The organism is Marinobacter sp. VGCF2001 (assembly GCF_049943275.1).
Taxonomy (GTDB): domain Bacteria; phylum Pseudomonadota; class Gammaproteobacteria; order Pseudomonadales; family Oleiphilaceae; genus Marinobacter.
In genome coordinates this window covers 1-57,053 of sequence record NZ_JBNFVX010000015.1, presented here as the reverse complement: position 1 = coordinate 57,053, position 57,053 = coordinate 1, and the positions used below count along the sequence as shown (strand labels likewise).

The window sequence follows — 57,053 nt, the reverse complement described above, 5'->3', positions numbered from 1 at the left end:
TCGGCTCCATATCAAAACGACCAATGCCGTAATGAAATGCCAGCCCGCCACACACGATGACCAGATCCCGGCCCAAAACCAGAGCAAACAGCCACACCGGCAGCACGCCGGTAATGGTGAGCATCAGATACGCCGAAATCAACAGCGCTTTATCTGCCAATGGGTCGGCAACCGCTCCAAGACGGGAACGCCAGTTGAAGTGACGGGCCAAAAATCCGTCGAAGGCATCAGTAAGCGCCGCGACAAAAAAGATAGCGAGGGCCAACCGGTAGTTGCCCTGCAATAATGCGCCTGCGAACGGCACAATCAACACCATTCGCAAGAACGTCAGCGCGTTGGGAATCCAGCGCCACCTTGAACTCACCGGGCTGCCTCCATCAAAGCATCAACTTCGGCCACCCCCACTGGTTCCGGGAGCGGTTTGCCAGCGGTAGTAAAGTACCTGGTACAGCGATTCAAAAGCCTGCTCTGAATCCTGCTCATCTCCCGGCGCCAGCGGCCGATAACTGAACCCGGCAGAGGAGGATTCCGCATCCTGCGCCTCATTGTCTGACGGAGCCTGCGACGGCGTTGCCTGCCCAACCACTTCTGGCCCGGCATCATCAGAGCGCGCGCCCTCGGCAGGCAAGCGGCTTGCGGCCGGCTCATCCGGTCGCTCCGTCGGGACAAAACGGGCATCCAGCGCAATATGCTCTTTCAACTGGTCCAGCTCCCCCGAAAACGCCAGCTCAACCGTAAGCCGGTCGCCGCGTACCCGCGACGCCCCCACCGACATTACCGGGGTCATTTCCCGCAATGCGCCGGTAATCTGGCCATAATCGGCCAGTGTCGAGACCCCTTCCAACACCATATCCACCTTCGGCGCTTCACCAACCCCGTCGGCCGTGACCGCATATCGGCTGGCATATTGTTCGGTCCACCGGTCTATCACAGCCTCAGCCAGCTGCTCAGGTGTCTGAGCCGTCAGCGATTGTTCGCCAGCATCCATACCCATCCCTTCAATAACCCAACCGGCGCGCCACTGGCTCCCGGAGCGACTGATGCGCACCAGCGTCAGTGCGTCGTGAGCAAGGTCCCCGGAAACATCCTGAATACGGCCGACAAATTGCCCCCACAAGTCCGATAACAGCGCCCGATCACCGGCGAACCGCTCTGGCGGAAACACAACGGGCAGCCCGCGGGCGTCAGCGGCAGCAGACAGCAACCTGGCCCAGCTGCCGTCTTCACGATCAGCCTCATTCTGCGTAACCCGAGTCAACAATTGCCGTTCACCGCGATCTTCCACCGCCACCCAGGCCAGAGTCAGCGGCCTGTTAGCCCCCCAGACCGGAGCCTCCAGAGATGCCAGGGCGCGATTCACACCCACCGCACCAAAACTCATCTGCAGGCGGGACTGATCGTTCTTGCGATTCACCTGGTAAGAGAGCAGCATCGATTCCGCGTCGGCCAGCACCGATTCCAGGCCTTCCAGCGCAAGCACCTCGCGTGAACCGGAAACCCGAACCATGACTTGCCGCAATCCTTCCGCGTACCCGGCTTCAAGGTCTGCAGCCTCCGTGCCGCTGAGCGGAACATTAGCCGAATACAGGCCAGACACGGTAACGGCCGATGCCGGGGCGACGGAAACAACCCAGCAGACGGCCACGAAACAGGCCGCGGCCATTCGTCTGGCTACGGCTGTGATAAATGATTCGGTCATGAAACACCTTGCCAATCCCATGGTTGGCGCACAGGATACACCATCACCAAAGCCGAGAGTAGCAAGCACAGATTGCCGCCCGGCAATCTCTGGCGGGCAAAATCGCGCTGCCTCCCGATTCCGGTTGGAGCGCCCGTGCGCACCTGCTAAAATCCGCGCCTTGACTCACAGGCCTACGGTTATATTCCATGAGCGAACAGAAGCCTTCCCTGACCTATCGCGACGCTGGCGTAGACATCGACGCCGGCAACGATCTTGTCAACCGAATCAAGAATACCGCCGCACGCACCCGCCGCCCTGAAGTGCTCGGCGGCCTCGGCGGCTTCGGCGCCATGGTCGCCATTCCCGCGGGCTACAAAGAGCCGGTCATGGTTTCCGGCACCGACGGCGTGGGCACCAAGCTTCGCCTGGCCATGCAACTGGAAAAACACGACACCATCGGCATCGATCTGGTAGCCATGTGCGTCAACGACCTGGTGGTGGGCGGCGCAGAACCGCTGTTTTTCCTGGACTATTACGCTACGGGCAAACTGAACGTGGATGTCGCAGCCGATGTCGTTGAAGGTATTGGCAAGGGCTGCGAGCAAGCCGGATGCGCGCTGGTCGGCGGCGAAACCGCAGAAATGCCGGGTATGTACGAAGGCGACGATTATGATCTCGCGGGCTTCTGCGTGGGTGTTGTCGAGCGCGAGAGCATTATTGACGGAAGCCGCGCACAGCCGGGCGATGCCCTGCTGGCACTGGGATCATCCGGCCCGCACTCCAACGGCTACTCGCTGATTCGGAAAATCCTCGAAGTCAGCGGCGCCGACCTGAGCCAGCCGATGGGCGATACCACGCTTGCCGATGCACTGATGGCACCAACCCGGATCTACGTGAAAAATCTGCTTCAACTGATTCGCGAGGTTGATGTCCGGGCCCTGTCCCACATCACCGGTGGCGGCCTGCCAGAGAACATTCCCCGGGTACTTCCCAAAGGCACAGTAGCGGCAATCGACACCCGGAGCTGGGAACTCCCACCCGTGTTCCAATGGCTCCAGGACGCCGGCGGCGTGGCAAGGGAAGAGATGTACCGTACCTTCAACTGCGGGATCGGTATGCTCGTTTGCGTACCGGAAGACCAGAAAGCACTGGCCATGGACACACTTACCGCCATGGGCGAGAACGTTTGGCAGATCGGCGTGATGGAAGCAGCCGACACCAGCGATGCCGAGCCTGTCGTTCGTTACGCACCGGGGCTGCTGAAAGCATGATGGCAGATCCGGCCCCCGTCCCCAAGATCCTGGTCCTGGCCTCCGGCAGTGGCACCAACCTGCAGGCCCTGATCGAAGCCTCCCGGGAAAGAAACTTCCCGGGGGAGATTATAGCCGTAGGGTGCAACAAGCCCGGCGCTTTTGCGTTGGAGCGCGCTACCCAGGCCAATCTCGCCACGTTTGTTATTGATCACACGCAATATGGCTCGAGGGAAGAATTCGACGCTGCGTTGATGGCCGAGATCCTGCGCCACAACCCGGACCTGGTGGTGCTGGCAGGCTTTATGCGCATACTGACCAGCGACTTCGTGCGCGCTTTCCGGGGTAAGATGCTCAACATCCACCCCTCGCTGCTGCCCGCCTACACAGGCCTGAACACCCATCAGCGGGTGCTTGAGGCCGGAGACCAGACACACGGCGTGTCGATCCACTTCGTTACCGAGGAACTGGATGGCGGCCCCGTGATCGCCCAGGCCGAGATCGGCGTGGCCGGGGATGACACACCGGAGTCCCTGGCGGAGAAGGTGCAAGAGCAAGAGCACCTGCTCTATCCGATTGTTGTCCGTTGGTTCTGCGAAGGCCGGATACAGCTTGGTGCGGAGGGCGTCTTGTTTGACGGTGCCCTGCTAGAGCAACCTATGCGACTGGCTGCCGGCTGAACATATTGTCATCCCAACGCACCGCCGAACACACTACACTGTCACCTGCGTGAACAGTGAAAGAGGTCTCCGGATGCGTATCAAGATCCCGAAAATGTTATCCCGGTGGTTGCTGGCCGGTGCTGTTGCCGGCCTGATCGGGCTGGCATTCCCGGCAACCGCGGCCGATACCCCCCTGACGCCCTACAAAGCCAGCTATACCGCATCAATGTCGAAGGGTGTCAGCCTTAACGGCGAAGGGATACGGGTTCTGTCCGATAAGGGCAACAACGTCTGGCTCTACCGCACAGATGTGGACTCGTTCATCGCCGACATCGACGAGTCTCTTATTTTCCGGTGGGAAGAAGGCCGGGTTATCCCCCTGCGTTACCGCTACCGGCTGTCCGGCTTCCTGATCAAGGATCGCAAACAGTCCATTGATTTTGACTGGCAGGCCGGGGTTGCCACCGGCAGTTACCGGGGCGACACCTTTGAGGTGGAATTACGGGAAAACACCCTGGACCCCCTGGGTTACCAGCTCCAGCTGCATCAGGATCTGAAGGCGGGCAAACGGGATGTGACCTATCAGGTACTGGATAAAGGTGACTACGACGACGACCGGTTCGCCGCGATTGATGAAGACAGCCTGAGCACCAACGGCAGCAACATGAAGACGCTGAAAGCGGAAAAGGTCCGGGACGAGGGTTCCAAGCGCCAGACTCTGATGTGGTTTGATCCGGCCCGGGATTATCTGTTGGTGCGCCTGCTCCAGGTAGAGCCGGATGGCAGCGAATACGAGTTACGACTGAAAGAGGCAACGCTGGCTGATTAATCGGCCAGCGCTTGCGCGGCCCATACTGCCTTTACTTCCTCCGCGATGATTCGCAACCCTTCGGCGACCCGGTCGTCGTCCTGCGAGTAGGTTACCCGCAGGCACTCATGGCGATGGCGCCAGCCATCTTCCGGCAGGCCGGGGAAGAAGTAATGGCCGGATACCACCAACACACCACGCGCCTTCAGCCGCTGGTAGAGTTCCAAGCTCGACACCGGCAAATCCGGGAACCAGAGCCAGAGAAACATGGCGCCTTCAGGTTTGTGTATGTACCAGCGGCAACTATCCTCGCCCATAGCATCACGGAATGCCGACACTGCCCGCTGCATCTTCTCCTTGTAGAACGGACAAACCACATCGCGGCTCAGCGACAAAATTTCACCCGAACTTACCAGCGGCTCCGCCAGCATGGCACCAAAGCTGCCGGTGGCCAGATTCATGATCGCATTAATGCCCGACAGCGCTTTGATGATGGACTCTTCTGCAATCACAATGCCGGTGCGAGCCGCCGGCAAACCCAGCTTGGACAAACTCAGGCACAGGACGATCTGCTCATTCCAGGTTGGCTGCGCGTCGACAAACAACAGGCTTGGAAAAGGCGTGCCGTAAGCACCGTCGACAATCAGCGGGATGTCGTGCTGTCGCGCCAGTTCTTCAAGCCGGGCCAGCTCCTCGTCCGTCACCACGTTACCCGTGGGATTGGTGGGGCGGGATACGCAGATAGCGCCGGTCTCACCGGTGACCTCTACGGCGTCAAAGTCGACCCGGTACTTGAACTCGTGGGCATCGGTAAACGAAATATCGGGCTGCACGGCATGGAACAGCCCAGGCTCAATTCCGGCATCGGCATAACCAATATATTCGGGCGCCAGGGGCAGCAGGATATGCTTGCGGTGGCCATCGCCATAATCCCCGCCAAACATATTGAAAAGCATAAAGAAGGCGGCCTGGCTACCATTAGTCAGGGCAATATTTTCAGGCTTCAGGCCCCAGCCGTACTCCCGGTTAAGCAGCTCTGCCAGAGAGGCGATAAACTGCTTCTCACCCTGCGGGGGGTCGTAGATTCCCACAAGGCGTCGAACCTCCCCTTCATCAGCCGCCATGTCGGCCAGAATTTGCTGCACCCGCTGCTGTATTTCGGGGATGTGGCCTGGATTACCACCCCCCATCATGATCATGTCTTCACCTGAGGCCATGGCATTTCCAAGATCGTCCATCAAGGAAGTGATGCCGGCATCGGCGGTAAATTTACGACCAAAAGCAGAGAGTTTCATGATTCCTTCCGTTCCAAGGGCTCTGAGGCGGGTTACGGGCAATTAGCTCAGCCAGCCGGTGTGTCAGATTTCCAGGGAGATCCCAAGGTTGCTGACACCCTGATTTGCAGCGCCGGCTTGCAGTTCAGCCAGGAAGTCTTCCCGGGGCGTTCGCTGTTTTTTGAGGGCCACAACCGTGTCCCGCTGAAACAGCTTGTCGTCTTTCAGCAGGGGGTGATGCTCGAACAAGCGCACCAGATCATTCTCATCCAGTTCTTCGCCTTCGGACATTTCAACAAAGTCCATGACGGTCCGGGTAGCCAGCTGGGAGGCTTCGGTAGCGCGGTGCTTGTTCGGGTTCAGGCGATTCAGCAGCGCCTGCTCAAGCAACTGGCAAAAATCGAAGGCTGGATAGACCCCGTACGCGTCGTAGTCTTCAACGTCCGGGCACAGGCCTTCAAGTTTGGTCAGCAATTGGGGAATGGCGGCATCGGCTGTCTCTTTCTGGAGCATCTCCCAGCCAAGATCGAGCAACTGGCGCATTTTGCCGCCGGTTTTCAGGCCAACGGCGTCTGCAAACAGGGCGTAGTTGGGAAACGAGCGCTCAGCCAGGGCCAGCAGGAAGGCGCATTCGCGCCAGCCCTGCAGTTGTGAGACGGCTTTCAGAAACTGGTTGGCGTTCATGTCCTGGGCAGGGTCACGCCGGTTTGGCCAAGGTATTTGCCGCCACGGTCTTTGTAGCTGGTTTCGCAGATTTCGTCGGATTCGAAGAACAGCATCTGGGCAACGCCTTCGTTAGCGTAGATTTTCGCTGGCAGGTTGGTGGTGTTGGAGAATTCCAAAGTCACCTGGCCTTCCCACTCCGGTTCCAGCGGGGTGACGTTTACGATGATCCCGCAGCGGGCATAGGTACTTTTGCCCAGGCAAATGGTCAGCACACTTCTGGGGATGCGGAAGTATTCAACGGTGCGCGCCAGTGCGAAGCTGTTCGGCGGAATGACGCAGACGTCGCCGGTGTAGTTGACGAAGCTGTTTTCGTCGAAGTTTTTAGGGTCGACGGTGGCACTGTGGACGTTGGTGAAGATTTTGAATTCGTTGCTGCAACGTACGTCGTAGCCGTAGCTTGAGGTGCCGTAGGAGATGACGCGGCCTTTTTCGCTTTCCCGAACTTGCCCGGCTTCGAAGGGTTCGATCATGCCGTGCTGTTCGGACATCCGGCGGATCCACTTGTCGGATTTGATGCTCATGGGTGAATTCTCGTTTCCAGCTGGTGGGAAAATTGGGGCGTAGTTTACCTTGTCGTGGGGTGACTGTCGAAGCCTCGACGCTCTCGCTCTTCGCAGCCTGCGAGCAGAACCAAAGGAAGTGTGGGCTGCTTTCCAAAAAACGCTACGGCAGGTGGCTGCGACATCAGGCCCTTCTGTCCAAAAACCGCTACGAGCACCCGCAAGCGGGTCCAGCCAGCAATCACAGATTGCTGTCGTTCGGCTGCGCATGAAGCTCCGCTTCATAAACACTTGCCTCACCCATGTGCGCTTCTCTCCGGCCATCCATGGCCTCCGACATTTTTGGACAGGAGGGCCTGACGCCGCGATCCGACAGCCTAGTTTCAGTCCCTTGGCACCGGATCTTGGTTAATGCTCCGTTACGGAAACACTCGAAATCGTCCCACCAAGATTCCGCTCGCGGGTGGACAACTCCGCCCCCACCCTTCTGGCGATGTCGCGGTAGCGTCTTGCTACTTCAGAATCCGGCTCAGCGACCACGGTCGGCGCGCCGCTGTCGGTTTGCTCGCGAATGGTCATGTGCAGGGGCAACTGGCCCAAGAGGGTACTGTCGTACTCTTCCGCGATGCGTTCGCCGCCACCGTGGCCGAAGAGGGGCTCTTCGTGGCCGCAGCTGGAGCAGATGTGCACACTCATGTTCTCGACCACACCCAGCACCGGGATGTCGACTTTGCGGAACATTTCGATGCCTTTTTTGCCGTCCAGCAGGGCGATGTCCTGGGGAGTGGTGACGATGACCGCCCCGGTGACCGGAACTTTCTGGGCCAGGGTGAGCTGGATGTCGCCGGTGCCGGGGGGCATATCGACGATCAGGTAATCGAGTTCATCCCATAGGGTTTGCTGGAGCAGTTGCATGACGGCACCGCTGACCATAGGGCCGCGCCAGACCATGGGGGTTTTGTCGGTGGTGACGAAGGCCATGGAGTTGGCTTGAAGTCCGTGGGCGGGCATGGGGACGAAGTATTTGTTTTCGCGTACGTCCGGGCGTTTGTTCTCGGGCACACCGAGCATCATGCCGATGCTGGGGCCGTAGATGTCGGCGTCCAGGATGCCGACCCGGGCGCCTTCGGCCTGCAGAGCCAGAGCCAGGTTCACGGCGGTGGTGGATTTGCCGACGCCGCCTTTGCCGGAGGCCACGGCGATGATGTTTTTCACGCCGGGAACGGCCGGCAGGTCTTTGTTGGTTTTGTAGCTGTGGATTTTCTGGGCTACGTGTACCTGGGCGTTTTCCACGCCGTCAACAAATTCCAGGGCGTTGGCAACGATCTGTTTCAGGCCGCCGGCAATGCCTTTGGACGGGTACGGCAGTTCGACCATCAGGGTCACGTTACCGTTGTCGTCTGCACTCAGGTTTTTCACGGCATCCAGTTCGTACAGGTCTTTGTTCAGGTAAGGGTCCCGGTATTCGCGCACCGCGGCTTCGAGGGCCTGTTGGAAAATCTGGGTCATCGGGGGTCTCCGGAATAAGCTCATAAGCTTGAATGCAGGTGAAAAAAGATGGTTTGGAAGGTATCATCTGTGCCCGTTTCTGACCATATGGGGTCTTTACCTGGAACAATCAATTGCAATTGTTGCAGGAATCCCGTTTTGTCTTTCCAACCCGTGTCAACATAAGGTTCGGACATCACCATGACGCAAGCGAGCAAGCAACAGCGCGACATTCTGGTTACCAGTGCCCTGCCCTACGCCAATGGGCCCATCCATCTGGGGCATCTGCTGGAATACATTCAGACCGATATCTGGGTGCGCTTCCAGAATATGCGTGGCCACAACTGCTATTACGTTTGCGCCGACGATGCCCACGGTACCGCCATCATGCTGCGCGCAGAACGCGAGGGCATTACCCCGGAGCAGCTGATTGACAGGATCAGTCAGGAGCATCAGGAAGATTTTGCCGGCTTCAATATCCGCTTCGACAACTATTACTCCACGCATTCGGAAGAAAACCAGTACTTCTCCGAGTACATTTACCGCCAGATTCAGGCGAACGGGAATATTGCCACCCGCAAGATCACCCAGTTCTTCGATCCCGAAAAAGAAATGTTCCTGGCGGACCGTTTCATCAAGGGCACCTGCCCGAAATGCAAGACCGAAGACCAGTACGGTGATAACTGCGAGGCCTGCGGCGCCACCTATACCCCCGCAGAGCTGATCAACCCCCGTTCCGCGGTCTCTGGCGCGACGCCGGTCGAGAAAGAGTCCGAGCACTATTTCTTCAAATTGCCAGAGTTTCACGATTTCCTGAGCAAGTGGACCCGCAGTGGCGCGCTGCAGCCCCAGGTGGCCAACAAACTCGCTGAATGGCTGGATGCCGGCCTTCATGAATGGGATATCAGCCGCGACGCGCCCTACTTCGGCTTTGAAATTCCGGACGCGCCCGGCAAGTATTTCTATGTCTGGCTGGATGCTCCGATTGGCTACCTGGCCAGCTTCAAGAACCTGTGCAACCGCGAAGGCATCGATTTCGAGCACTTCTGGAAGAAGGATTCCAGCGCCGAGGTGTATCACTTTATCGGCAAGGACATCATCAATTTCCATGCGCTGTTCTGGCCCTCCATGCTGCACGATGCCGGCTTCCGCACACCAACTGCGGTCTGGGCCCACGGTTTTGTAACAGTGAATGGCAAGAAAATGTCCAAGTCCCGCGGTACCTTCATCATGGCCCGCACCTATCTGGACCATCTGAATCCGGAATACCTGCGTTACTACTTCGCCGCCAAACTGACCGGCGGTGTGGATGACATGGACCTGAACCTGGAAGACTTTGCCGCCCGGGTGAATTCCGATCTGGTGGGCAAAGTGGTGAACATCGCCAGCCGCAGCGCCGGGTTTATCACCAAGCGGTTTGACGGCAAGCTGGGCCAGGTCACCGAGCAGGAAAAGCTGCAGGAGTTTATTGATGCCGGCGAGCAGATCGCCGAATTCTATGAATCCCGGGAGTTCGGCCGCGCCATGCGCCGGATTATGGAGTTGGCCGATATCGCCAATCAGTATGTCAATGATGAGCAGCCCTGGGTGATCGCGAAGCAGGAAGGCCAGGACGACAAGTTACAGGCCATCTGCACCAACGCCATCAATATGTTCCGACTGCTGATGACTTATCTGGCGCCGGTGCTGCCGAAGACGGCGGAGGCAGCCCAGTCTTTCCTCAACTCCCGTCTGGACTGGAATACCCGCACGGCCCTACTGGAAAACCACGGCATCGACAAGTTCAAGCCGCTGATGAGCCGGGTGGACATGGCTCAGATCGAGAAGATGCTTGAGGCTTCTAAAGAAGAGCTGCCGGCCGCCCAGGGCGACGTCAAGAAAGACGCAGCAAAGGACCTGGAGCCGATTGCCGAGGAAATTGAATTCCCGGATTTCGCCAAGGTCGATCTGCGCGTGGTGAAAATTCTCAAGGCCGAGCACGTTGAGGGAGCCGACAAGCTTCTTCGCCTCACTCTTGACGTGGGGCATGGCGAGCGCAACGTGTTTGCTGGTATCAAGTCGGCCTACAAACCGGAAGACCTGGAAGGTCGTATGACGGTGATGGTGGCCAACCTCAAGCCCCGGAAGATGAAGTTCGGTATGTCCGAAGGCATGGTTCTGGCGGCCGGCCCCGGTGGTAAGGACATTTTCATTCTGTCTCCGGATTCCGGCGCTGTGCCGGGTATGCGGGTGATGTAAAAAGAAACTGAGACGCTCCGATGACAGAGTATTTACTGATTCTGGTCAGCACCATTCTGGTGAATAACTTCGTGCTGGTGCAGTTCCTGGGGTTGTGCCCGTTCATGGGGGTTTCCGGCAAACTGGAAACCGCCATGGGTATGTCGCTGGCCACCACCTTTGTGCTGACCCTGTCGTCGGTGTGCAGTTATCTGGCCTACACCTACCTGCTGGCGCCGCTAGATCTCGCATTCCTCAAAACAATCACGTTCATTCTGGTGATTGCCGTTGTGGTGCAATTCACCGAGATGGTCGTTCGCAAGACCAGCCCGCTGCTGTATCGGGTACTTGGTATCTTTCTGCCCCTGATCACCACCAACTGCGCTGTACTCGGCGTGGCGCTTCTGAACCTCAACAAGAACAACAACTTTGTGGAATCTGTACTGTACGGCTTTGGTGCCGCAGCCGGCTTCTCTCTGGTGCTGGTTTTGTTTGCCGCCATGCGTGAGCGCATTGCCGTCTCAGACGTACCGGTTGCATTCAGGGGCGCGGCCATCGGTATGATCACCGCAGGGCTCATGTCGCTGGCTTTCCTGGGTTTTACCGGCCTGGTCGCAGTCTGACGGAGCGATTGTTATGTGGACGAGTTTCCTGATTGCCGTTGTTGTTCTGCTCGCCCTTGCCCTGGTTTTCGGCGGGCTGTTGGGGTTTGCGTCTGAGCGTTTCAAGGTTGAGGGTAATCCGCTGGTAGACCAAATCGATTCCGTGTTGCCCCAAACCCAGTGCGGCCAATGCGGTTTTCCCGGCTGCCGGCCTTACGCCGAAGCCATTGCCGATGGCGAAGCCATTAACAAATGCCCGCCCGGTGGTGAGAGCACCATCAAGGCGCTGGCTGACCTCCTGGATGTCGAGCCGCAACCTCTCGACGCCGAACATGGCGTGGAGCAGGCCAAGCGGATCGCGGTCATTCGCGAGGATGAATGCATTGGCTGCACCAAGTGCATCCAGGCGTGTCCGGTAGACGCGATTCTCGGCGCCGCCAAACATATGCATACCGTTATCGAGAGTGAGTGCACCGGTTGTGACCTGTGCGTGGAGCCCTGCCCCGTGGATTGCATCGACATGATTACCGTCGAACCCGACATACGCACCTGGACCTGGACACCGCCAGCGCCCCAAATCATTGCCACCGATCGCCAGGGAGCCAGTGCCTGATGACGCAGCTGTGGGATTTCACCGGCGGCATCCATCCGCCCGAGAACAAGCACCAATCCACGGCCCGCCCGATTCGCGAGGCCGGGCTGCCCGAGCGCCTGGTTCTGCCGTTCCAGCAGCACATTGGCGAGCCCGCTGAACTGGTTGTTTCAATGGGCGACCGGGTTCTGAAAGGACAGAAAATCGCAGACGTGACCAGCGGCATGGGCGTCCCTGTGCACGCGCCCACCTCTGGCCTGATTGAAAGTATTGAACAGAGGCCCGTTCCCCATCCGTCTGGTATGGCGGACTGGTGTATTGTCCTCAAACCCGACGGCGAAGATCAGTGGTGTGCGCTCTCTCCCATTGAGGATTATAAGCAGCTTGACCGGGAAGAGGTTCTGAACCGAATCCGGGAAGCCGGAATCGCCGGCATGGGGGGCGCGGGATTTCCGACGGATATCAAATTGCGTCCGCCCCGGGATCGCAAGGTCGACACCCTGATTCTCAACGGTGCCGAGTGCGAGCCCTATATCTCCGCTGATGACATGACCATGCGCGAGCAGGCAGCCGACGTGGTTGCGGGGCTGAAGGTAATGGCCTGGGTTCTCCGGCCTTCCCGCTGTGTGGTTGGCATTGAAGACAACAAACCCGAAGCCATCGCGGCCATGCGCGAGGCGGTAGAAGGCACACAGATCGAAATTGCCGTGGTGCCCACCAAGTACCCCTCCGGCGGTGAAAAACAGCTGATCCAGATTCTGACCGGGCAGGAAGTACCCAGTGGCGGCATTCCCGCGGATATCGGTGTCATGTGCCAGAACATTGGAACCGCCGTTGCAGTTGGCCGGGCTATTTTCGAGGGCAAGCCACTGCTCTCTCGTGTTGTTACTGTTACCGGCGAGGCGGTACGTGAACCCGGAAACTTTGAGGCCCTGATCGGAACGCCTATCCACCAGTTGCTGAGCGCGGCGGGGATGGAACAGGAGCGGCTTGACCGGCTTGTTCTGGGCGGCCCGATGATGGGCTATACCCTGACGACAGACACCGTTCCCGTGGTGAAAACCACCAACTGTGTGATTGCCGCGACCGCCGCCGAACTGCCGGCTCCGCCACCGGAGCAACCCTGCATCCGCTGCGGACAATGCGCAGAAGCCTGCCCCATGGAATTATTGCCGCAGCAGCTTTTCTGGCACTCGAAGGCCGGCGAGTTCGAGAAAGCAGAACACCTGAACCTGTTTGACTGCATCGAATGCGGCGCCTGCTCCTATGTTTGCCCGAGTTCCATTCCACTGGTGCAGTACTATCGCTTTGCCAAAGGCGAAATCCGGACCCAACGGGCCGAACAGCTGAAGGCAGACAGAGCCCGGGAGCGGTTCGAGGCACGCCAGGCGCGCCTTGAACAGGAGCAACGGGAAAAAGAGCAGCGGCGACAGGAACGTGCAAAAGCGGCCGCCGAAGCCCAGGCCAAAAAGCAGGCCGAAGCCGAAATGGCCACTGCAGACGGCCAGGCCACCGACAGCCGCGCAGCAAAGGCGGCATTGGTGCAACAGGCGCTGGAGCGTAAGAAAGCCAAGGCCGCCGGAGCAAAAGAACAGACCGCCTCCACCACCGCGAGCGCTGTTGACGAAACACCGGATATTGAAGCGCTCGAGAAGCAGCTCACGCAGGCCGAGGCCAAGCTCAACACCATGCAAGGTATGCTCGACGAAGCCCGGACTCAGCAAGCCGACAATGTCGAAAAACTGGAACGGGCGGTTGCCAAGAATCACGACCGGGTACAGCGAGCGCAACAGGCGCTCGATCAGGCTCGCAAGCAGGTAGCGGAAGAAACCGCGTCGTCCCAATAATTCATTCAGGCTGGAACTTCATGGCTCTTGTTCAACAGTCCTCACCCCACGCGCACCGCGCTCGCCCGACATCGCGGGTGATGCTCTGGGTTATTCTGGCCGCTCTGCCCGGCCTGCTGGCGCAAACCCTGTTCTTCGGCTGGGGCAACCTGATCAATGTCATCTGGTGCGTGGCTCTGGCGCTGGCATCCGAGGCCGCCATTCTGAGGCTGCGTGGTAAACCCGTCGGATTCTTCCTGCGTGATAACACCGCCGCCGTGACCGGGTTACTGCTGGGCTTGTCTTTGCCCCAATTCACGCCCTGGTGGGTGTCTGGCATTGCCGTCATCTCGGCCATCGTGGTGGCCAAACAGCTGTACGGAGGCCTCGGCTCCAATCCCTTCAATCCCGCGATGGTTGGCTACGCCCTGGCGTTGATCTCATTTCCGGTGGCGATGACCACTAACTGGGCGGAGGCCGCCATACTCGGGGGCGGCGCTCCCGGGCTGGGAGAGACCTTGGCAAAAATTTTTGCCGGAAGCCAGACCGCCGTCGATGGCTGGACCATGGCAACGCCACTGGATGAATACAAACACAAGATTGCCAGCCACACCGCCGCGGAAGTGTTAACCCATCCAACGTTCGGCGACTGGATCGCCCATGGTTGGGAGTGGGTGAATCTGGCGTTTCTGGGAGGAGGCATCCTGCTGGTGGCGCTGCGCATTATCACCTGGCACATTCCTGTGGCGTTTCTTGGCGGGATCGCTGCCATGAGCTTGGCCTTTGGCACCAATGCGGATCAATATGCTCCCCTTCAGCTTCACCTGCTGGCCGGTGGCACTATGCTGGGCGCTTTCTTTATCGCCACCGATCCGGTTTCGGCCGCCACCAGCCACCAGGGCAAACTGATCTACGGGGCGGGTATTGGCGTTCTGATTTACCTTATTCGCAGCTGGGGTAACTATCCCGATGCAGTGGCTTTCAGTGTGCTGCTAATGAACTTCGCAGTGCCCTTTATTGACCATTACACACCACCCCGGACCTACGGCCACCACAAGGCGCGCCGGGGTGTTTTCGGCCGCAGTGGAGGTTGATCATGAGCGCCGTAACCACCGCTATCCGCCGCAGTGCTGTTGGCCTTGGCCTGTTTGCCATCATAACCGGAGGCACCATCGCCCTGACCCAGGGGCTGACCAAAGCACGGATTCAGGAACAGGCCGCCCGCGCAGAGGCTAAAGCCCTGTTTGAAATCATTCCTGAAAGCCAGCACGATAACGACCTACTCAAGGATGTTGTAACTCTCCCCGCCAGCCCACGGCTGCCGGTTGAAGGTCCTCTTCGTGCCTGGGTTGCGCGCAAAGACGGCGACCCCGTGGGCATGATACTGCCAACCGTGGCCCCGGACGGCTATTCCGGCAACATCCGCCTGCTGGTCGGTCTTAACCTCCAGGGGCGTTTGCTTGGAGTCCGGGTCATCAGCCACAAAGAAACGCCGGGGCTGGGAGACCGTATTGAAACCCGCAAGTCCGACTGGGTTTATGCCTTTGAAGGCAAATCCCTCGGCAATCCGGAACCCAGGGCCTGGAACGTCAAAAAAAACGGGGGCGTCTTCGACCAGTTTACCGGCGCCACCATCACGCCAAGAGCCGTGGTAAAAGCCGTCAAGAAAACTCTGGTTTACTTCCGCGAGCAACGATCGGTCATTCGTGAACGGTTAAATGCACCACCAGAGCCCGGGAAACAGCGCCTGATCCCCGAAGCCATTGCTGCCGATAATCAACCCGTGGAGCATTCCTGATTATGAGCACGAAATCCTCCCGTGAAATCATCAAGGATGGCCTGTGGGACAACAATCCCGCCCTGGTTCAGGTTCTTGGCTTATGCCCGCTGCTTGCGGTCACCAGTACCGTGGTCAACGCCATTGGCCTGGGCCTGGCCACCCTGCTGGTGCTGGTCGGGTCGAACTTGTCGGTTTCAATCATCCGCAACTTCGTCAGTGAGTCTGTGCGCCTGCCCGCGTTCGTGATGATCATCGCCTCTTTTGTAACCTGCGCCGAATTGTTGATGCAGGCCTTCACCTACGAGCTTTACCAGATTCTGGGGATTTTCATTCCGCTGATCGTTACCAACTGCGCCATCCTCGGCCGCGCAGATGCCTTTGCTTCCAAGAATCCGCCGCTACCCGCCATGCTGGACGGCGCCATGATGGGCCTTGGTTTCCTGGCAGTTCTGGTGACGCTGGGGGGCATGAGGGAACTGATTGGCCAGGGCACGCTGTTTGCCGATATGCATCTGTTGCTTGGCCCCGTCGCTGCTGACTGGGTAATTCAACCCTTCGACCAGTATCCCGATATGTTGTTCATGGTGCTGCCACCGGGTGCCTTTATGGGGCTGGGGCTGTTGATTGCACTGAAAAACGGGATAGACCGTCATCTCGAAGAACGAAGAAAAGCCGCAGAACCGGCACCGGCCGCCGCCGGCAGCAAGCGGGTACGAGTAACCGGCACCATTTCCTGAACCAGACCGCAACAGTATGAACAAAGAAAAACGAACAGAGATTTTCTCCCGGTTACGGGCTGCCAACCCGAACCCGACCACGGAGCTCAATTACAGCTCGCCGTTCGAGTTGCTGATTGCCGTGATTCTCTCCGCTCAGGCAACCGATGTGGGCGTAAACAAGGCGACCGACAAGCTGTTTCCCGTTGCCAATACACCCGAGTCGATTGCCGCCCTTGGGGTCGAGGGGCTGAAAGAATACATAAAAACCATCGGGCTGTTTAACAGCAAGGCCGAGAACGTCATCAAAACCTGCCATATCCTGATCGAGCGACACGGCAGCGAGGTGCCAGACCGGCGGGAAGCCCTGGAGGCATTACCCGGAGTCGGCCGGAAAACCGCCAATGTGGTGCTGAATACTGCGTTCCGGCAACCGGCGATGGCGGTCGACACCCACATTTTCCGGGTTTCCAATCGCACCGGCATTGCCCCGGGCAAAAATGTTGTTGAGGTCGAGCAACGACTGATGCGGCTGGTGCCCAAAGAGTTTCTCATGGACGCACACCATTGGCTGATTCTCCATGGCCGATATACGTGCACGGCCCGCAAGCCAAAATGCGGTGCCTGTATGATCGAAGACCTTTGCGAATTCAAGCAGAAACGGGATTACCAGTAACTAAAGCCTTTCCGAGACGCGGACACAAAAAAGCCGGCTGCCGCCGGCTTTTTAACAAGCGGAGTACGATGGTTAGCGCTGCCCCAGCATTTTCTCTTTCAGGTCTTCCTGGGCCGGCTTGTCAGACAGCCAGATCCCGAACAGGGCTTTTTTAAAGGCCAATCCACCAACGGTGTCTTTCTGTTCGCCGTTTTTCGACACCCGAACGCCCTCGCCCGGCAGATACACCAGATCAAACACGTCGCCTTCCTTGATCTCTTCCTGGAATACGCCCATGAACTGATCCACGTCTGACTGGATAGCAGAAAGATCACCGTCTGTAGAAGACTGGAAACCTTCCATCGTGGCTTCGGTCATACGTTCGCTGGTGATCATGCCAGAGGTAATGTGCAGCGTAATCACCTGGGGCTCGTCAGCATTGATGACAGCCGCGCCATCACTGACCTGCTCGGCGACGTACAAACCACCCACGTACAGATCCATGAACCACTTGGAGCGGGTGCCCGCGCCATTGAGTTTGAGCTCCTGCCCCATGGCAGAATATGTGTCGGGCACATCCACATCGCCCACGGTCAGGGCCGACGCCGGAGCTGACAAAACGCCGGTCAGCAGGAGAGAGGCCAAGCCTGCAGTAAGAGCCTTGTTCATAGTCCTTTCCTTTCGATCGTTATTATTGAGTGTTTCATTCGACACCGAAGCAGATGTCCACCTTTGCTCCGGTGGCCCATTCTAACAACGAATTTTGTGGCCTGATCGCCACCTGGTTCTCATTTGCCGCGACATTAAACTAAAAAGCCGGCCACGTTTCCATGACCGGCTTTCCTGGCTGCTACTTTAACAACGTCTATTTGAACAACAGGTTTCCAGACAGGCCTTCTTTCTCCAGGATTTCGCGAAGTCGACGCAAGGCTTCCACCTGGATTTGACGAACTCGTTCACGAGTCAGGCCAATCTCCTGACCGACCTCTTCAAGGGTGCTGATCGGGTAGCCCCTGAGACCAAAACGCCGGGAAAGCACTTCCTGCTGTTTGTCACTGAGCTGGTCGATCCACTTTCCCAGGCAAGAACACATATTATTGTCCTGCAGCAGGTCTGCGGGGTCCGACGCGCCCTCGTCGGCCACGGTGTCCAGCAGGGATTTGTCGCTGCCAACGCCGATGGGAGTGTCCATCGAAGCCACACGTTCGTTCAATCCAAGCATTCGTTTCACATCGTGAACCGGCTTGTCGACCATGCGGGCGATTTCTTCTGCCGTAGGCTCGTGGTCCAGCTTCTGCGTTAGCTCGCGCGCCGCCCGCAAGTACAGGTTAAGCTCCTTCACCACATGAATCGGCAGACGAATGGTCCGCGTCTGGTTCATAATCGCCCGCTCGATCGTCTGGCGAATCCACCATGTCGCGTAGGTTGAGAACCGGAAACCGCGCTCAGGATCAAACTTTTCAACCGCGCGGATCAGCCCCAGATTACCCTCTTCAATCAGGTCCAATAGTGTGAGCCCGCGGTTGACGTATCTGCGGGCGATCTTCACCACCAGGCGAAGGTTACTTTCAATCATGCGCTTACGCCCACTGTCCTCGCCCTTTCGGGCAAGCCGGGCAAAGTAAACCTCTTCTTCAGGGGTCAGAAGTGGTGAAAAACCAATTTCGTTAAGGTAAAGCTGGGTTGCGTCCAGTTGCTTCTGGCTGGAGTAGTACTTTCCCTGGGCTGGGAAGCCACCGTCTGCTCCCGCAGGCTCATCGTCTGCTGCGGCTTTTTCAGGCTTGTCTTCGGCTAGCAGTCGTTCCTCTGCCTCTTCGATATCCGAGACACGATCGACGATCATTTCTTCCTGTTCTACTGACATTGTTTACCCCGCCTCTCAATAATCCTGTTTTCCCCGTTACTTCTTGTTATTCCGGGTATCTTTCAGTTTTGGTGTTATTCAGGACATTTGCGTGTTGGCTGGCAATTACGTTTGCCGTTTTTGTTTTTCTGTATCTAGCTATCCGTCAGGCCGACAGGTGATTTCTGCAATTCAAGCCCCGGCCACGATTAACGCCTTGGCAGATATCTGGACGGGTTAACGGGGTTGCCGTTCTTCCGAATCTCAAAATGCAGTTTAGGCTTGTCCGTACCGGTACTTCCCAGTTCGGCTATTACCTGCCCGGCTTTTACGCCCTCCCCTTCTTTAACCAGTATTTTTCGATTGTGTGCGTAAGCGCTCAAATAATGTTCGTTGTGGTTCACAATAATCAGATTGCCGTAACCTAGCAACCCGTTTCCGGCGTACACCACACTGCCATCTGCTGAGGCCTTGACCGCATCCCCGGGATTCCCCGCGATATCGATCCCCTTGTTCACAGAGCCGGATGATGAAAAGTTTGCAATTACAGTGCCAGAGTGCGGCCAATGCCAACGGACATCAGCGACTACCTGGCTACCGGATTGCCTGGACGCCGGCTTGGAGGGCTTGGTCTTTTTCGTCGGGCGAGCAGCAGTCGCCACCGACTGCGAGCGGGATGGAGGTGGCGATAGATCAGAGCGACCCGATGAACTGACCCGGGTGCCCGGGGGTATGGTGCCTTTGCGGTCCAACCGCAATACCTGGCCGGGATGGATATTCCAGGGCGGGCCAATCCCGTTGGCATTCCCCAACTCCCGATAGTCGCGGCCATAACGCCAGGCAATGCGGTACAGGTTTTCCCCCTCTTTAACCACATGGGAGCCCCAATAGACAGGCGGGTTATAGAGATCATCCTGATAGATGGCATTGGTATTACAGCCGTAGAGTGAGGCAATGACCGTAAACAGCAAACAAACAGCAAGAACCCGCGATAACACGCCTTGCCGTTGGCCAGAAGCTGAACCTTCAGGCCGCCCAACGGGGGAAAACTCAGATTGAATGCGCCCGTTAAACCGAATCACGTATAATAAGCTGCCTGGTTATAAAAACTCTGTCTTAGACATTATCCTGAATGGATCTATATTTTCCGAATCAGGACTAACTAACTAATATAGTGCACGATTACCGGGCAATGCCAAGTTACCGAGCGCACCGGAATGTTACCCTTGGGAACAATGAATTTGTGCGCCAGGTAACATTTTCTTACTTGGGTGCGACCGATCTGCCGACGGTATGGTTTCCCATCTTGCCCGCAAACTCAATAACCAGTACCAGCGCTAACCCCACCACGGCCAACGCTACGGCTGCCAGAATTTGCGGGTCTTGCCCGTAGAGTGCCGACCAGGCCTCCGGCGAAACAGGCGTCTGGCTTACCGGGACCTCTTGCCCTGCACTATTGGTCCGCCAGCTGAGTGTTTCCTGCCAGGGCCAGACCTTATTCAGTGCTCCCACCATGAAGCCTGTAAGCAAGGCCAGCACAATGTCGTGAAAGTGCCGGAAAGCCAGGGTAATGAGGCGTGCGACCGAGAGCAGCCCCGCCAGACAACCGAGCAGGAATAGCCCGAGGTATCCCGGCTCCACGTTTTTAATCGCCGCCAGCACCGGCGAATACATACCGATAATCAACAATAAAAAGCTACCCGAGATGCCCGGCAAAATCATGGCGCAGATCGCCAGCGCCCCCGCCCCGAAAAAGGCCAGACCAGAAGGCGTCAGTTCGCTGGCCGGCAGCGTGGTTATCCACCACGCAAAAAGCACGCCGGCCGAAAAGGGCACCAGTAGCAGCGCTGCTGGCCGTTGAACCTGCTGACCGACGTGCCACACGGACGCCACGATCAATCCGAAAAAGAAACTCCACAGCAAGACCGGCTGGGTATCAAGCAACCAGCTGATCGCCGAGGCCAGGCTGACGACACTGGCGAGAATACCCGCCATAAGGCTGATCAGGAACGCGCCATCAATCGCGCGCCAGAAGCCGGCAACGTCACCGCGAAATAGTTGGCGCATTACGGCCAGGGGCGCGGCACTGACAGCCTCCAACAGACGGAAATAGATGCCCGTAATAAACGCAATGGTGCCGCCGGAGACGCCAGGGACAATATCAGCCGCCCCCATCGCCATGCCGCGCAGAAAAACGGCGGGGAGACTGTGGCGATGCCCGGCGGTTGTCGTTTGAGGTTCCGACATTAACGGATTACTCCACCCAGCAACGGCACGAAGCGCACAGGCTCAAGATTGTGACGCTCGAAATGATTGCCCTTTCGGATAATTTTGACCAACACCTGATTCTCCTCTCCCACCGGTGCAATCAGTACACCGCCTTCAGCCAACTGCTCCAGAAGCTCTTGTGGAACTTCAACGGGAGCCGCTGTAACAATGATGCCGTCAAACGGGCCACGCTCTGGCCAACCCATTCCCCCATCGGCGTGCTTCAACAGAACATTCCGGATATTCAACTGCCTCAGCCTGTCCCGGGCACGATCCTGCAGTGGCCGGATACGCTCCACGCTGTAAACCTCGGGGAACAATTGCGACAACACCGCAGTCTGGTATCCGGAACCGGTTCCCAGTTCCAGTACTCGCCGGGGAGCGTGCGCCAACAGCAGCTCCGTCATGCGCGCCACGATGTAAGGCTGAGACAGAGTCTGACCATGCCCGATGGGCAGCGAGGTGTCTTCATAGGCCCGGTGTGCCAGGGCTTCATCGAGGAAAATGTGCCGGGGCACCTGGCCCAGCACCTCAAGCACCCGGTCAGACTCAATCCCGCCGTCTCGAAGGCGCTGAACCAGGCGCATCCGGGTGCGCCTTGAGGTCATACCGATACCCTCAAGCTGGGCGCTCATAACCGTTCTCCCCCCGGCAGGTCCAGGGTGTCTACCCAATTCCGGAGTCCTGACAGGGCTTCATGGCGGGTCATATCAATGTGAACCGGGGTAATCGAAACATAGCCCTCCTGCACCGCGTGAAAATCGGTACCGGGCCCGGCATCGCCACCTTGTCCGGCAGCGCCTATCCAGTAGCGCTGCTTGCCACGGGGGCAGGTCATGGGCACTGCACCTTCGGCGCGTTCCCGATGACCAAGGCGCGTCACCCGGAAGCCGTTAAGCTTTTCCCAGGGCAGATCCGGCACATTCACGTTCAGAATGGAACGCGGCCCCAGCTTCAGCGCCTGCTTACCCTCGAGTAACATACGCACCACCCTGGCAGCCGTGGCATAGTGGTAGTGCCCGTTATTCACGAGCGAGACCGCGATGGCGGGCAAGCCCAGATGACGCCCCTCTGTGGCCGCGGCAACCGTACCCGAGTAAATAATGTCGTCACCCAGATTGGCATGGGTATTAATCCCCGAAACGACCCGGTCAAACGGCGCATCGAACAACCCGTTCACCGCCAGGTGAACGCAATCTGTGGGCGTGCCATCTACTGATCGAAAGCCATTAGGGTGCTGCTCTACCGTCAACGGACGGTTGAGTGTCAACGCATTACTCGCGCCGCTGTGGTCCCGGTCCGGAGCCACCACGTCGAGCTCTCCGAAACCTTTCAGACCCTCATACAGCGCCACCAGACCCGGCGAATGAACGCCATCGTCATTGGACAACAGAATTCGCACAGTAATCTCCGCTAACCTTATTACTTGTTATCACGGCTGAGGCTCAGGTCCTCCAGCTCGAAAAGATCGCCCAGCACCGTTGTCGCGTATTGCCCCGGCGACAGGACAAACCGGATGCTCAGGGTAGTGTGATCCAGCCACTCCCAGACAAAATCATCAGGGCGGGCAACCAAAGCGCGACGCTCGGGCTTCATACGGGTGGTCTGGAACAGCTTCGCCAATTCCGGACAAGCGTCCACCACACCACGTTCCAGTTTTTCCTGCGTTCCGGAAGCCAGGGTGCCACCATCCCCCCAGAGAGGACCGGTGGGCTCGCCTGAACCCGGCTCGCCCGACATGACGGCTGTCCAGGTTCCATCTTGAACCCGCTCGGCAAGCACTTGGTTGAACAGCCACGAACGTGCCGCCGAAAAGTACAATACGTTTTTCGACGCACTTCTGCCAGCGCGCCCGCGCTTGCGATTGATTCGGGACGGGTCAAGCTGAACCGCCCGCGAGAGATTCGACCCCTGAAAACCGAAACGCTGGGGACCAAAATAGTTCGGCGCCCCCTGTTTCGCCAAACGCTCAAGCCCGGCTTCCAGGTCGTCGCGGGAACCCGTCACATTGCGCAGGATAATTTCGAAACCATTGAACTGATGATCGCCACGCCTCAACTTGCGGGAATGACGGACCGCCCCATAAACCGGCCAGCGCCGATCGATTTCCAGCATCAGGGCTTTATCCTCAGACTCCTGACCTGGCCGATAAATACTGAACCACTGAACCGTCACCGCGTGCCGGTCTTTCAGGCCGCAAAAACCAACATCGAAAGAACGACAACCCGCCAGCGCAGACAACTCACGGGCTACGTATTCGGTATTATCTCCCGACTTTTCCAGCCGCAGACAAAGATGCTCGCCATCACCGGGCACAACCGCCGGAGTCCTTGCCAGGCCAGCTTCCGATTCCGGCCAAAGCACCTCCGACACCCGGAAATCCTCCGGTGCCGATTTCAGCTCGGCGCGACCGGCCCGAAGGCCACCGGAAACCGGCCAATCCAAGGACCATTGCGCCCTCTTATTCACGGGGAAACCGCCTCAAGCAGACAAACTGCCTGGCAGGCAATGCCCTCGCCCCGCCCGGTAAAGCCCAACTTCTCGGTGGTCGTGGCCTTTACACTCACACGATTAACCGGCACCCCCAGATCCTCGGCAATATTCATCCGGATCGCCTCAATATGCGTCGCCATCCTGGGCGCCTGGGCAATGATGGTGGTATCAATATTGACAACCGCGAAGCCCTCATCCAGCACCCGCTGCATCACACGCCGCAACAAATCCCGACTGTCGGCTCCGGCCCATTCATCGCTGGTATCCGGAAAGAAATGCCCGATATCACCCAACGCAACCGCTCCCAGAAGCGCATCGGCAAGTGCGTGCAGCAGAACATCCCCGTCCGAGTGCGCCTTCAGGCCGTGGCTATGGGGAATCGTCACACCACCAAGAATGACACAATCACCCTCACAGAAAGCATGGACATCAAAGCCCTGACCAATGCGCATGACCATCTCCGAAAAAGAATAGAATACAGTGAATTACTGGCGACCGAGGATAAACTCCGCCAACGCCAGATCCGAGGGAACCGTAATCTTCAGATTATCCGGGCGCCCTTCCACAAGAACCGGCATCTTACCGGAAAACTCCATGGCCGAGGACTCATCCGTAATCCCATGGCCGTCTTCCAGGCACAACGACAGGGCTTTTTTCAATGCGCCGAACCGGAACATCTGCGGCGTCAGCGCACGCCACAACCGGCTCCGATCAACCGTCTCACTCACAACCGGCAAGTTGCCGGCCCCTGCAAGCTTCAACGTATCGGCCACCGGCGCCGCCAGCAAACCGCCCACCGGATGCTCAGACAGCGTGTCAATCAGCCGGGCCAGATCCTCAGAATGAACACAGGGCCGCGCCGCATCATGCACCAGCACCCAGTCATCCTCCGCCGCCTGTCCCTCCAGAGCCACCAGCGCCGACAACACCGAATCCGCACGCTCTTTACCGCCGGTGCAGCTCTGCACCCGATCGTCTCTGGCCGACTCACTCTCCGGCCACCAATGATCCTGCGGATTCAGAGGCACCATACAGCCTTTAAACGGAGCGTTATCCAAGAGACGGGACAGGGTGATATCCAGGATAAAACGGTTATGGATTTTGAGGTATTGCTTTGGGCACTCGGCTTTCATGCGCAGGCCGATGCCGGCAGCGGGAACGATAAGCCAAAGAGAGGGTTTATACATGACGGCACGCACAACGTGGGAAGAAGTGATGGGGGTGTCCTTTCCGGGAATGTCTGTGGCCATGGACGGCCACAGTCAAGCGCACAGGGATGTGCTTGTAGCGTTTCCCGGAAAGGACACCCCCATCGCTTCTAACTCCGAAGCTAATTCTCGACAACGAGGAAAAAGGTCTCATTCTCACGAATCAGGCCAAGATTCATCCGGGCCCGCTCCTCAACTGCGCCCTGCTCATTACGAAGATTCCGCACCTCCGCATAAAGCCGGTCATTCCGGGCAGCCAACTCGGCATTCTCCGCTTTCTGCTCGGCAATCGACTGCTCAAGCGCCCATACCTGCGCAAAGCTGCCCTCCCCGATCCACAGGCGAACCTGCAGCAGGAGTATTAGCACTACGAGTATGGCCCAGAGCGATTTCATGCCGAATCCGTACAGAAAATGAACATCAAAGTATGCGAGTCGAAGGTCAAGTATAGACCTTACAGTAGATTAGCAACAATTTTATGTAACTTACTGTACAAAAAGGCCATCGTGTCTGAATTTTCATTCAGAACGCGATGGCCTTAACATTTTGTTACCTGCCGGAACAGCTCGGCAGGTCAGAAAATGTCGCTAATCCTCAACCCTGACCTTTGATTTCACTCAGGCCACGGTACGGTGCCTTGCCTTCCAGCGCCTCTTCAATGCGCAGCAGCTGGTTGTACTTGGCTACCCGATCGGAGCGGCAAAGCGAACCGGTCTTGATCTGGCCGGCACAGGTTGCAACCGCCAGGTCGGCAATCGTGGTGTCCTCGGTTTCACCGGAACGGTGAGAGATAACCGCCGTGTAGCCGGCATCCTGAGCCATCTTGATAGCGTCCAGCGTCTCAGTCAGGCTACCGATCTGGTTGAACTTGATCAGGATGGAATTACCAACGCCCTTCTCGATACCCTGCTTGAGGATTTTGGTGTTGGTCACGAACAAGTCATCACCCACCAGCTGAACCTTGCTGCCCAGTTTGTCAGTCAGCACTTTCCAGCCATCCCAGTCACTTTCGTCCATTCCGTCTTCAATGGATACGATCGGGAAACGGTCGCACAGACCAGACAGATAATCCGCAAAACCTTCGGAATCGAAACTCTTGCCCTCGCCAGACAACTGATACTGGCCGTCTTTGTAGAATTCGGAAGAGGCGCAGTCCAGAGCCAGGGTCACATCTTTGCCAAGCTCGTAACCGGCTTTATCAACCGCTTCCTTGATGGCAGCCAACGCAGCCTCGTTGGACGGCAGGTTGGGGGCAAAGCCGCCTTCGTCGCCAACCGCGGTGTTCAGGCCCTGGGCCTTGAGCACTTTCTTCAGGCTGTGGAAAATCTCGGCACCCACGCGCAAAGCTTCACTGAAGCTGTTCACAGAGACCGGCTGGACCATGAACTCCTGGATATCAACGTTGTTATCCGCGTGCTCACCACCGTTGAGAATATTCATCATCGGCACCGGCATGGAAAACTTGCCGGAGGTACCGTTAATATCGGCAATGTGCTCATACAGAGGCTTGCCCAGAGAGGCAGCAGCCGCTTTGGCGGCGGCCAGGGATACTGCCAGGATGGCGTTGGCGCCCAGATTGGCTTTGTTGTCGGTGCCATCCAGATCAATCATGATCTGGTCCAGAGCGCGCTGGTCGGCGGCATCTTTGCCAACCAGAGCTTCACGAATGTTGCCGTTAATGGCATCGACTGCCTTCAGAACACCCTTGCCAAGGTAGCGGGAAGCATCACCGTCACGCAGTTCCAGTGCTTCGCGAGAGCCAGTAGAAGCACCGGAGGGCGCACACGCACTGCCAATGGTACCGTCTTCGAGGATAACGTCGGCTTCGACTGTCGGGTTACCGCGGGAATCCAGAACCTCACGGGCCTTGATGTTGGCAATCTTGGTCATTCGAAAATTTCTCCAGATTTTCAGTATCTAAACACTAAGTTGTCTATCAAGCTGGTGCCAGAGCGAGCAACCTATTCAGTATGCAGTCTCTTAAACACCAACACCGCCAATCAGGCGGTGTCGATAGGTTTAAAACTTTTTACCAGATCGTCGACAGCTTTCACCCGCTCCAGAAACGGTTCCAGCTGGCTCAGACGCAAAGCGCAGGGGCCATCACATTTGGCCGAGTCCGGGTCCGGGTGCGCTTCCAGAAACAGGCCCGCCAGCCCCTGAGACATACCCGCCAGGGCCAGATCGGTAACCTGGGCGCGGCGCCCGCCGGCGGAGTCGGCACGGCCGCCTGGCATCTGCAGGGAGTGGGTGACGTCGAAGAACACCGGCACATTCATCTGTTTCATGATGCCGAAACCAAGCATATCCACCACCAGGTTGTTATAGCCGAAGCTGGTGCCGCGCTCACAGAGGATGATCTGGTCGTTGCCGGCTTCTTCGCACTTGCTGATAATGTGCGTCATTTCCTGGGGCGCCAGGAACTGGGCCTTCTTGATATTGATGACCGCACCGGTTTTCGCCATGGCCACAACCAGATCGGTTTGCCGGCTCAGGAAGGCGGGTAGCTGGATGATGTCGCAGACTTGCGCCGCCGCAGCGGCCTGATCCGGCTCGTGCACATCTGAAATGATCGGAACCCCGAACTTGCTCTTGATGTCGGCCAGAATCTGCAGCCCCTTCTCGAGGCCAGGGCCCCGGAAGGAGCTAACAGACGAGCGATTGGCTTTGTCGAAAGAGGCCTTGAAAACGTAGGGAATGCCCAAGCGAGCGCAGACGTCTACGTATTTCTCCGCCACTTCAAACGCCAGTTCCCTGGACTCCAGCACATTCATGCCACCAAACAGCACAAACGGCTTGTTGTTGGCGATTTCGATGCCCGAGACATTCAGGTTGCTGCGCGCCATCATCAGGATCCTTTCTTTTTGGCCAGAGCGGCTTCAACAAAGCCTTTGAACAATGGGTGGCCATCACGCGGTGTGGACGTAAATTCCGGATGGAACTGACACGCCACGAACCAGGGATGATCCGGCGCCTCAACCACTTCCACCAGCTTGCCATCGGCGGATCGACCGGAAATTTGCAGCCCGGCTTCCTCGAGGTTACGCAGGAAATGGTTGTTCACTTCATAACGATGACGATGGCGTTCCCGGATGGTTTTACGACCATAACAGCCAACAATGGTAGAACCTTCGGCCAGCACGCAATCCTGGGCGCCCAGGCGCATGGTGCCGCCCAGATCGGACTCTTCGGTGCGCTCTTCTTTCTCACCGGTGGCATCGAGCCATTCGGTGATCAGGCCAACCACCGGCTCCGGCGTGTGCTCGCGGAACTCGGTGCTGTGGGCATCTTTCAGGCCGGCCACGTTACGGGCGTATTCGATCACCGCCACCTGCATACCCAGACAGATTCCCAGATAAGGAACCTTGTTTTCCCGTGCATACTGGACCGTGCGAATCTTGCCTTCCACACCGCGCTCGCCGAAACCGCCCGGCACCAGAATGGCGTCGGCGGATTCCAGTACACCCGTTCCGTCGCGCTCGATGTCTTCGGAGTCGATGTACTTGATATTAACCTTGGTGAGGGTCTTGATGCCGGCATGGAGTAGCGACTCGATCAGCGATTTATACGCTTCGAGCAATTCCATGTACTTGCCGACCATGGCGATGGTGACTTCCTGCTGCGGATTCATCAGCGCATCGACAACCGCATCCCATTCGCCGAGATCGGCTTCCCGGGCATCCAGATTGAAGCGGTCAATCACCAACTGATCCAGGCCATGCTCGTAAAGCATGCGCGGAATGGCATAGATGGACTTGGCGTCTTGCAGAGGGATAACTGCGCGCTCTTCCACGTTGGTGAACAACGCAATCTTGCGGCGGGAACTGGCGTCCACTTCATGCTCTGAACGGCACAGCAGAATATCAGGCTGCAGGCCGATAGAACGCATTTCCTTCACCGAATGCTGGGTCGGCTTGGTCTTGATCTCGCCTGCAGTGGCAATGTACGGCACCAGGGTCAGATGCATGAACAAGGCGCGCTGAGGGCCGACTTCCACTTTCAACTGGCGGCAGGCCTCGAGGAACGGCAGGGACTCGATATCGCCCACGGTGCCACCGATTTCGATCAGCGCAACGTCTGCGCCAGCAGCACCTTCCACGACCCGGCGTTTGATCTCGTCGGTGATGTGAGGGATAACCTGTACGGTACCGCCGAGGTAATCACCACGACGCTCTTTGCGAATAACTTCCTCATACACCCGGCCGGTGGTGAAGTTGTTGCGCTTGCTCATGGGCGTGCGGATAAAACGCTCATAATGGCCGAGATCAAGGTCGGTTTCCGCGCCGTCTTCGGTGACAAAAACCTCACCGTGCTGGAACGGGCTCATGGTGCCGGGGTCCACGTTGATGTACGGGTCCAGCTTGAGGATGGTGACCTTCAGGCCGCGTGCCTCGAGGATGGCTGCCAGTGAGGCAGACGCAATACCTTTCCCCAAGGAGGACACGACACCGCCGGTGACGAAAATATAACGCGTCATGCAGATTCCGTGATTATCTGGTTCGGTGAAGGAGGGAGATTGTTCATCTCAAGATGGGACGCCAGACTACCAGAAAGCCCCTCTCTACTCAATCAAAATCCCGCTCCACAATCAGCCGCCAGCCGGCGGCATGGGCGCCTCCGGAGTATCGGTCAGAACACCACAAATCGCCAATCGCGATGTACTCTTCCCTACCCTGGGAGACCTCTGAAACCAGCGGTAGTGCGGCTCTTTCCCAGGGCGGCACCGCCTTTTCCTGCAGCCAGGTCTTCAGTGCCTTCGAGGGCCGATCAGCTGAAAATTTCACGCGCTCTCCCCCCTGCCTCGTAGATACCCTTATTTCCGGAGGGACCTGTTCCTGCTGGGGAGACGTCGGCTCTGGCAACAATTGCAGGGTCCACCATCCCCAGCGCATTTTTTTGCCCGCCGCCAGGACCCGGGGCTCGCCCGGACACTGACACTCCGGCACCAGATATAGATGATCGCGATAGCGCCGAACTTGAAAGCCGGCTCCCGGGAGCATTGGTGTACGATCTGGCCCCGCTTCAATCAACTGACCCAGTACGGCGTCCCAATCAGATAAAGCCGGCACCGGCAGGTTGTTCCGGGCGATCCACCAGCGCGCCAGATTGCGACGCTCAAGCGGCGCCAAGGCTGCAAACTCAGCCAGCCGAATACGGCCTTGTGCATCACCACAGGTCTGCCACTGCAATTCCGCCAGCCGCTGGTTAAGAATTTCACTTTCAGCGCAGGCTCTCGCGGTATGAGCCATACGCTTCAGCAGCCCGGGCCAGCGGCGCTTGAGGCCCGGCATAATCGAGTGTCGCAGGAAATTTCTATCGTGCGTTTCGCTCTGATTACTGGGGTCTTCCACCCACTCCATATTTCGCTCACTGGCCACCTGATGCAAACGGGCACGGGATACCCCGAGCCAGGGCCGGTAAAGATGGCCGAACCCGAGCGGCCGGGAGGCAGGCATTCCGGCCAGACCTTTCAACCCGGTACCGCGCAGCATCCTGAACAGCACGGTTTCTGCCTGATCGTCCGCATGATGCGCCATCAACAAGAGATCGTCCGCGGCCAGCATTTCCCGGAACACCTGATAGCGCGCCGCTCTTGCCGCATCCTCAATACCACCGGAAGCAACGTCGACCGATACCCGTCGCACCTCAAGCGGAATAGCCAGCTGCTCGCAAACCGCCCGGCAATGACGCTCGGTTTCCTGGTGATTTGCCTGTAACTGATGGTTGATATGCAAGGCCGTGACCGCCGGATGGACCGCAGCGGCAATTCGCAGAAGCAGAGACGAGTCCAGGCCACCACTCAGGGCCACCCAGATTCGATGACTGGCGGGAAGGTTTTGAACCGGCCCGAGCAAATCGTCGGGCCAGCTGTCCCGGCGAGCGGCGTTACCGCCCGCCATCATAGCGGGTAAGGCGCTCGTACCGGCGAGACACCAGCTCTTCCAGCGGCAGACGGCTTAGCTCGTCGATCCCCTGGGAAAGCGTTTGCTTGAGGGTCTCGGCCATGGTGGCCGGATTCCGGTGCGCACCACCCAACGGCTCATCGATCACGTGATCAGCAACACCGAGTTCTTTCAGACGATCTGCCGTCACCCCCATGGCCTCGGCGGCCTGGGCCGCGTATTCGGCACTTTTCCAGAGAATGGAAGCACAGCCTTCCGGGGAAATCACGGCGTAGGTGGAATACTGCAGCATATTCAACTGGTCACAGACACCAATCGCCAGCGCTCCACCAGAACCACCTTCACCGATGACGGTGGAAATAATCGGCGTTTTCAATCTGGACATGACCGCCAGATTGAACGCGATGGCTTCACTCTGCCCCCGCTCCTCGGCACCGATTCCCGGGTAGGCGCCCGGCGTATCGATGAACGTCAGTATCGGCATATTGAAGCGCTCGGCCATCTCCATCAGACGCAACGCCTTACGGTAACCTTCAGGGCGCGGCATACCGAAGTTTCGCTTGACCTTGTCGCGAACTTCCCGCCCTTTCTGGTGGCCGATAATCATCACCGGCTTGTTATCCAGGCGGGCCGTGCCTCCGATAATCGACAGGTCATCCGCATAACGACGATCGCCGTGCAACTCGTCGAAATCTTCAAACATCAGGTCAATGTAATCCTGGGTGTAAGGCCGACGCGGATGCCGCGCCAGACGGGCAATATCCCAAGACTTCAGATCTGAGAAGATCGACTCGGTGAGACTGACGCTCTTTTTTTTCAGGCGGCTGATTTCATCAGTAATGTTTATGTCGGTGTCATTTCCGACCATTCGAAGCTCTTCAATCTTGGCTTCGAGGTCGGCGATCGGCTGTTCGAAATCCAGGTAATTAGGGTTCATGATGATCCATCATTTTATTGCCAGGCGGGCCAAAGCCCGCCAAAACCAGAATTTGGGACAAAGATAGCAGCGCTGCCGGCACGACTAAAGCGGACATTGGTCTTAATCATAGACCAGTTCCACACACTGGTCGCCCATCAGATGTTTCAGCTCGAACAGCAGGGTGTCGTCTGGCTGTACCCGCCAGGCTTCACCCAGCTCGATGCGGGTACTGGCTTCCGGGCTGCAATACTCAATCCACACCGGACTGCCCTCGCTTCTGAAGGGTCTCAGCGTATTGTCCAATTGCTCAAGAAAACCATTCTGCAACTGCTCTGAGTGCAATGCCAGTTTAATACCGCGACTGAACTGCTGGCGCGCGGTGGCCACGTCCATCACGCTACTGACCCGCATTTTCATCTGCCCCGAGTAGTCGTCATGGCTGACCTGCCCTTCAACAACGATCACCTGATCGGATTGCAGCAATTCCCGGTTCTCGAAAAACGCCTCCGAAAACAGGGTCGCCTCAATCCGGGCACTGCGGTCATCCAGGGTAATGAAACACATAGTGGAACCGGTGCGGGTCTTCATGGTTCGCTGGGCCACCACCAGGCCAGCCACCCGCTGGGGCGACTTATTAGGCTTCAGGTCGGCGATGGAACAGCGCACAAACCGACGGACTTCCCGCTCGTATTCGTCGAAGGGGTGGCCGGTCAAATACAGACCCAGCGTGTCCTTCTCGCCTTTGAGACGCTGTTTTTCAGGCCATTCCCGAACGTGGGCGACATCGGCGTAGGCGTCGTTGTCATCGCCACCACTTTCGAGCATTTCCCCGAACATATCGACCATGCCGGCGGCGTCATTGCGGGACTGCTGGCCTGCCTGTTGAATGGCTTTGTCGATACTTGCCATTAACCGGGCCCGATCCGCCCCCAGCTTATCCATGGCACCGGAACGAATCAGAGCTTCCATGGCTCGCTTGTTCACTTTTTTAAGGTCTACGCGACGACAAAAATCGAATATGTCCTGAAACGGTCCGTCCTTGGCTGCCTCTACGACACTTTCAATGGGCCCTTCACCCAACCCTTTGATGGCGCCAAGGCCATACACAATCTGGCCATCATCATTCACCGTGAAGGCGTAAGACGAGCGGCTGACATCCGGCACGAGCAAATCCAGTTTCATGCTCCGGCATTCTTCCACCAGCGTGACCACCTTGTCGGTGTTTTGCATATCCGCGGTGAGCACCGCCGCCATGAACTCGGCAGGATAATGCGCTTTCAGCCAGAGCGTCTGATAGGACACCAGCGCATAAGCCGCCGAGTGCGACTTATTGAAACCGTAGCCGGCAAATTTTTCCACCAGGTCGAAGATGTTTTCCGCCAGAGTGGTGTCGATGCCGTTCTGTTGGCAGCCATCCAGAAAGAACTGCTTCTGTTTGGCCATTTCCTCGGGCTTTTTCTTGCCCATTGCCCGGCGCAGCATATCGGCGTTACCCAGGCTGTATCCCGCCATCACCTGGGCAATCTGCATAACCTGTTCCTGATACAGGATAACCCCGTAGGTCGGCTCCAGAACCGGCTTCAGGCCAGCATATTGATAATCCGGGTGCGGGAAGGACATCGGCTGGCGACCGTGCTTACGGTCAATAAAGTCGTCTACCATGCCCGACTGCAGAGGACCGGGCCGGAACAGTGCCACCAGGGCGATCATGTCTTCCAGGGAATCCGGCTGCAACCGCCGGATAAGATCCTTCATGCCACGGGATTCCAGCTGGAATACCGCGGTGGTCTCAGCCTTCTTGAGCATCTCGAAGGAGGGAGCATCGTCGAGCGGAATCTCGTTGATGTCCAGTTCCGTCAAACCGCGCTGTTGCCGGCGCGGATTGATCATGTTCAGCGCCCACTTGATGATGGTGAGCGTACGCAGCCCCAGGAAGTCGAACTTGACCAGGCCGGCGTCTTCCACGTCGCCCTTATCGAACTGCGTCACCAAACTGCCACCCTCATCATCGCAGTACAATGGTGAGAAGTCGGTGATTTTGGTGGGTGCGATCACCACACCACCGGCGTGTTTACCGGCGTTACGGCAAACACCCTCGAGTTTCAGCGCCATCTCCCAGATTTCCTGGGCTTCCTCATCGCTTTCGAGGAAGTCTTTCAGCTGGGGTTCCTGCTCGATGGCCTTTTCCAGGGTCATGCCCACTTCAAATGGGATCAGCTTCGACAGCTTGTCCGCCAAGCCATAGGATTTACCCTGCACCCGGGCAACGTCGCGCACTACCGCCTTGGCGGCCATGGTACCGAAGGTGATGATCTGCGACACCGCTTCACGGCCGTACTTCTGAGCCGTGTATTCAATAACCCGATCCCGGCCTTCCATACAGAAGTCGACGTCGAAGTCGGGCATGGATACCCGCTCAGGGTTCAGAAAGCGCTCGAAGAGCAGATCGTATTCCAGTGGGTCCAGGTCGGTAATCAGCTGCGCGTAAGCCACCAGCGAGCCGGCACCGGAACCCCGGCCAGGTCCCACCGGGACGCCGTTGTTCTTGGCCCACTTGATGAAGTCCATAACGATCAGGAAGTAGCCCGGGAACCCCATCTGGATAATGATATCGAGCTCAAAATTCAGGCGCTTGTAATAGGCTTCGCGCTTGGCGTCGTATTCCGGGTCGTCTTTGCTCAGAGTTTTAGCGAGCCGGTCTTCCAGGCCCTCTTCCGACACCTTCCGAAAATATTCATCCATGGTCATACCATCCGGGATCGGATAGTTCGGCAGGAAGTACTCGCCCATCCGGACCTTCACCGAGCAGCGCCGGGCAATCTCGACGGTGTTTTCCACGGCCTCGGGAATGTCCGAGAACAGCTCGACCATTTCCCCGGCACTGCGCAGGTACTGCTGGTCACTGAACCGGCGATCCCGCCTGGGGTCGTCCAGGGTCCGGCTTTCACCGATGCAGACCCGGGCCTCATGGGCTTCGAAATCATCGGCATCAAGAAAGTGCACATCGTTGGTGGCAACCACCGGCAACTCCAGCTCGGCAGCCAGTGCCACACTCATGTGCAGACAGTCTTCGTCGCCGGCCCGACCGGTCCGCTGCAATTCCAGGTAATAACTTCCGGGGTAGAGGCGCATCCAGTAATCGGCCCGCTCCCTGGCCAGTTCTGGCTTGCCGGCCAGCAGAGCCTTGCCGACATCCCCCATTTTCGCGCCGGACAGAACAATTAATCCATTGGCACGGGATTCCAGCCAGGCTCTCTGGATAATCGGCTTGCCATACCTCTGGCCATGGGTATACCCCAACGAAATAATTTCGGTGAGGTTCAGGTAACCATCGTTATCGCGGGCGAGCAACGTCAAGCGGAAAGGGGTTTCCGGCTCGTCCGGGTTCTCCAGCCAGAGATCGGCCCCAATAATGGGTTTCACGCCCGCCCCCATGGAGGCTTTGTAGAAACGCACCAGGGAACACATATTGGACTGTTCGGTCAGGCCGACCGCAGGCATTCCCAGTTCCGCGACGCGGCTGATCAAAGGCTTGACCCTGACCAAGCCATCCACCATGGAATATTCCGAGTGAACGCGTAGGTGTACAAAAGTATCTGTCATGGTCATTCGCCAATCAGTGCCCGGATGTCTTCTTCAGTCTGTGGCCCGAACCGGGCCTCGATCAGCGTGCCTTCCGGATCTACCACGAAGGTTGCCGGTAATGCCATTGGCGCTTGCCAGCCAAAATCCGGCCCGGGGTCTGCGCCCAGCATGGTGAATTCGATGCCCATGCGCTCTCCCAGTTTCACCAGAGGTTCTCCCGAGATGCCATCAAAATTGACACCGAGAACGGCAATATCCGGCGCCTTGTCGAGTTCGTTCAGCTCGGGGATTTCCTCCAGGCACGGCTTGCACCATTCCGCCCAATAGTTCACCAGCACCCATTGCCCCCGGTATTTATCCCAGTTGGTCGGGGTGCCGCCGGCCCGTTCCAGTTCAATCTTTTGACAGCCTGAAAACGCCAACAGCATCAGTATGAATGCCGGCAATGCCAAACGGCGACCGCCATGATAAAAGAGCCCGGACTGAGGGTACTGCAAGGGTATTCCTCCTGTTAGACTACTGCCCACACAAAGTCTGCAATCAATAGGTTAAACGGCAAGGACCATGACAGAAGCTCCCCACATTTTCCATAACCCGAGGTGTTCAAAATCCCGTCAGACCCTGGAGTTGTTGCAGCAAAAAGGCATTGAACCGGAGATTATACGCTACCTTGAGACGCCACCGACAGAGCAGGAACTTCTACACATTCTTGACCTGCTCGGTTGCCAGCCCCGCGACATAATGCGAACCAAGGAGCCGGAGTACCGTGAACAGGCCCTGGACAACGAGAATCTGAGCAGCGAAGCCCTGGTTGAGGCTATGGTAAGAACGCCCAAGCTGATCGAGCGCCCGATCGTGGTGGCCAACGGTAAGGCCGTGATCGGCCGGCCACCGGAAAACGTACTGACTATTATTGAATAACCGGGGCCATTTATGAGCGAATCAACTCCCTACCTGCTGGTGCTCTATTACAGCCGCAGCGGCCAGACTGCCGAAATGGCGAACCATATCGGTCGCGGCGTTGCCCGGGTTGCTGGCATTGAGGCAAAAATTCGCACGGTTCCGCCGGTCTCCCCGGACACCGAGGTCAGCTTACCAGCCGTGCCGGAGTCCGGAGCGCCCTACGCCAGCAAGGACGACCTGGCCAATTCCGTCGGCCTTGCACTGGGTAGCCCGACCCGATTCGGCAACATGGCAGCGCCTCTCAAACATTTTCTGGATGGAACCGGCGACCTGTGGATCAACGGCAAACTGACCGGCAAACCCGCCGGGGCTTTTACCTCCACCGGCAGCCTCCACGGTGGCCAGGAAACAACGCTGATGACCATGATGATGCCGCTACTGCACCACGGCATGGTATTGTGCGGCCTGCCTTACTCCGAAAATGCCTTGAATGAGACCACCACGGGAGGCACCCCGTATGGCCCCTCCCACTGGGCCGGGACCGGCGAACAAAAAACTCTGAGCGAGCATGAGAAAGCCCTGTGCCAGGCTTTCGGAGAGCGTCTCGCACGACTGGCGCTGAAACTGGCCAACTGACACTGGCCGCTCCCCACCAACACCCACTCAAGCGGACCGCTCTATGCTTCACAACGACAAAGCCAGAAACACAGCACGCCTGACTACCGCACTTTACCTGGCCGTGCTCGCCACTTTGCTGGTCACCACCTTCTGGCCGGCACCGGTCGAAGGTGTCTCCATCCCCCTGATGCTAAGCGTCAAGCTATTGCCGTTGCTGGCCTTTGTAGTGCCGGTTTTCCGTGGCCACAACCGCGGGTATATCTGGATGGCGTTCGTACTGATCTTCTATTTCACTCAGGCCGTGGTCAGCGCCTGGCTGTCGGAGGGCGCCGCGGGACCGGTGATCCTGACCATTCTGACCTTCCTGCTGTTTACCGTCGCCATGGTGCACCTGAAGGTCAATCGGCCGGTTGCGAATTGATGGCCTTCCCCCTGATGGCTTGCCGGAATGACTGACAACACCATGACGATGCCAGCTCCGCCCCATCGCCACACCCTGACGCTGAGAGACATCTGCTCCGCTCTGGTGGAGAGTGGCGAAATAACCCAACAAGACGCCGAGAAAGTGCTGACCGCCAATCTGGGCGCGGCATCGGGGAGCGGCCACACTCCCCAGCGACATCCGCTGGAACTGGTAGCCATTGCCGCACTGACCAGCCAGCGTGACGGGCGGACTCTGGACATTGAGCGCCTGACCCACTGGCTGGCCCGCTGGGGAGGCCAGGACTATTACCACATAGACCCTCTGAAAATTGACACCCCCGCCATAGCCCGCGTGATGTCTTACGCCTTCGCCCAGCGCCATGGCATTCTCGCCGTGGAGACCACCCCGGACGAAGTGGTGATTGCCAGCTCCGAACCGTTCAAGCGGGAATGGGAGAGCAACCTGCGGCAAGCGGTACGCCGGGACATTCGGCGCGTTGTTGCCAATCCGGAAGCTATCCGGCGTTACACCGTGGAGTTCTATCAGCTCGCCAGCTCGGTCAGCAAAGCCAGTAGCGGCCAGGCACCTGGTGGCGCGGGCAATCAGAACTTTGAGCAGTTGCTGGATCTCGGCGCCAGTGAGAACCCGGACGCGAACGACCAGCACGTGGTCAAGATTGTTGACTGGTTACTGCAATACGCGTTCGACCAGCGGGCTTCCGATATTCACATAGAACCCCGGAGGAACGTCACCCAGGTTCGGTTTCGTATCGATGGTGTTCTGCACAACGTCTACGAATTTCCGGAGCACGTTGGCGTTGCGGTCACCAGTCGACTGAAAATCCTCGGCCGGCTGAATGTCGCCGAAAAACGCCGCCCCCAGGATGGGCGAATCAAGACCCGCAAGCCCGACAACAGCGAGGTTGAACTCCGGCTGGCCACCATGCCAACGGCGTTCGGCGAGAAAATGGTGATGCGAATCTTTGACCCGGAGGTTCTGCTCAAGTCCTTCGAACAACTGGGCTTCGGCAAGGAAGATCGGGAACGCTGGCATACCATGACCTCTCGCCCCCATGGCATTGTGCTGGTTACGGGGCCAACCGGCTCCGGCAAAACCACCACCCTATACTCCACCCTGAAGCAACTGGCGACTCCCGAACTCAATATCTGCACGATCGAAGATCCGATTGAAATGGTGGAGCCGGCATTCAATCAAATGCAGGTGCAGAATAACATCGACCTGACGTTTGCCCACGGCGTGCGGGCGCTGCTGCGACAGGACCCTGACATCATCATGATCGGTGAAATCCGGGATCTGGAAACCGCAGAAATGGCAGTGCAAGCGGCGCTGACCGGACACCTGGTGCTATCCACCCTGCACACCAATGACGCCCCGAGCGCGATCACCCGCCTGATGGAGCTGGGCATACCGCCGTATCTGATCCGCGCCACCGTGCTGGGTGTGATGGCACAGCGGCTGGCACGGACCCTGTGTCCACACTGCAAGCAACCCGTTGAGCCGGATGCGCAGGCATGGCAGACCCTCACCCGCCCATGGAAAGCGCCACTACCACATCAGTTTCACCAACCCGTGGGGTGCCTGGAGTGCCGTAATACCGGTTACATGGGGCGCGCTGGCGTTTACGAAATCCTGAGCCTGTCAGATAAACTGACCCGACAGATTACCGACCGCTGCGAGCTGGAGCAGCTTCGGCTGGATGCCTACAAAGATGGCATGAAGTCACTGCGGCTCAGCGGCGCCCAGAAAGTGGCATCGGGGCAGACAACCGTGGAAGAGATTCTTCGGGTTACCCCGGAAAGTCAGCGTTAGTGTCACGCGCCAGGGCGAAGACCGCACTGCGCCAGTAAATCCTGCCAGTGCCGGGTATGCCGATCTATCGCCTGGTCCAGCTGCTGCCAGAGGCTGCTATCGACATCCGCTGCCAGGTGGCGCTGGTACCAGGGCATGAAACTCGCCGGCATGACCGTGGTCTGGTGTCGGGCCAATTCCGCAAACCCCTCGATCAGAGAATCCCGGGCCCGGCTGACCTGGCTCATATAGGGCTGTATTTTGCCGATATAGATACTGAAGAAAAAACTTTGCACAATATCCGACTGGTTGTTGGGCCGGCCATTCAGGCAAAGCGGCTGTTCTTCCAGGCGGGCTTGCAGTATCCGGCTGCCCGCGTTCAGGGTACTGATCAAGAGCCTGGCGCTATTGATTGCCTGGCCCGCCAGCACATCCGCCTGCCACCGTTGATGGATTTCGCCGAGATTGTCGAGCGAAACGTCAAGATTCTGAGACAGCAGGCTGTCTACCTGAAGATTCAAGCGCGCCAGGTCGCGAACGAGATCCGAGGCCGGGTTGCCGGTTTCTGAAACCGGGTAATACCCTTTCGACAGGGTAAACTGCCGTTCAATCTCTTCCGTTCCCCAGGTCGCATTCCAGACCGCCAGCGGCAGACTCGCCCGTTTGCTCTCAATAGCAGCCTCGAGCGCATCGGTAAGCCCCTCATCGTCCACTTCGGGCAGGCAAGCCTCGGCCGCGCGAATAAAGCGAACCTCGTAGCGAAGCTGATTGATGGGCTGCATCACCTTACCCATCACGGAATTACGCTCCCCTACCACGTACTGCAACTCGCAGCCGTACAGGGACAGGAAATCGAGCATTCCGAGATCCAGCTCCGGCAACGCCAGTGTGCGTTCGCGACGCCGGGGAGGAATGGAGGCCTCCGGAAGCTTACCCTCGGCCACCTGAGCGGTTTCAAGCACCCGGGCCAATCGCGCCAGGTACTCGTCTGTCATGGATTCAGCGTCGGAAAACGGATTACAGCCGGCAAGCGCCAGGCTGCAGATGCCGGGAACCAGCCACACAAACCAACGACGCCCAGGCATGACTGTCTCCTATCGCTTGCGCAGCAGCGCGTCCACCTCCGAAAAATCTCTGGCCACGACTCGGCCGGTATCGGGCATTTTGCCTTCCCTGACCAGCCAGACCGTTTTCAGCCCGGCTTGCTCAGCGGCTTCAAGCTCCGCTTCCACATCGGACAGAAACAAGACGGTCTTTGCATCAACGCCCAGCTCCGAGAGAATATTGCGATATGAGTCAGGCTCCTTCTTGCCCCCGACTGCCGTATCAAAATAGCCGGAGAAGAAAACCGTAAAGTCACCTTCGTTGCTGTGGCCAAAAATCAACTTTTGAGCCTTGACCGACCCGGAGGAATATACGAAAAGTCTGAGCCCCCGATCATGCCAGCGCTTCAGATAATCGGCAGCATCGGGATAGATATGGCCTTTAAGCTCGCCGCTGTGATAGCCCTGCTCCCAGACCATGCCCTGAAGGATCTTGAGTGAACCTTCCTTGCGATCTTCGGCGATCCAGTTCTGCAGTGTGTCAATGAGCCCGTCGATGTCTTTGGGATCGGTGCCGCTGACGTCTGCCACCCGGGCTAACTGTTCGGCCACTGCAGGCAGAGTATGATGATTGGCTCGGATAAAGCCTGGCAGATGCTCTCTGGCGTAGGGGAATAACACATCGTGAACGAAGGAAATCGAGCTGGTGGTGCCCTCAATGTCCGCCAGGATCACTCGAATCATCGGGCGCCTCCCGCCAGCGTTTCATAACGCGGCAGACGGGACGCGATGTCATCACCGGAAAAACTGGCCACCCAGCCATCCGGATTACTGAACAGCCGGATGCAGGTAAATTCCGGCTCGGGCCCCATATCGAACCAGTGCCGGGTTCCATCCGGAACACTGATCAGGTCATTCTTCTCACACAACAAGGCATAAACCTGATCGCCGAAGTGCAGGTAGAACAGGCCCCGGCCCCGGACGAAGAAGCGCACCTCATCTTCGCTGTGGGTATGCTCATCCAGAAACTTCTGACGGAGTGCGTCTTTCTCGGGGTGATCCGCCGTCAGGCTGACCACATCGGCGGTCGCGAACCCCCAATCCTGCTTCAGAGTCGCCACCTCATCGGCATAGGCCTGCAGAATGTCTTCCTGGCTGGCCTCAGCCGGCAGGTCGCGGGTTGTCCAGCGGTCAAAATGCACACCCTGTTCAGCCAGTGTGCGCCGGATCAGCTCCGGATCTGTAACAACCGTTTGGGCTTGTGCCGGCTGGTTCTGATGGAAAATACTCAAGGTGGTCATCGGCAAACTCTCATGGTTTCCAACTCGCATTCAAAGAGAAATTCGAAGGCTTCAATATGCCGCAGGCAATCGGCCATGCTGCGGCCCCAGGTGTACAGGCCGTGGCCTCGGATCAGGTAGCCGGGCTGTTCCGGATGTTCGGCAAACCATTCGCGGGTTTCGGCAGCCAATGCCGGAATATCCTGGGTGTTATCGAATACCGGCACAATCAACTTGCCTTCGTGGGTTTGCACGCCACTGAAGGCTTTCTGCAGTTCGTAGCCCTCCAGTTCCAGCGCCTGTCCCGCCGGGATCAGGCGGCTGAGCACCGTCGCATTGACCGAATGCGTATGGAGAACCGCGCCAACATCCGGATAGAGCTGGTAGATCACGGTGTGCAGGCGCGTTTCTGCAGAGGATTGGCAGGCGCTTTGTACCGCCTGACCGTTCAGATCCACCACCATGACATCGCCGGCGCCCAACTGCCCCTTGTGTCGCCCCGATACGGTAATGGCCACGTGGTCGGCGTCGATTCGGGCCGAATAGTTGCTGCTGGTAGCGGGCGACCAACCACGACCATAGAGCACGCGACCGGCCTCTACGATGGATTGTGCCGCCGTGGCATATCGGGTTATATCAAACACAGGCAACCTCTGATCTGGCAATGAGTCATCCCGGGCATGGTTTCTGCCGCCTTATAGAAATCCACCGGCCCGGCTTATGCCTTCAGGGGCAACTTGCGCTGACGCTGGCCCGTCAATGCAAACAAGGCATTACCAAGAGCCGGAATCACAGGTGGCACGCCGGGTTCACCAACGCCGGTCGGCGGCTCGTCACTGTCAACGATATCCACCACCATCTCTGGCACCTGACGCATCGACATCAGCCGATAGTCGTGAAAATTGCTTTGCATGACCTCGCCGTTTTCCAGGGTAACCTTGCCATTCAGTGCAGCGGTCAGGCCAAAGATAATGCCTCCGGTCATCTGATCTTCCACGATGCGCGGATTCACCACCTGGCCACAGTCCACGCTGCAGGTGACCTTGAACACCCGGATGTCACCCTTTTCAATACCCGCTTCAACCACCTGGGCAACATAGGTACCGAAACTTTTGAACAGCGCAACACCTCTCGCCCGGCCCTTCGGCGCAGGCTGACTCCAGCCCGCCAGCTCGGTTGCCCGGTCCAGAACCCGGCGGTGGCGGGGTTCGGCGGCCAGCAATTTCCGCCGGAAACTGACCGGATCTTCACCGGCCTCACTGGCAAGCTCATCCATGAATGTTTCAACCGCAAAACCATTGTGGGAATAGCCGACTGACCGCCACCATGTGATCGGCATCCCCGGGTCGGTATGCGTATGCCGGATGCGGACATTGGGCACTTCGTACGGGTAGCCAATCGCACCTTCAATAGCCGACAGATCTTTGGGAGTGGCGATGCCCTCGGCCAGCAAACCTACCCGCCCAAGGGTACTGTAGAGAAACTTGGGTGCCCAGGGGTATTGGGCCGGTGCCGCATTACGCACATACCAGTCCAGGATTTGCGGGCCGACAATCTGATGGTCCCAGCCGGTCAGTTCGCGATTATCCAGACTGCCTTGCATACGGTGCAGCATTGCCGGCCGGTAAAAGCCGTGGCGGGTATCTTCCTCGCGGGACCAGATGAGCTTGACAGGTACTTTCACCTGGTAAGCAACGATGGCCGCTTCCTCGATAAAGTCCTGGGTCAGTCTGCGGCCGAAGCCGCCACCGAGAAAGGTGGTATGAATCGTTACCTGATCCGGGGAAAGGTCGGTATGACGCGCGGCGGCAATGCGCCCCAGGTCCGGTGCCTGGGTCGGCGCCCAGACCTCCATTGCGCCCTCCCGATACCAGGCCGTTGCATTCATGGGTTCCATGGTGGCGTGGGCCAGGTATGGTTGTTCGTACTCGGCCTCGAACACAGAACCCGCGGCCCCGGTAATTGCGTCAGGGTCACCGTCGACGCGCTCGTCTTCGCCGGGGTCATCACTGGCCGCCTGCCGATAGTGCTCAAAAACATCCTCGTTGGATAATGCGATTGCGTCGGCAAAATCCCACTGAATGTCGAGCGCATCCTGTGCCTTGCGCGCACGCCAGTAGCGATCGGCGACAACCGCAACGCCGCGTTCGGTGATAAAAGCGTCCAGCACACCCGGCAGGGCCAGCACCTGATCCCGGTTGAAACTGACGGCAGCTCCGCCATACCTCGGGCTGCGCGTCATCACCGCATAAACCATATCCGGTAATTCCACATCGATCCCGTAAACGGCCTTGCCGGTCGCTTTGGCTTCGGCATCCAGCCGGCCAGCTTGCCTGCCGATGTACTTCCACTCGGAGCGGGGCTTGAGCGGCACATCGCCCCGAATTACCTCTTTGTCGGCCAGCTCGACCAGCTTACCGTAAGGCATGGAGTCCAGGCCGTTGGGGTGCCGGACATAGCTACTTTCGGTTGTGCACTGGCTTGCTTCAACCTGCCACACCCGGGCTGCCGCCATCACCAGCATCAAACGAGCCGAGGCCCCGGCCTCACGCAAGGGCTGCCAGCTCGACGCCACACTGGTGCTGCCACCGGTAAGTTGCAGGCCAAACATGGGATTACGATATTCCGGAGCAACCGGGGCAAATTCCACACGAATGGCATCAGGAGCCACGTCCAGCTCTTCCGCAATAAGTGTGGTCAACCCCGTGTAGGTACCCTGCCCCATCTCAACCCGGTCCAGGGTGAAAATGATCTCGTTGTCGCGGGTAAGCTCAAGCCAGGCGTTCGGTTTCCACTCACCGGTTTCCGGCTGGTAACCCGTCTGCACAGATGCACAGCCCGGCAGGTTCAGTGCCACTAACAATCCGCCGGAGGCCGAGGTGCTGATTTTCAGGAAGTCCCGTCGATTCATCCCCATGTTACGCCTCCTCCCCGGCCGGTTGATATTGCCCGACCTCACCGGCCACCGATTCAACGGCGGCGACAATGCGCGGATAAGTGCCGCAGCGGCACAGATTACCGGTCATGGCGGTAACAATCTGTTCGCGGTCAGGGGAAGGGTTGTTGGCAAGCAAATGCGCCGCCGTCATGATCTGGCCAGACTGACAGTAGCCGCACTGGGGCACACCCTGTTCAATCCAGGCTTTCTGCAATGGATGCAGCTCACCGTCTGCGGAGAGTCCCTCAATGGTGGTAATGTCCGCTCCGTCCGCCATTTCCACCGGTGTCGAGCACGACCGTGCCGGCTGGCCATCAAGGTGAACCGTGCAAGCACCACAAAGACCCGCGCCACAACCGAACTTGGTTCCTTTCAGGCCAAGTTCGTCTCGCAACACCCAAAGCAGGGGGGTGTCAGCCTCTACGTCAAGCGTGTGCTGATGTCCGTTCACCGTGAACTTGAAAGCCATGCAGTGCTCCTTGTCGATTTATTATTGTGGCCAGGTTTTCGCAGACGGCCGCCAGGTCCTTACTTGACGACCTCTTTGCCGTCTTTATTCACCCAGATCTTTCGCTCACCGGTCTCCAGCTTGCCATTGGAGTCCCATACTTCCCGATTCTCAGTTGCTCTCTCTACCTTGCCATTGTCGTTCCAGATCACCCGGTCTTTACAGCCGGCCAGCACCAGAACAGACATCAAAGTCACAAGTATCAACCTCATTGCCATTCTCCCGATTCCAGGGTTTCGTGTTCGCAGGTAAAACAGACGAGCCATCATCTGGCTCCATGAATCTCCCGATTATGCTGTTTTTCGCGATCATTTTTCCTGACCATTACGTAAACCGCGCCGGTACCACCGTGGTGTTTCTTTGCCGAATGAAACGCCAGGACGCTTTCCAGCTCCGGCAGCCATTTGGCCAGATAGCTCTTGAGCTGGGCGATACCGTCGGGGTTTCGCTCACCTTTGCCATGCAGAATAATGACCGAGCGCAAACCGTAATGTACGCAATCATTAATAAAGCTGAAAACTTCCCGACGTGCTTCCTCTACCGTCATCCGGTGCAAATCCAGCCTCGCCTCGATCGGATACTGTCCCAGGCGCAGCTTGCGGAAGACGCCGTGCTGAATTCCCGGGCGCTGCCAACTGAGAATATCGTGCGCCGTCAAAGGCTCTACCATATCCGAGGTTAACGGGTTTCGATCCCGCACGGTCTTTTCTACGGCTGCTTTCTGGCGCTCCAGATGCCCTGGCGTCAATTCTTTCGGAACCGATACTTCTGCCCGGTTCGGCTTGCGTATCCGCTGCACGTCTTTCATTTCTTCCAGAAAGGCGAGGCGTTCATCTTTACTGGTCATGGCACTTGCTGATTCCGGGTGAACACGGTTGAGAACTCTATCACCGCTCCGATCCCCCATAAAGGAAGCTCTGCGACGAAAATCGTAGATCCCTGCGCACTTCCGCTAAACTACACTAAGGCGCACAATAATAATGGTACGACAGCCACCACATTCTGGCTCCCGAGGTTACAGATCGCGATATGGCCGCATCACACCAGGACACCGCACGCCCCCAGAACATTCGGGCCATTATGTCATTCCTGAGGGAACATGCCCCGTTTTCCAATATGAATGACAACCATCTGGCCCACTTTGCTGAACATGCCACTCTGAGGTTCTTTGCCGACGGAGACGAGATACTGTCTCCACAAGATGGCGTTGTAAAACGGTTCCACGTGGTTAAACAGGGCCGCATCCGGGGTGAACGCCACAACGAAAAAGAGGATCGGATTGAAACGACCTTCGAGATCAGCCAGGGAGAATGCTTTCCACTGGCCGCGCTGATAGGAGAGCGCCCGACGCAGACTCTGCATCGGGCAGCCGGAGACACCTTCTGTCTGAGCATTGAGCAAGATGCGTTCGTGAACCTGTTCTCCGAAAGCGAACCCTTTCGCGATTTCTGCCTGCGCGGCGTAAGCAGCCTGCTGGACCAGGTAAACCAGCGCATTCAATCCAACGCTATGGCGTCCATCGGTTCAAGCAACAGTCTTGACACCCCGCTGGAGCGTTACGCACTGCGCAATCCCATTGTCTGCTCCCCTGACCTGCCGGTGCGCAAAGCCGTTGCGCGGATGCATGAAAATAACGTTGGCAGCATCATCATCACCGACGACAATCGCCACCCTGTCGGCATTTTTACCCTCCGAGACCTTCGCATGATGATCGCCGAGGAAAAAGGCCCCCTCGACACACCGATCCGCCAGATAATGACCGGAGATCCGTGCCGCCTTCCTGCCACATCAGATGCGTTCGAGGCAGCGATGTTGATGGCAGAACATCATTTTGCTCATCTGTGCGTGGTAGATGAGGACGACCGCCTAATTGGCGTGGTCTCGGAGCGGGATCTGTTCGCTCTGCAGCGGGTGGACCTGGTAAACCTGGCCAGAACCATTGGCACCGCCACCCACCTGCGCACGCTGGTCAGCCTTCGTTCCGATGTCTCCCGTCTGGTTGACGCCATGCTCGCCCATGGCGCGGACTCCGGCCAGGTGGTCAAGATCATTACCACATTGAACGACGTGACGGTGCGGCGCGTTCTGGAGCTCAACCTGAAAAAGCATGACCCCGGCATCCCCTTCACCTGGCTGACGTTCGGCAGTGAGGGGCGTCAGGAGCAAACGCTGCTGACCGATCAGGATAACGGCATTCTGTTTGAGACCCCGGAGGGCATGACCGAGGACGAGGTGCGGGAGAAACTCCTGCCCTTCGCGCGTAAAGTAAACGACGAGTTGGCAGAATGCGGTTTCACCCTGTGCAAAGGCAATATCATGGCCAGCAACCCCAAGCTTTGCCTGAGCGACCGGGAGTGGGACGACTGGTTTGTCCGCTTCATTAACGCGTCGACCCCGCAGAACCTGGTGTATTCCTCGATTTTTCTCGATATGAGGGCTGTTTTTGGCCCCAGAGAATCCCTGCATCGCCTTCTGGAAAAGGTGCTTGAGCGCATCCGGAAAAACGCGCTGTTTCAGAAAATGCTGGCCGGAAACGCACTACAGCGGAAACCGCCCCTGACCATATTCCGTAACTTCCGCTATCTGAAGGATGAGAAAAAGCACACGCTGGACCTCAAACGCCAGGGCCTGGCGCCCTTCGTGGAATCGGTTCGGGTACTGGCGCTGGCCCACGGCGTGGAAACGGCTAACACGCTGGAGCGCATTGATGCCCTGGCCAAAAAAGAGGTTGTGGACGCGAAGGACGCCAACGCCTGGAAAGAAGCCTACAGCCTGATCCAGGCGATCCGTATGCGTGCCCATCAGGATATGCTCGACCGGGGCGAGGAGTTGACCAACTACATTGACCCGGACGACCTGAACCCACTGGACCGGCGGATACTCCGCGAGTCCTTCCGTCAGGCCCAGCGACTTCAGCAAAAGCTTGAAGTCGCCTATCAACTCTAGCTCTGCGACCAGACCATGCTGGAATACATCAAACAATGGTTAGCCCACCGGCGGAACAGCAACTCGGTAAATCTCGACACAGAGAATCTGCCGAGCCCGAAATCTCCCGGAGATCAATTAGTGAGCCGGAGCAGGCTCATTGTTCTTGACCTTGAGACAACGGGCCTGAATTTCTCCAAAGACGAAGTCATTGCCATTGGAGCAGTGGCCATTGAGAACGGTGTCATCCACCTCAACGACCAGTTTGACCTGATTCTGAGGCGGCCAGAGCTGGATATCCGTGAAACGGTACTGATCCACGGGATAGGGCCAGAGGCCCTGACCCAGGGGCACGAAACCGAGGACGCCCTTCTGCACCTGCTTGAATGGATGAATGGCGATCCCATCCTCGCCTACCACTCTGCCTTCGATCAGAGATTTCTCGAAAAGACGCTTAAGAATCAGATTGGTTACACCCGGTCACATCTCTGGATGGATGTGGCCGAGATGATGCCGGCCTTTTTCCCGAAAGCCGCGGTCAAGGGGCGCGGTCTGGACGACTGGGCCGACGCTTTCGGCCTGGAAAACAGTGAACGGCATCACGCTGCAGCCGATGCGATGCTAACCGCCGAATTGACGTTAATCGCAATCAACCAGGCCTCTAAAACCAACGTCAAAACTATCAAAGAAGTTACCGAAAAACTTCGCTATCAGCGCCGCTTGCAGAAAATGCACCGCTTCTAGGCGAGTGCGCCTCCTACCGACAGGTTTTCAACAAAACCATGGCAAGTTACTGAGAGTTAGACCATTTGCCAATATCCTTAAATCCATTGACAGGTAAAGTCAAAGAGGACAACAAGTCGGAGAAGTACTACATGAATAATAAATTCTCTATCCGCAATACCTCACCAAAAAACGAATCAACCTCCAAAACAACAATACAGGAGTGATTGTATGTCAGGTCATAGCTACGACGCTGAAAATTACTGGAAGGCGAATCTACGCCTTATCTTCGGGAGCCTGATTGTCTGGGCCCTGGTTTCCTACGGCTTTGCCATACTGCTTCGCCCTATGTTGGCGGGTATTCCCGTTGGCGGGACTGATCTGGGCTTCTGGTTCGCCCAGCAGGGCTCCATCCTTACCTTCATTGCGCTGATTTTCCATTACGCATGGCGCATGAACAAAATCGACGAAAAATTCGGCGTAGATGAGGAGTAAGGGTAGATGAGTCAATTTGCAATCAACATTATGTTCGTGGGGGGCTCCTTCCTCATCTACATTGCAATCGCTGTCTGGGCCAAAGCCGGAAGCACCAGCGATTTCTATGTTGCCGGCGGTGGTATTCACCCCATTACCAACGGTGCCGCTATTGGTGCTGACTGGATGTCTGCAGCCTCCTTCATCTCGATGGCCGGTCTGATCGCCGCGGGTGGTTACGCCAACTCGACCTTTCTCATGGGCTGGACGGGGGGCTATGTCCTGCTGGCGATGCTTCTGGCCCCTTACCTGCGCAAATTCGGCAAGTTTACGGTTCCGGAATTTATCGGTGACCGGTACTACAGCGCCAACGCTCGCCTGGTCGCCGTTATCTGTCTGATTGTGGCTTCGGTTACCTACGTGATCGGCCAGATGGCCGGTGCTGGTGTGGCCTTCTCCCGCTTCCTGGAAGTAGACGCCACCATGGGCCTGATGATCGCAGCGGTCGTTGTGTTCGTGTACGCCGTTCTCGGCGGCATGAAAGGCATCACCTACACCCAGGTCGCCCAGTATTGCGTGCTGATTGTGGCCTACACCATTCCGGCTGTATTCATCTCACTGCAACTTACCGGCAACCCGATTCCGGGCCTCGGTATGTTCTCCACCCACACTGAGTCTGGCCTGCCATTGCTGCAGAAGCTGAACCAGGTCATTACCGACCTTGGTTTCAATGAATACACCGCCGACGTGGACAACAAGCTGAACATGGTTCTGTTCACGCTGTCGCTGATGATTGGTACCGCCGGCCTGCCCCACGTCATCATCCGCTTCTTCACCGTGCCCAAGGTTGCTGACGCGCGCTGGTCCGGTGGCTGGGCTCTGGTTTTCATTGCCCTGCTTTACCTGACCGCACCGGCCGTTGCCTCCATGGCCCGTCTGAATCTGATGACCACCATCTACCCGGACGGCACTCAGTCAGCCCCCATCGAATACGATGAGCGCCCGAACTGGGTCAAAGAATGGGAAGTTACGGGCCTGATTCAATTCACTGACAAGAACGAGGACGGCCGCATTCAGCTGTACAACGATGCCCCGGCTTTCGAAGAGCAGGCGCAGGCTCGTGGCTGGAACGGCAACGAACTGGACGTTAACCGTGACATCCTCGTGCTGGCCAACCCTGAAATTGCCAATCTGCCCGGCTGGGTCATCGGCCTGATCGCAGCAGGTGGTCTTGCCGCCGCTCTGTCGACGGCCGCAGGTCTGCTGCTGGCCATATCGTCGGCAGTGAGTCACGACCTGATCAAGGGCCGCTTCAACCCCGGCATCAGCGACAAGGGCGAATTGTTGGCGGCGCGGATTTCCATGGCTGTGGCAATTGTCGTCGCCACCTATCTGGGTGCGAATCCGCCAGGGTTTGCGGCTCAGGTGGTGGCTCTGGCCTTCGGTATCGCTGGCGCCTCCCTCTTCCCGGCACTGATGATGGGCATCTTCTCCAAGCGTGTTAACAACGTCGGCGCGACCCTGGGGATGCTCTCCGGCCTGATTTTCACACTGGTTTACATCTTTGTGTACAAAGGCTGGCTGTTCATCCCGGGCACCAACAACCTTGCAGATACTCCAGAGAACTGGGTGCTTGGCATCTCTCCGCTTTCCATCGGTGCAATTGGTGCCGTGGTTAACTTTGCGGTAGCCTTCACAGTATCCAAGGTGACCGCTGAGCCGCCCGTTGAAATTCAGGAACTGGTCGAAAGCGTCCGCTATCCACGCGGTGCCGGAACTGCCCAGGATCACTGAATCGACAGACAATCTGATTCATTGAACTCGATGGCAGATTGACACCGAACGGGCTTCCTCACCGAGGAAGCCCGTTCTTTTTTGAGGAAATCTCTGTATGTTCTGGACGTTTATTGCCACCGTTTTTTGCGGCCTTGGTGCCGCCGGCATTGCTCTGGCTATTCGCGCGGCCACCGCCAAGAAGGCCCCGAAGTGGCTGATCCCGGTCTTTGCCGGCGCTGGTATGCTGGGTTATCTGATCTATGGTGAATATACCTGGTACGAACACAAACGCGCCCTCCTTCCCGAGGAAGCCGTTGTGGTAGCAACCGAAAAAGAACGGATCTTCTTTCGGCCCTGGACCTTTGCCTTTCCCTACGTGACATCTTTTTCGGCCGTGGATCAGCAAAGCATCAGTCGGGATACCGATGACAGAGACATCGTTCGATTCACTCTGTACCGTTTCGAGCAAACGGTCACCGATGCCGTGTCTCATCGCATCCATCTGATGAACTGTGGAAGCCGGGAACTGGTACCCATTGGATCGAACGGTGTTCCCAGGGTGGACAACATGAAAGTGCTTGAAACCAACGATCGCCTGTATACCACTGTTTGCAGAACCTGATGCCAATGGAGCGGATACCCGGAACCCATGATTAGTGTTTGGCTGCTTGTCCTCATTTCGATCACTTACATTTCACTTCTGTTCCTGATCGCGTGGGCAGGTGACCGGCACCCCGGGCTCTATAAACGCCGACTCGCCAGAACCCATATCTACGGGCTATCCCTGGCGGTCTATTTCACATCGTGGACCTTTTACGGCGCGGTCGGGCGTGCGACCCAGGAAGGGCTTGCCTTTCTCCCCATCTATCTGGGGCCGTTGCTGGTATTTCTGTTTTTTGCGCCACTGCTCAGGCGAATCATCTACATCAGCAAACGGAACAACAGCACATCGATCGCCGATTTCATTGCCTCGCGCTATGGCAAATCACAGGTCCTGGCTGCCATGGTGGCTTTGTTTGCGCTGATCGGCAGCGTTCCTTATATCGCACTGCAGCTCAAAGCCATTGCCCTGGGATTCAACGTGCTCTCAGGCACCAGCGGCAGCTACCAGGAAATGAGCACCGCCGCCTGGAACGATTCGGCCTGGTACATAACGCTTGCACTGGCGGTGTTTACCGTTCTGTTTGGTACCCGGCATCTGGAATCCACCGAACATCATCGCGGCATGATTCAGGCCGTCGCTTTTGAATCTTTGATCAAGCTGATTGCCTTTGTCGCGGTGGGGCTCTTCGTCGGCTGGGGGCTTTATGACGGGTTTGGCGATCTCTTTACCCGGGTCCGTGAAGCCGACCTCATAGGCACGCTTACAACAGACGCACTGGAGGCCCCGGCGTTTTTCACGCAGACACTGGTTGCCATGCTGGCGATCATTTGTCTGCCCCGACAGTTCCACGTCATGGTGGTCGAAAACACTGACCACCGGGACTTCGAGATCGCGCGCTGGGCCATGCCCATTTATCTCATCATCGCGAGCGCCTTCGTCATTCCCATCGCCGCCGCCGGATTGCTCGATAGCCATCTGATCAGCAGTGACCCTGATATTGTCATTCTCCAGCTGCCCATCCAGGCCGGTGAGCACTGGTTGGCCGTATTGGCGTTCCTGGGCGGCGGTTCTGCGGCAGCTGCCATGGTGATCGTCTGCTCCGTGGCCATTGCCACCATGGTCAGCAATGAAATCATCATGCCCGGGCTTCTGCGGTTTTTCCGTCCGGGCATGAATCGGCGTGCCGACCTCAGCTTTCTCCTGCTCACCATCCGGCGTGCAGCTATTTTCGTCGTGCTGCTGACGTCTTACGGCTTTTACCGAATGGCCGGCGAGGACTACAGCCTGACTGCATTCGGTCTGCTTTCCTTCGCCGCCGCAGCGCAATTCGGCCCGGCCCTGGTGGGAGGCATTCTGTGGCGCCAGGGCAATTTTACCGGTGCGGCCTGGGGCCTGGGTCTCGGCTTCCTGATGTGGTGCTACACCCTGTTGCTGCCCGCCCTGGTGTCCACCGGATGGAACGCTGACACGCTCATTCATCAGGGTCTGTTCGGTTGGAGCTGGACTCGCCCCACTGCTTTGTTCGGTTCGGAGCTGGATCAGACCAGCCACGGCATCCTCTGGAGCCTCGGCGTCAATACCGGCGCCTACATTTTGCTTTCTCTGATCACCCGACAACGAATTCGCGAGAAAATCCAGATTGCCGCGTTCTTCCACGATGCCCAGCCGAAAGCCGAGAACGCCCAGCATCAGAGCTGGCAGGGCGAAATTCTCACCTCAGACCTGCAGGCACTGGCCGATCGTTTCATGGGTGAAGAACGTTCCGAGAGCATTTTCCGGAATTACGAGCGACGCAACGCCATCCGGCTCTACCCCCAGCGCCCGGCTTCCACCCATCTGATGAAATATATTGAGCGGCAGCTCGCCTCCGTCATCGGCGCCTCGACAGCGAGGGTGGTTCTGGAATCCACGCTCACCGGCCGGGATATGCAGATCGAAGATGTCGTCAGCATTGTCGATGAGGCCTCTCAGGCCATGACCTTCAGCCGGGAACTACTGCAGTCGGCCATCGAGAACATCAGCCTGGGGGTCTCTGTTGTCAATCACCAGCAACAATTGGTGGTCTGGAATCATCGCTATCTGGAATTGTTCAACTACCCCAAGGGCTTTGTGAGAGTCGGTAGGCCAGTTGAAGACCTGATGCGCTACAACCTTACGAATGCCAATCTTTCGGCCCGACGTATCGACGACATCATCGAGAATCGCTGCGACAGTATGCGCGACGGAAAACCCATGTCCTATGAGCGCCAGCGCCCAGACGGCATCGTGGTGCGGGTAGATGGCAGCCCGATTCCCGGTGGTGGCTACGTCACCACCTTCCAGGACATCACCCCTATGCGCCGGACCGAACAGGCGCTGAAAGAGACCAACATTTACCTGGAACAACGGGTTCGGGAACGTACCCAGGAGCTGCAGGTCATCAATGAACAGATGCTCAAGGCCAAATCTGTAGCCGAACAGGCCAACCAGAGCAAGACCCGTTTTCTCGCCTCGGCAAGCCACGACCTGCTGCAACCGCTGAACGCCGCCCGGCTATTCACTTCGGCATTGTCGGGTAAAGTTCGTGAGGGAAAAACCCGGGATCTCGTTGATCATATCGACAGCTCCCTGGGCGCTGCCGAAGAAATCATCAGTACACTGCTGGACATATCAAAGCTGGATGCCGGGGCGCTGGAGCCTGATATCGGTGTTTTCCCGGTCAACGATCTGCTGCGGCATCTGGCCACAGAGTTTTCTGCTATCGCCAAGGATCAGGGCTTGGAGCTACACGTTGTGCCCAGCACCGCCTGGGTGCGCTCCGACTCAAAACTGCTGCGCCGGGTCGTCCAGAATTTTCTCTCGAATGCGATCCGCTACACCGTTGACGGTAAGATTCTGATGGGCTGCCGGCGTTTGAAAGGCTACCTCAGAATCGAGGTATGGGACACCGGCCCCGGTATGTCCGAGGAACAGCTCAATCATGTGTTCGAAGAATTCAGACGATTCCAGCACGGACGCGACAAAAAAGGCCTGGGCCTTGGACTGGCTATTGTCGACCGTATCAGCGGAATGCTCAATCATCCGGTTACGGTTCACTCCATCCAGGGCAAAGGCAGCGTCTTCGGCATTACAGTACCGGCCGCACCCGCAGATCAGAGCAGGCTGGAGGCACAAAAGCATGGCAACAGTTCCCGGCGCGTGGCCAGCCTCGGAGGCTTGCACGTGCTGTGCATCGACAACGATGCCGCCATTCTTCAAGGTATGGTGGCCTTACTGGGGAACTGGCAATGTGATGTAACGGCTGCCGAGAGTCTGGATGATGCCCTGACCAAACTTTCCGGGCGCCAGCCGGACATCATCCTGGCAGATTACCAGCTTGATGATAACCGGAACGGCCTGGATGCCATGGACAACATACGAGAGCACCTGGGGGATGAAACACCCGGCATCCTGATTACCGGCTACATGGCACCGGAAGTGCGGGAAGACGCAGGCAATCGCGGCTATCAGGTGCTATACAAACCAGTGAAGCCAGCAGCACTGCGCGCACTGGTGAACAAACTCCTTAAACGGAAGCGGCCATGAAACCCTCCGACAGAAAAGACGCAGTCAATCCGTTTGGCAAACTTACGTTTCTTGTTGTCGACGATTTTGAGAATTTCCGACTCTCAATGCGGCAAATGCTTAGAAGTTGTGGCGCCGAAAAGATCGAACTCGTGGCGAATGCAACGCCGGCAATACAGTACTGCACGTACAATCATGTGGACGTTGTTCTGTGCGACTACAATCTCGGCGATGGTAAAAACGGCCAGCATATTCTGGAGGAGCTCCGGCATAAAAAATTGCTCAAGCGCTCTTCGCTGTTTCTGATGGTAACAGCAGAGACATCCAAGGAAATGGTTATGGGTGCCAGAGAGTACCAACCGGATGCCTACCTGACCAAACCAATCAATCGGGCGATGCTCGATCAACGCCTGGGAAATCTCATCAGGCAGCGCAATGCATTGCTTCCCATCACCCGAGAAATCGACCGCGAAAATTATCCCGAAGCCATCAGCCTTTGCCTGCAAACCCTGCCTACGCAACCCCGCTATAAAACCTGGCTAATGAAGACGCTCGGAGAGCTGTACTTCCTCGTGGGAGACCTGGCCCATGCCCAGAAAGTCTACGATGAGGTGCTCAGCCAGAGAGAGCTCTCATGGGCTCGTCTTGGCCGCTGTAAGGTATTGCTGGCGAACCGAAACTTCGACCAGGCTGTTGACGGTCTGAAAGAACTGATACAAAAGCATCCAGACTACATGGAAGCCTACGATTTGCAGGCTGAGGGCCTGGAAAAACAGGGGCGTCCTGCTCAGGCACAGCACATACTCGAAAAAGCGGCAGAACACTCTCCCAATGCCCTGCTCCGCCAGAAACACCTGGCCGAACTGGCAGGAACCAACCAGGATATCGATACCGCCTCCCAGGCCTGGAGACAAACCGTCTCGCTGGGCACCTATTCGATCCACGACAATGCAGAGCATTATCTGTCTCTCGCCCAGAGCCTGTCGGACCTGAGCGAAAACAATCCCGACGAGGAAGCGGTCGAGCGCTCCGCTGAGGCGCTGTCGGTGCTCACAAAGATGGAGAAACGCTTTGCCGATGACGAAGCCATCGGCTTAAAAAGTCGCATTGTCCAATGTCGGCTTCATGCCGGGCAGGGTCGTCATCGTGAAGCGGAAAAACTGCTGGTTTCTGTCAGCGCAGACATCGAAGCCATGGAGGCCTTGCCCCCGGATATGGGGCTGGACTTCGCCAAGACCCTGTTCCGACTGAATAAAGCGGACCAGGCCCGGCAAATCCTCGCTGATCTCGCTGCGCGCTTTGATGACGATACCGACACCCTGCAGAAGATCGAAAACCTCCTGGATGAACCTGTCGGATTCCGGCAAAAACTGGAAGCGCGCGGCATGAACCGCGATGGCATCAAAGCATTTGAAGCTGGCGACCTTGAGGCCGCCGTGGATGCCTTCAACAAAGCCTTGTCGATCGTGCCCGACCATGCAGCCCTGAACCTGAACCTCGTGCAGGTGTTGATGAAGCAATATGCCCAGAACCGGAACCCGGTGCTACTGGCCAACTGCCAACAATGCCTGGATCGCCTGAGCAAACTACCAGAACAACATCGACAACATCGTCGTTACGTAGCACTGTCGCGTAAACTGAAAGGACTAACCGCATGACCGACCCGAACATCGACTTTTCGATGGTTTTGGCTTCTGCCGTTCACGACATGAAAAACTCCCTCGGAATGCTCCTGAACAGCCTTGATGAACTTCGGGGTGAGCATGAACAAACGCTCGCGGGCTCGGAAAAGTTCAATATGCTCCAATATGAAGCCGAACGTATGCATAACGACCTTGTTCAGTTGCTCGGCATATACCGTCTGGGCGAGAACAACCTTTCCGCGCATATTGATGAGCATTTTGTGCCGGACTTTCTTGAAGAGCACCTGGCCAGGCACATTCCATTACTGGACGGGCTGGGCCTTGATTATTCGATAGTGTCTGATGACATCAATGGTTTCTTCGACGGCGACCTGTTAACCGGGGTTCTTAATAACACCATTAACAATGCGATTCGTTATACGAAGAGTAAAATACGGTTGACCGCGCGTGAAGCTGACGGTTATTTGATCCTGGGCGTGGAGGATGACGGTCAGGGCTATCCCGAGAGTATGCAGCATACCGGCAACCTAAGCTTCAAATCACTGGATTTTAAAAGCGGCAGCACCAGCCTGGGTCTCTTCTTCGCTTCCTCGGTTGCTCAAATGCATAACGATGGTGACAAAACCGGGTGCATCAAACTGCAGAACGGCGGGAGTTTGGGGGGTGGCGTTTTTGAAATATGGTTACCCTGATCCAGACTGATAACCGCATAGAACCCCGGCAGCTATCGCTACCGGGTTTTTTTCGTTTAGGGTAGCCAGAAATGAAAAAACCCCAGCATCGAAGATGCTGGGGTTTTTGGTATTAAGCGCCTGACGATGACCTACTCTCACATGGGCAACGCCA

The 57,053-nt window shown here is 57.5% G+C and carries 54 protein-coding genes (1 of these 54 running past the window's edge); 23 read left to right on the top strand and 31 right to left on the bottom strand.

The features are described from left to right. Positions 1–316, bottom strand: the 5' portion of a protein-coding gene (locus tag ACP2AU_RS13605) for a CDP-alcohol phosphatidyltransferase family protein (RefSeq protein ID WP_426376784.1). Its footprint begins 194 nt before the window's first position; the window shows 316 of its 510 coding nt (coding positions 1–316); the start codon lies at positions 314–316; its stop codon lies off the left edge, out of view. A gap of 69 nt (positions 317–385) precedes the next feature. Continuing rightward, positions 386–1,699: a DUF2066 domain-containing protein gene (locus tag ACP2AU_RS13600; RefSeq protein WP_426376747.1), complete on the bottom strand. Its 1,314-nt coding sequence runs from the start codon at positions 1,697–1,699 to the stop codon at positions 386–388. A gap of 188 nt (positions 1,700–1,887) precedes the next feature. Between ACP2AU_RS13600 and purM the strand changes: the two genes are divergently transcribed. The 3 genes from purM (at position 1,888) to ACP2AU_RS13585 (ending at position 4,422) form a co-directional block, all read left to right on the top strand. Then, positions 1,888–2,952 carry a phosphoribosylformylglycinamidine cyclo-ligase gene (purM, locus tag ACP2AU_RS13595; protein ID WP_426376746.1) on the top strand — a complete coding sequence of 355 codons (1,065 nt, stop codon included), beginning with the start codon at positions 1,888–1,890 and terminating at the stop codon, positions 2,950–2,952. Beyond that, a complete protein-coding gene (gene purN / locus ACP2AU_RS13590; protein ID WP_426376745.1) occupies positions 2,949–3,611 on the top strand; it encodes a phosphoribosylglycinamide formyltransferase in 663 nt (220 codons plus the stop codon). Before purM ends, purN begins: the two co-directional genes overlap by 4 nt. 73 nt (positions 3,612–3,684) lie before the next feature. Further along, complete coding sequence (locus ACP2AU_RS13585) at positions 3,685–4,422, top strand: DUF3108 domain-containing protein (protein ID WP_426376744.1); 738 nt, start codon at positions 3,685–3,687, stop codon at positions 4,420–4,422. Here ACP2AU_RS13585 and ACP2AU_RS13580 read toward each other — a convergent pair. The 4 genes from ACP2AU_RS13580 to apbC all read right to left on the bottom strand — a co-directional run bounded on the left by ACP2AU_RS13580 (position 4,419) and on the right by apbC (position 8,410). Next, a complete protein-coding gene (locus ACP2AU_RS13580; protein ID WP_426376743.1) occupies positions 4,419–5,696 on the bottom strand; it encodes a valine--pyruvate transaminase in 1,278 nt (425 codons plus the stop codon). The two genes, ACP2AU_RS13585 and ACP2AU_RS13580, sit on opposite strands and share 4 nt — an antisense overlap. A gap of 63 nt (positions 5,697–5,759) precedes the next feature. After that, complete coding sequence (locus ACP2AU_RS13575; protein WP_426376742.1) at positions 5,760–6,359, bottom strand: YjaG family protein; 600 nt, start codon at positions 6,357–6,359, stop codon at positions 5,760–5,762. Further along, positions 6,356–6,922, bottom strand: a complete 567-nt coding sequence (gene dcd, locus ACP2AU_RS13570) for a dCTP deaminase (protein WP_426376741.1) — start codon at positions 6,920–6,922, stop codon at positions 6,356–6,358. Before dcd ends, ACP2AU_RS13575 begins: the two co-directional genes overlap by 4 nt. Positions 6,923–7,309: 387 nt before the next feature. Further along, on the bottom strand, positions 7,310–8,410 hold the full coding sequence (gene apbC, locus ACP2AU_RS13565; protein WP_426376740.1) for an iron-sulfur cluster carrier protein ApbC: 1,101 nt from the start codon (positions 8,408–8,410) through the stop codon (positions 7,310–7,312). A gap of 180 nt (positions 8,411–8,590) precedes the next feature. Here apbC and metG point away from each other — a divergent pair, with 180 nt between their 5' ends. Genes metG through nth form a run of 8 tightly spaced genes read left to right on the top strand, consistent with a single transcriptional unit; the run spans position 8,591 to position 16,798 of the window. Next, a complete protein-coding gene (metG, locus tag ACP2AU_RS13560) occupies positions 8,591–10,627 on the top strand; it encodes a methionine--tRNA ligase (protein WP_426376739.1) in 2,037 nt (678 codons plus the stop codon). 20 nt (positions 10,628–10,647) lie between these two features. After that, the gene (gene rsxA, locus ACP2AU_RS13555) at positions 10,648–11,229 is read left to right on the top strand and encodes an electron transport complex subunit RsxA (RefSeq protein WP_011784454.1); all 582 of its coding nucleotides are present in this window, start codon (positions 10,648–10,650) and stop codon (positions 11,227–11,229) included. Positions 11,230–11,242: 13 nt separating this feature from the next. Further along, positions 11,243–11,821: an electron transport complex subunit RsxB gene (rsxB, locus tag ACP2AU_RS13550; RefSeq protein WP_426376738.1), complete on the top strand. Its 579-nt coding sequence runs from the start codon at positions 11,243–11,245 to the stop codon at positions 11,819–11,821. Beyond that, the gene (rsxC, locus tag ACP2AU_RS13545) at positions 11,821–13,647 is read left to right on the top strand and encodes an electron transport complex subunit RsxC (RefSeq protein ID WP_426376737.1); all 1,827 of its coding nucleotides are present in this window, start codon (positions 11,821–11,823) and stop codon (positions 13,645–13,647) included. Before rsxB ends, rsxC begins: the two co-directional genes overlap by 1 nt. A 20-nt stretch (positions 13,648–13,667) precedes the next feature. Continuing rightward, entirely contained in the window at positions 13,668–14,720 is a 1,053-nt protein-coding gene (gene rsxD, locus ACP2AU_RS13540) for an electron transport complex subunit RsxD (RefSeq protein WP_426376736.1), read from the top strand. Positions 14,721–14,722: 2 nt separating this feature from the next. Continuing rightward, entirely contained in the window at positions 14,723–15,424 is a 702-nt protein-coding gene (rsxG, locus tag ACP2AU_RS13535) for an electron transport complex subunit RsxG (RefSeq protein ID WP_426376735.1), read from the top strand. A 2-nt stretch (positions 15,425–15,426) separates the two neighbouring features. After that, positions 15,427–16,143: an electron transport complex subunit E gene (locus tag ACP2AU_RS13530; RefSeq protein WP_426376734.1), complete on the top strand. Its 717-nt coding sequence runs from the start codon at positions 15,427–15,429 to the stop codon at positions 16,141–16,143. A 16-nt stretch (positions 16,144–16,159) separates the two neighbouring features. Then, entirely contained in the window at positions 16,160–16,798 is a 639-nt protein-coding gene (nth, locus tag ACP2AU_RS13525; RefSeq protein WP_426376733.1) for an endonuclease III, read from the top strand. 72 nt (positions 16,799–16,870) lie between these two features. Here the strand turns inward: nth and ACP2AU_RS13520 are convergent, their stop codons facing one another. From ACP2AU_RS13520 to ACP2AU_RS13440, 17 genes are all read right to left on the bottom strand, one after another. After that, positions 16,871–17,446, bottom strand: coding sequence for a chalcone isomerase family protein (locus ACP2AU_RS13520; protein WP_426376732.1), 576 nt, complete (start codon positions 17,444–17,446; stop codon positions 16,871–16,873). Positions 17,447–17,642: 196 nt separating this feature from the next. Next, positions 17,643–18,641, bottom strand: coding sequence for an RNA polymerase sigma factor RpoS (gene rpoS, locus ACP2AU_RS13515; protein WP_426376731.1), 999 nt, complete (start codon positions 18,639–18,641; stop codon positions 17,643–17,645). A 188-nt stretch (positions 18,642–18,829) separates the two neighbouring features. Beyond that, a complete protein-coding gene (locus ACP2AU_RS13510; RefSeq protein ID WP_426376730.1) occupies positions 18,830–19,591 on the bottom strand; it encodes a peptidoglycan DD-metalloendopeptidase family protein in 762 nt (253 codons plus the stop codon). A 292-nt stretch (positions 19,592–19,883) separates the two neighbouring features. Continuing rightward, positions 19,884–20,867 carry a DUF368 domain-containing protein gene (locus ACP2AU_RS13505; protein ID WP_426376729.1) on the bottom strand — a complete coding sequence of 328 codons (984 nt, stop codon included), beginning with the start codon at positions 20,865–20,867 and terminating at the stop codon, positions 19,884–19,886. Further along, positions 20,867–21,523, bottom strand: a complete 657-nt coding sequence (locus ACP2AU_RS13500; RefSeq protein ID WP_426376728.1) for a protein-L-isoaspartate(D-aspartate) O-methyltransferase — start codon at positions 21,521–21,523, stop codon at positions 20,867–20,869. Before ACP2AU_RS13500 ends, ACP2AU_RS13505 begins: the two co-directional genes overlap by 1 nt. Further along, positions 21,520–22,290 (bottom strand): 5'/3'-nucleotidase SurE, encoded by a 771-nt coding sequence (surE, locus tag ACP2AU_RS13495; protein ID WP_426376727.1) that lies wholly within the window; start codon positions 22,288–22,290, stop codon positions 21,520–21,522. The genes ACP2AU_RS13500 and surE overlap by 4 nt, the downstream gene beginning before the upstream one ends. Before the next feature lie 20 nt (positions 22,291–22,310). Further along, a complete protein-coding gene (truD, locus tag ACP2AU_RS13490) occupies positions 22,311–23,357 on the bottom strand; it encodes a tRNA pseudouridine(13) synthase TruD (protein WP_426376726.1) in 1,047 nt (348 codons plus the stop codon). Next, positions 23,354–23,833: a 2-C-methyl-D-erythritol 2,4-cyclodiphosphate synthase gene (ispF, locus tag ACP2AU_RS13485; RefSeq protein WP_426376725.1), complete on the bottom strand. Its 480-nt coding sequence runs from the start codon at positions 23,831–23,833 to the stop codon at positions 23,354–23,356. The genes truD and ispF overlap by 4 nt, the downstream gene beginning before the upstream one ends. 33 nt (positions 23,834–23,866) lie before the next feature. Next, the gene (gene ispD, locus ACP2AU_RS13480; protein ID WP_426376783.1) at positions 23,867–24,568 is read right to left on the bottom strand and encodes a 2-C-methyl-D-erythritol 4-phosphate cytidylyltransferase; all 702 of its coding nucleotides are present in this window, start codon (positions 24,566–24,568) and stop codon (positions 23,867–23,869) included. Positions 24,569–24,711: 143 nt separating this feature from the next. Further along, entirely contained in the window at positions 24,712–24,984 is a 273-nt protein-coding gene (locus ACP2AU_RS13475) for a septum formation initiator family protein (protein ID WP_426376724.1), read from the bottom strand. 199 nt (positions 24,985–25,183) lie between these two features. Then, the gene (eno, locus tag ACP2AU_RS13470; RefSeq protein ID WP_426376723.1) at positions 25,184–26,479 is read right to left on the bottom strand and encodes a phosphopyruvate hydratase; all 1,296 of its coding nucleotides are present in this window, start codon (positions 26,477–26,479) and stop codon (positions 25,184–25,186) included. Between the two features lie 110 nt (positions 26,480–26,589). Then, entirely contained in the window at positions 26,590–27,435 is an 846-nt protein-coding gene (gene kdsA / locus ACP2AU_RS13465; RefSeq protein ID WP_426376782.1) for a 3-deoxy-8-phosphooctulonate synthase, read from the bottom strand. Positions 27,436–27,437: 2 nt separating this feature from the next. Continuing rightward, complete coding sequence (locus ACP2AU_RS13460; RefSeq protein ID WP_426376722.1) at positions 27,438–29,066, bottom strand: CTP synthase; 1,629 nt, start codon at positions 29,064–29,066, stop codon at positions 27,438–27,440. Positions 29,067–29,154: 88 nt separating this feature from the next. Further along, a complete protein-coding gene (gene tilS / locus ACP2AU_RS13455; RefSeq protein ID WP_426376721.1) occupies positions 29,155–30,492 on the bottom strand; it encodes a tRNA lysidine(34) synthetase TilS in 1,338 nt (445 codons plus the stop codon). Then, positions 30,476–31,429: an acetyl-CoA carboxylase carboxyl transferase subunit alpha gene (gene accA / locus ACP2AU_RS13450; protein ID WP_426376720.1), complete on the bottom strand. Its 954-nt coding sequence runs from the start codon at positions 31,427–31,429 to the stop codon at positions 30,476–30,478. The genes tilS and accA overlap by 17 nt, the downstream gene beginning before the upstream one ends. A gap of 102 nt (positions 31,430–31,531) precedes the next feature. Further along, a complete protein-coding gene (dnaE, locus tag ACP2AU_RS13445) occupies positions 31,532–35,014 on the bottom strand; it encodes a DNA polymerase III subunit alpha (protein WP_426376719.1) in 3,483 nt (1,160 codons plus the stop codon). A gap of 2 nt (positions 35,015–35,016) precedes the next feature. After that, complete coding sequence (locus ACP2AU_RS13440; protein ID WP_426376718.1) at positions 35,017–35,493, bottom strand: TlpA family protein disulfide reductase; 477 nt, start codon at positions 35,491–35,493, stop codon at positions 35,017–35,019. A 67-nt stretch (positions 35,494–35,560) separates the two neighbouring features. Between ACP2AU_RS13440 and arsC the strand changes: the two genes are divergently transcribed. Genes arsC through ACP2AU_RS13420 form a run of 4 tightly spaced genes read left to right on the top strand, consistent with a single transcriptional unit; the run spans position 35,561 to position 38,771 of the window. After that, a complete protein-coding gene (gene arsC / locus ACP2AU_RS13435; RefSeq protein WP_426376717.1) occupies positions 35,561–35,917 on the top strand; it encodes an arsenate reductase (glutaredoxin) in 357 nt (118 codons plus the stop codon). Between the two features lie 12 nt (positions 35,918–35,929). After that, positions 35,930–36,535 (top strand): NAD(P)H:quinone oxidoreductase, encoded by a 606-nt coding sequence (gene wrbA / locus ACP2AU_RS13430; protein WP_426376716.1) that lies wholly within the window; start codon positions 35,930–35,932, stop codon positions 36,533–36,535. Positions 36,536–36,578: 43 nt separating this feature from the next. Next, on the top strand, positions 36,579–36,938 hold the full coding sequence (locus ACP2AU_RS13425) for a DUF2069 domain-containing protein (protein WP_426376715.1): 360 nt from the start codon (positions 36,579–36,581) through the stop codon (positions 36,936–36,938). Between the two features lie 27 nt (positions 36,939–36,965). Beyond that, a complete protein-coding gene (locus ACP2AU_RS13420; protein WP_426376714.1) occupies positions 36,966–38,771 on the top strand; it encodes a GspE/PulE family protein in 1,806 nt (601 codons plus the stop codon). 2 nt (positions 38,772–38,773) lie between these two features. On the opposite strand, the gene ACP2AU_RS13415 is transcribed toward ACP2AU_RS13420, so the two are convergent. From ACP2AU_RS13415 to smrA, 8 genes are all read right to left on the bottom strand, one after another. Beyond that, on the bottom strand, positions 38,774–39,835 hold the full coding sequence (locus ACP2AU_RS13415) for a DUF3080 domain-containing protein (protein WP_426376713.1): 1,062 nt from the start codon (positions 39,833–39,835) through the stop codon (positions 38,774–38,776). A 9-nt stretch (positions 39,836–39,844) separates the two neighbouring features. Continuing rightward, the gene (mtnC, locus tag ACP2AU_RS13410) at positions 39,845–40,537 is read right to left on the bottom strand and encodes an acireductone synthase (protein ID WP_426376712.1); all 693 of its coding nucleotides are present in this window, start codon (positions 40,535–40,537) and stop codon (positions 39,845–39,847) included. Next, positions 40,534–41,094: a 1,2-dihydroxy-3-keto-5-methylthiopentene dioxygenase gene (locus ACP2AU_RS13405; protein ID WP_426376711.1), complete on the bottom strand. Its 561-nt coding sequence runs from the start codon at positions 41,092–41,094 to the stop codon at positions 40,534–40,536. Before ACP2AU_RS13405 ends, mtnC begins: the two co-directional genes overlap by 4 nt. Then, entirely contained in the window at positions 41,091–41,717 is a 627-nt protein-coding gene (locus ACP2AU_RS13400) for a methylthioribulose 1-phosphate dehydratase (RefSeq protein WP_426376710.1), read from the bottom strand. The genes ACP2AU_RS13405 and ACP2AU_RS13400 overlap by 4 nt, the downstream gene beginning before the upstream one ends. A gap of 74 nt (positions 41,718–41,791) precedes the next feature. Continuing rightward, positions 41,792–43,990 carry a molybdopterin cofactor-binding domain-containing protein gene (locus ACP2AU_RS13395; RefSeq protein ID WP_426376709.1) on the bottom strand — a complete coding sequence of 733 codons (2,199 nt, stop codon included), beginning with the start codon at positions 43,988–43,990 and terminating at the stop codon, positions 41,792–41,794. Between the two features lies 1 nt (position 43,991). Continuing rightward, positions 43,992–44,480 carry a (2Fe-2S)-binding protein gene (locus ACP2AU_RS13390; RefSeq protein ID WP_426376708.1) on the bottom strand — a complete coding sequence of 163 codons (489 nt, stop codon included), beginning with the start codon at positions 44,478–44,480 and terminating at the stop codon, positions 43,992–43,994. A 59-nt stretch (positions 44,481–44,539) separates the two neighbouring features. Then, on the bottom strand, positions 44,540–44,731 hold the full coding sequence (locus tag ACP2AU_RS13385; RefSeq protein ID WP_426376707.1) for a hypothetical protein: 192 nt from the start codon (positions 44,729–44,731) through the stop codon (positions 44,540–44,542). A 53-nt stretch (positions 44,732–44,784) separates the two neighbouring features. Continuing rightward, on the bottom strand, positions 44,785–45,366 hold the full coding sequence (gene smrA / locus ACP2AU_RS13380) for a DNA endonuclease SmrA (protein ID WP_426376706.1): 582 nt from the start codon (positions 45,364–45,366) through the stop codon (positions 44,785–44,787). A gap of 182 nt (positions 45,367–45,548) precedes the next feature. Between smrA and ACP2AU_RS13375 the strand changes: the two genes are divergently transcribed. From ACP2AU_RS13375 to ACP2AU_RS13340, 8 genes are all read left to right on the top strand, one after another. Then, the gene (locus ACP2AU_RS13375) at positions 45,549–47,465 is read left to right on the top strand and encodes a putative nucleotidyltransferase substrate binding domain-containing protein (protein WP_426376705.1); all 1,917 of its coding nucleotides are present in this window, start codon (positions 45,549–45,551) and stop codon (positions 47,463–47,465) included. A 15-nt stretch (positions 47,466–47,480) separates the two neighbouring features. Then, positions 47,481–48,188, top strand: coding sequence for a 3'-5' exonuclease (locus ACP2AU_RS13370; RefSeq protein ID WP_426376704.1), 708 nt, complete (start codon positions 47,481–47,483; stop codon positions 48,186–48,188). Between the two features lie 210 nt (positions 48,189–48,398). Continuing rightward, a complete protein-coding gene (locus tag ACP2AU_RS13365) occupies positions 48,399–48,662 on the top strand; it encodes a DUF4212 domain-containing protein (RefSeq protein WP_426376703.1) in 264 nt (87 codons plus the stop codon). A 6-nt stretch (positions 48,663–48,668) separates the two neighbouring features. Next, entirely contained in the window at positions 48,669–50,435 is a 1,767-nt protein-coding gene (locus tag ACP2AU_RS13360) for a sodium:solute symporter family protein (RefSeq protein WP_426376702.1), read from the top strand. A gap of 97 nt (positions 50,436–50,532) precedes the next feature. Then, positions 50,533–51,039: a hypothetical protein gene (locus tag ACP2AU_RS13355; protein WP_426376701.1), complete on the top strand. Its 507-nt coding sequence runs from the start codon at positions 50,533–50,535 to the stop codon at positions 51,037–51,039. Positions 51,040–51,066: 27 nt separating this feature from the next. Continuing rightward, positions 51,067–54,585, top strand: coding sequence for a PAS domain-containing hybrid sensor histidine kinase/response regulator (locus ACP2AU_RS13350; RefSeq protein WP_426376700.1), 3,519 nt, complete (start codon positions 51,067–51,069; stop codon positions 54,583–54,585). Then, positions 54,582–56,222: a response regulator gene (locus tag ACP2AU_RS13345; RefSeq protein ID WP_426376699.1), complete on the top strand. Its 1,641-nt coding sequence runs from the start codon at positions 54,582–54,584 to the stop codon at positions 56,220–56,222. Before ACP2AU_RS13350 ends, ACP2AU_RS13345 begins: the two co-directional genes overlap by 4 nt. Continuing rightward, positions 56,219–56,899 carry a sensor histidine kinase gene (locus ACP2AU_RS13340; protein WP_426376698.1) on the top strand — a complete coding sequence of 227 codons (681 nt, stop codon included), beginning with the start codon at positions 56,219–56,221 and terminating at the stop codon, positions 56,897–56,899. Before ACP2AU_RS13345 ends, ACP2AU_RS13340 begins: the two co-directional genes overlap by 4 nt. Positions 56,900–57,053 lie beyond the last annotated feature (154 nt).

What these genes read in the sequence shown, in the direction of transcription:
- ACP2AU_RS13600 (WP_426376747.1), bottom strand. Translation starts at nt 1,699, where the DNA reads ATGACCGAATCATTTATCACAGCCGTAGCCAGACGAATGGCCGCGGCC.
- purM (WP_426376746.1), top strand. Translation starts at nt 1,888, where the DNA reads ATGAGCGAACAGAAGCCTTCCCTGACCTATCGCGACGCTGGCGTAGAC.
- purN (WP_426376745.1), top strand. Translation starts at nt 2,949, where the DNA reads ATGATGGCAGATCCGGCCCCCGTCCCCAAGATCCTGGTCCTGGCCTCC.
- ACP2AU_RS13585 (WP_426376744.1), top strand. Translation starts at nt 3,685, where the DNA reads ATGCGTATCAAGATCCCGAAAATGTTATCCCGGTGGTTGCTGGCCGGT.
- ACP2AU_RS13580 (WP_426376743.1), bottom strand. Translation starts at nt 5,696, where the DNA reads ATGAAACTCTCTGCTTTTGGTCGTAAATTTACCGCCGATGCCGGCATC.
- ACP2AU_RS13575 (WP_426376742.1), bottom strand. Translation starts at nt 6,359, where the DNA reads ATGAACGCCAACCAGTTTCTGAAAGCCGTCTCACAACTGCAGGGCTGG.
- dcd (WP_426376741.1), bottom strand. Translation starts at nt 6,922, where the DNA reads ATGAGCATCAAATCCGACAAGTGGATCCGCCGGATGTCCGAACAGCAC.
- apbC (WP_426376740.1), bottom strand. Translation starts at nt 8,410, where the DNA reads ATGACCCAGATTTTCCAACAGGCCCTCGAAGCCGCGGTGCGCGAATAC.
- metG (WP_426376739.1), top strand. Translation starts at nt 8,591, where the DNA reads ATGACGCAAGCGAGCAAGCAACAGCGCGACATTCTGGTTACCAGTGCC.
- rsxA (WP_011784454.1), top strand. Translation starts at nt 10,648, where the DNA reads ATGACAGAGTATTTACTGATTCTGGTCAGCACCATTCTGGTGAATAAC.
- rsxB (WP_426376738.1), top strand. Translation starts at nt 11,243, where the DNA reads ATGTGGACGAGTTTCCTGATTGCCGTTGTTGTTCTGCTCGCCCTTGCC.
- rsxC (WP_426376737.1), top strand. Translation starts at nt 11,821, where the DNA reads ATGACGCAGCTGTGGGATTTCACCGGCGGCATCCATCCGCCCGAGAAC.
- rsxD (WP_426376736.1), top strand. Translation starts at nt 13,668, where the DNA reads ATGGCTCTTGTTCAACAGTCCTCACCCCACGCGCACCGCGCTCGCCCG.
- rsxG (WP_426376735.1), top strand. Translation starts at nt 14,723, where the DNA reads ATGAGCGCCGTAACCACCGCTATCCGCCGCAGTGCTGTTGGCCTTGGC.
- ACP2AU_RS13530 (WP_426376734.1), top strand. Translation starts at nt 15,427, where the DNA reads ATGAGCACGAAATCCTCCCGTGAAATCATCAAGGATGGCCTGTGGGAC.
- nth (WP_426376733.1), top strand. Translation starts at nt 16,160, where the DNA reads ATGAACAAAGAAAAACGAACAGAGATTTTCTCCCGGTTACGGGCTGCC.
- ACP2AU_RS13520 (WP_426376732.1), bottom strand. Translation starts at nt 17,446, where the DNA reads ATGAACAAGGCTCTTACTGCAGGCTTGGCCTCTCTCCTGCTGACCGGC.
- rpoS (WP_426376731.1), bottom strand. Translation starts at nt 18,641, where the DNA reads ATGTCAGTAGAACAGGAAGAAATGATCGTCGATCGTGTCTCGGATATC.
- ACP2AU_RS13505 (WP_426376729.1), bottom strand. Translation starts at nt 20,867, where the DNA reads ATGTCGGAACCTCAAACGACAACCGCCGGGCATCGCCACAGTCTCCCC.
- ACP2AU_RS13500 (WP_426376728.1), bottom strand. Translation starts at nt 21,523, where the DNA reads ATGAGCGCCCAGCTTGAGGGTATCGGTATGACCTCAAGGCGCACCCGG.
- ispF (WP_426376725.1), bottom strand. Translation starts at nt 23,833, where the DNA reads ATGCGCATTGGTCAGGGCTTTGATGTCCATGCTTTCTGTGAGGGTGAT.
- ispD (WP_426376783.1), bottom strand. Translation starts at nt 24,568, where the DNA reads ATGTATAAACCCTCTCTTTGGCTTATCGTTCCCGCTGCCGGCATCGGC.
- ACP2AU_RS13475 (WP_426376724.1), bottom strand. Translation starts at nt 24,984, where the DNA reads ATGAAATCGCTCTGGGCCATACTCGTAGTGCTAATACTCCTGCTGCAG.
- eno (WP_426376723.1), bottom strand. Translation starts at nt 26,479, where the DNA reads ATGACCAAGATTGCCAACATCAAGGCCCGTGAGGTTCTGGATTCCCGC.
- kdsA (WP_426376782.1), bottom strand. Translation starts at nt 27,435, where the DNA reads ATGGCGCGCAGCAACCTGAATGTCTCGGGCATCGAAATCGCCAACAAC.
- ACP2AU_RS13460 (WP_426376722.1), bottom strand. Translation starts at nt 29,066, where the DNA reads ATGACGCGTTATATTTTCGTCACCGGCGGTGTCGTGTCCTCCTTGGGG.
- tilS (WP_426376721.1), bottom strand. Translation starts at nt 30,492, where the DNA reads ATGATGGCGGGCGGTAACGCCGCTCGCCGGGACAGCTGGCCCGACGAT.
- accA (WP_426376720.1), bottom strand. Translation starts at nt 31,429, where the DNA reads ATGAACCCTAATTACCTGGATTTCGAACAGCCGATCGCCGACCTCGAA.
- dnaE (WP_426376719.1), bottom strand. Translation starts at nt 35,014, where the DNA reads ATGACAGATACTTTTGTACACCTACGCGTTCACTCGGAATATTCCATG.
- arsC (WP_426376717.1), top strand. Translation starts at nt 35,561, where the DNA reads ATGACAGAAGCTCCCCACATTTTCCATAACCCGAGGTGTTCAAAATCC.
- wrbA (WP_426376716.1), top strand. Translation starts at nt 35,930, where the DNA reads ATGAGCGAATCAACTCCCTACCTGCTGGTGCTCTATTACAGCCGCAGC.
- ACP2AU_RS13425 (WP_426376715.1), top strand. Translation starts at nt 36,579, where the DNA reads ATGCTTCACAACGACAAAGCCAGAAACACAGCACGCCTGACTACCGCA.
- ACP2AU_RS13420 (WP_426376714.1), top strand. Translation starts at nt 36,966, where the DNA reads ATGACTGACAACACCATGACGATGCCAGCTCCGCCCCATCGCCACACC.
- ACP2AU_RS13415 (WP_426376713.1), bottom strand. Translation starts at nt 39,835, where the DNA reads ATGCCTGGGCGTCGTTGGTTTGTGTGGCTGGTTCCCGGCATCTGCAGC.
- mtnC (WP_426376712.1), bottom strand. Translation starts at nt 40,537, where the DNA reads ATGATTCGAGTGATCCTGGCGGACATTGAGGGCACCACCAGCTCGATT.
- ACP2AU_RS13405 (WP_426376711.1), bottom strand. Translation starts at nt 41,094, where the DNA reads ATGACCACCTTGAGTATTTTCCATCAGAACCAGCCGGCACAAGCCCAA.
- ACP2AU_RS13395 (WP_426376709.1), bottom strand. Translation starts at nt 43,990, where the DNA reads ATGGGGATGAATCGACGGGACTTCCTGAAAATCAGCACCTCGGCCTCC.
- ACP2AU_RS13390 (WP_426376708.1), bottom strand. Translation starts at nt 44,480, where the DNA reads ATGGCTTTCAAGTTCACGGTGAACGGACATCAGCACACGCTTGACGTA.
- ACP2AU_RS13385 (WP_426376707.1), bottom strand. Translation starts at nt 44,731, where the DNA reads ATGAGGTTGATACTTGTGACTTTGATGTCTGTTCTGGTGCTGGCCGGC.
- smrA (WP_426376706.1), bottom strand. Translation starts at nt 45,366, where the DNA reads ATGACCAGTAAAGATGAACGCCTCGCCTTTCTGGAAGAAATGAAAGAC.
- ACP2AU_RS13375 (WP_426376705.1), top strand. Translation starts at nt 45,549, where the DNA reads ATGGCCGCATCACACCAGGACACCGCACGCCCCCAGAACATTCGGGCC.
- ACP2AU_RS13370 (WP_426376704.1), top strand. Translation starts at nt 47,481, where the DNA reads ATGCTGGAATACATCAAACAATGGTTAGCCCACCGGCGGAACAGCAAC.
- ACP2AU_RS13365 (WP_426376703.1), top strand. Translation starts at nt 48,399, where the DNA reads ATGTCAGGTCATAGCTACGACGCTGAAAATTACTGGAAGGCGAATCTA.
- ACP2AU_RS13360 (WP_426376702.1), top strand. Translation starts at nt 48,669, where the DNA reads ATGAGTCAATTTGCAATCAACATTATGTTCGTGGGGGGCTCCTTCCTC.
- ACP2AU_RS13355 (WP_426376701.1), top strand. Translation starts at nt 50,533, where the DNA reads ATGTTCTGGACGTTTATTGCCACCGTTTTTTGCGGCCTTGGTGCCGCC.
- ACP2AU_RS13350 (WP_426376700.1), top strand. Translation starts at nt 51,067, where the DNA reads ATGATTAGTGTTTGGCTGCTTGTCCTCATTTCGATCACTTACATTTCA.
- ACP2AU_RS13345 (WP_426376699.1), top strand. Translation starts at nt 54,582, where the DNA reads ATGAAACCCTCCGACAGAAAAGACGCAGTCAATCCGTTTGGCAAACTT.
- ACP2AU_RS13340 (WP_426376698.1), top strand. Translation starts at nt 56,219, where the DNA reads ATGACCGACCCGAACATCGACTTTTCGATGGTTTTGGCTTCTGCCGTT.